39 protein-coding genes and 1 tRNA gene (1 of these 40 running past the window's edge) are annotated in these 57,671 nt (G+C 44.8%); 25 read left to right on the forward strand and 15 right to left on the reverse strand.

Going from position 1 to position 57,671, the window contains the following annotated elements:
* Together ABHV44_RS14795 and priA are read left to right on the forward strand one after the other, a co-directional pair.
* On the forward strand, nt 1-2,427 hold a 2,427-nt coding region (locus ABHV44_RS14795; RefSeq protein ID WP_459075491.1), incomplete at its 5' end, for a T9SS type A sorting domain-containing protein.
* A 118-nt stretch (nt 2,428-2,545) separates the two neighbouring features.
* Nucleotides 2,546-5,023 carry a replication restart helicase PriA gene (gene priA, locus ABHV44_RS14800; protein ID WP_459075492.1) on the forward strand — a complete coding sequence of 826 codons (2,478 nt, stop codon included), beginning with the start codon at nt 2,546-2,548 and terminating at the stop codon, nt 5,021-5,023.
* Between the two features lie 3 nt (nt 5,024-5,026).
* Here priA and ABHV44_RS14805 read toward each other — a convergent pair whose 3' ends face one another.
* Nucleotides 5,027-5,899, reverse strand: a complete 873-nt coding sequence (locus ABHV44_RS14805; protein WP_459075493.1) for a dimethylarginine dimethylaminohydrolase family protein — start codon at nt 5,897-5,899, stop codon at nt 5,027-5,029.
* The gene (locus ABHV44_RS14810; RefSeq protein WP_459075494.1) at nt 5,896-7,335 is read right to left on the reverse strand and encodes a pyridoxal-phosphate dependent enzyme; all 1,440 of its coding nucleotides are present in this window, start codon (nt 7,333-7,335) and stop codon (nt 5,896-5,898) included. Before ABHV44_RS14810 ends, ABHV44_RS14805 begins: the two co-directional genes overlap by 4 nt.
* Nucleotides 7,336-7,679: 344 nt before the next feature.
* Between ABHV44_RS14810 and dnaN the strand changes: the two genes are divergently transcribed.
* Nucleotides 7,680-8,801 carry a DNA polymerase III subunit beta gene (gene dnaN / locus ABHV44_RS14815; RefSeq protein WP_459075495.1) on the forward strand — a complete coding sequence of 374 codons (1,122 nt, stop codon included), beginning with the start codon at nt 7,680-7,682 and terminating at the stop codon, nt 8,799-8,801.
* A gap of 195 nt (nt 8,802-8,996) precedes the next feature.
* On the opposite strand, the gene ABHV44_RS14820 is transcribed toward dnaN, so the two are convergent.
* Nucleotides 8,997-9,767, reverse strand: a complete 771-nt coding sequence (locus ABHV44_RS14820) for a rhomboid family intramembrane serine protease (RefSeq protein ID WP_459075496.1) — start codon at nt 9,765-9,767, stop codon at nt 8,997-8,999.
* A 71-nt stretch (nt 9,768-9,838) separates the two neighbouring features.
* On the opposite strand from ABHV44_RS14820, the gene ABHV44_RS14825 reads away from it, so the two are divergent.
* The 4 genes from ABHV44_RS14825 (at nt 9,839) to ABHV44_RS14840 (ending at nt 12,760) form a co-directional block, all read left to right on the forward strand.
* A complete protein-coding gene (locus ABHV44_RS14825; protein ID WP_459075497.1) occupies nt 9,839-10,078 on the forward strand; it encodes a hypothetical protein in 240 nt (79 codons plus the stop codon).
* A gap of 80 nt (nt 10,079-10,158) precedes the next feature.
* Nucleotides 10,159-11,049 carry a nucleoside phosphorylase gene (locus ABHV44_RS14830; protein ID WP_459075498.1) on the forward strand — a complete coding sequence of 297 codons (891 nt, stop codon included), beginning with the start codon at nt 10,159-10,161 and terminating at the stop codon, nt 11,047-11,049.
* Between the two features lie 89 nt (nt 11,050-11,138).
* The gene (locus ABHV44_RS14835; protein ID WP_459075499.1) at nt 11,139-12,011 is read left to right on the forward strand and encodes a transglutaminase-like domain-containing protein; all 873 of its coding nucleotides are present in this window, start codon (nt 11,139-11,141) and stop codon (nt 12,009-12,011) included.
* Nucleotides 12,012-12,232: 221 nt separating this feature from the next.
* On the forward strand, nt 12,233-12,760 hold the full coding sequence (locus ABHV44_RS14840; RefSeq protein ID WP_459075500.1) for a hypothetical protein: 528 nt from the start codon (nt 12,233-12,235) through the stop codon (nt 12,758-12,760).
* Between the two features lie 164 nt (nt 12,761-12,924).
* On the opposite strand, the gene ABHV44_RS14845 is transcribed toward ABHV44_RS14840, so the two are convergent.
* Together ABHV44_RS14845 and ABHV44_RS14850 are read right to left on the reverse strand one after the other, a co-directional pair.
* Complete coding sequence (locus ABHV44_RS14845) at nt 12,925-13,515, reverse strand: sugar transferase (protein ID WP_459075501.1); 591 nt, start codon at nt 13,513-13,515, stop codon at nt 12,925-12,927.
* The gene (locus ABHV44_RS14850) at nt 13,512-14,729 is read right to left on the reverse strand and encodes a DegT/DnrJ/EryC1/StrS family aminotransferase (RefSeq protein ID WP_459075502.1); all 1,218 of its coding nucleotides are present in this window, start codon (nt 14,727-14,729) and stop codon (nt 13,512-13,514) included. Before ABHV44_RS14850 ends, ABHV44_RS14845 begins: the two co-directional genes overlap by 4 nt.
* Before the next feature lie 80 nt (nt 14,730-14,809).
* On the opposite strand from ABHV44_RS14850, the gene ABHV44_RS14855 reads away from it, so the two are divergent.
* Nucleotides 14,810-15,043, forward strand: coding sequence for a 4a-hydroxytetrahydrobiopterin dehydratase (locus tag ABHV44_RS14855; RefSeq protein ID WP_459075503.1), 234 nt, complete (start codon nt 14,810-14,812; stop codon nt 15,041-15,043).
* A gap of 348 nt (nt 15,044-15,391) precedes the next feature.
* Here ABHV44_RS14855 and ABHV44_RS14860 read toward each other — a convergent pair whose 3' ends face one another.
* A complete protein-coding gene (locus tag ABHV44_RS14860) occupies nt 15,392-16,183 on the reverse strand; it encodes a DUF3108 domain-containing protein (RefSeq protein ID WP_459075504.1) in 792 nt (263 codons plus the stop codon).
* 574 nt (nt 16,184-16,757) lie between these two features.
* Here ABHV44_RS14860 and ABHV44_RS14865 point away from each other — a divergent pair.
* On the forward strand, nt 16,758-17,156 hold the full coding sequence (locus ABHV44_RS14865) for a hypothetical protein (RefSeq protein WP_459075505.1): 399 nt from the start codon (nt 16,758-16,760) through the stop codon (nt 17,154-17,156).
* Nucleotides 17,157-17,245: 89 nt separating this feature from the next.
* Nucleotides 17,246-17,632, forward strand: coding sequence for a hypothetical protein (locus ABHV44_RS14870; RefSeq protein WP_459075506.1), 387 nt, complete (start codon nt 17,246-17,248; stop codon nt 17,630-17,632).
* 498 nt (nt 17,633-18,130) lie between these two features.
* Here the strand turns inward: ABHV44_RS14870 and ABHV44_RS14875 are convergent, their stop codons facing one another.
* Entirely contained in the window at nt 18,131-18,805 is a 675-nt protein-coding gene (locus ABHV44_RS14875) for an outer membrane beta-barrel protein (RefSeq protein WP_459075507.1), read from the reverse strand.
* A 1,066-nt stretch (nt 18,806-19,871) separates the two neighbouring features.
* Here ABHV44_RS14875 and ABHV44_RS14880 point away from each other — a divergent pair.
* Nucleotides 19,872-20,369, forward strand: coding sequence for a hypothetical protein (locus ABHV44_RS14880; protein WP_459075508.1), 498 nt, complete (start codon nt 19,872-19,874; stop codon nt 20,367-20,369).
* Nucleotides 20,370-20,686: 317 nt separating this feature from the next.
* On the opposite strand, the gene ABHV44_RS14885 is transcribed toward ABHV44_RS14880, so the two are convergent.
* Nucleotides 20,687-22,777 (reverse strand): M16 family metallopeptidase, encoded by a 2,091-nt coding sequence (locus ABHV44_RS14885; protein WP_459075509.1) that lies wholly within the window; start codon nt 22,775-22,777, stop codon nt 20,687-20,689.
* A 53-nt stretch (nt 22,778-22,830) separates the two neighbouring features.
* Nucleotides 22,831-24,177, reverse strand: a complete 1,347-nt coding sequence (locus ABHV44_RS14890; RefSeq protein WP_459075510.1) for a M16 family metallopeptidase — start codon at nt 24,175-24,177, stop codon at nt 22,831-22,833.
* Nucleotides 24,178-24,330: 153 nt separating this feature from the next.
* On the opposite strand from ABHV44_RS14890, the gene hutH reads away from it, so the two are divergent.
* Entirely contained in the window at nt 24,331-25,830 is a 1,500-nt protein-coding gene (gene hutH, locus ABHV44_RS14895; RefSeq protein ID WP_459075511.1) for a histidine ammonia-lyase, read from the forward strand.
* 369 nt (nt 25,831-26,199) lie between these two features.
* Here hutH and ABHV44_RS14900 read toward each other — a convergent pair whose 3' ends face one another.
* Complete coding sequence (locus ABHV44_RS14900) at nt 26,200-26,685, reverse strand: YciE/YciF ferroxidase family protein (protein WP_459075512.1); 486 nt, start codon at nt 26,683-26,685, stop codon at nt 26,200-26,202.
* 220 nt (nt 26,686-26,905) lie between these two features.
* On the opposite strand from ABHV44_RS14900, the gene msrA reads away from it, so the two are divergent.
* The 10 genes from msrA (at nt 26,906) to ABHV44_RS14950 (ending at nt 40,191) form a co-directional block, all read left to right on the forward strand.
* Complete coding sequence (gene msrA, locus ABHV44_RS14905) at nt 26,906-27,589, forward strand: peptide-methionine (S)-S-oxide reductase MsrA (protein ID WP_459075513.1); 684 nt, start codon at nt 26,906-26,908, stop codon at nt 27,587-27,589.
* A 664-nt stretch (nt 27,590-28,253) separates the two neighbouring features.
* Entirely contained in the window at nt 28,254-28,946 is a 693-nt protein-coding gene (locus ABHV44_RS14910; protein ID WP_459075514.1) for an ABC transporter ATP-binding protein, read from the forward strand.
* Between the two features lie 8 nt (nt 28,947-28,954).
* Nucleotides 28,955-30,181, forward strand: coding sequence for an ABC transporter permease (locus tag ABHV44_RS14915; RefSeq protein WP_459075515.1), 1,227 nt, complete (start codon nt 28,955-28,957; stop codon nt 30,179-30,181).
* Between the two features lies 1 nt (nt 30,182).
* On the forward strand, nt 30,183-31,442 hold the full coding sequence (locus tag ABHV44_RS14920; RefSeq protein WP_459075516.1) for an ABC transporter permease: 1,260 nt from the start codon (nt 30,183-30,185) through the stop codon (nt 31,440-31,442).
* 25 nt (nt 31,443-31,467) lie between these two features.
* Nucleotides 31,468-32,574 carry an efflux RND transporter periplasmic adaptor subunit gene (locus ABHV44_RS14925; protein WP_459075517.1) on the forward strand — a complete coding sequence of 369 codons (1,107 nt, stop codon included), beginning with the start codon at nt 31,468-31,470 and terminating at the stop codon, nt 32,572-32,574.
* A gap of 84 nt (nt 32,575-32,658) precedes the next feature.
* Complete coding sequence (locus ABHV44_RS14930; RefSeq protein ID WP_459075518.1) at nt 32,659-33,423, forward strand: methyltransferase family protein; 765 nt, start codon at nt 32,659-32,661, stop codon at nt 33,421-33,423.
* A gap of 4 nt (nt 33,424-33,427) precedes the next feature.
* A complete protein-coding gene (locus tag ABHV44_RS14935; protein ID WP_459075519.1) occupies nt 33,428-33,859 on the forward strand; it encodes an NUDIX domain-containing protein in 432 nt (143 codons plus the stop codon).
* Nucleotides 33,860-34,315: 456 nt separating this feature from the next.
* Complete coding sequence (gene dnaE, locus ABHV44_RS14940) at nt 34,316-38,599, forward strand: DNA polymerase III subunit alpha (RefSeq protein WP_459075520.1); 4,284 nt, start codon at nt 34,316-34,318, stop codon at nt 38,597-38,599.
* A 48-nt stretch (nt 38,600-38,647) separates the two neighbouring features.
* Nucleotides 38,648-39,040, forward strand: coding sequence for a thioredoxin (gene trxA / locus ABHV44_RS14945; protein ID WP_459075541.1), 393 nt, complete (start codon nt 38,648-38,650; stop codon nt 39,038-39,040).
* Nucleotides 39,041-39,255: 215 nt separating this feature from the next.
* Nucleotides 39,256-40,191, forward strand: coding sequence for a DUF58 domain-containing protein (locus tag ABHV44_RS14950; RefSeq protein ID WP_459075521.1), 936 nt, complete (start codon nt 39,256-39,258; stop codon nt 40,189-40,191).
* Nucleotides 40,192-40,271: 80 nt separating this feature from the next.
* Here ABHV44_RS14950 and ABHV44_RS14955 read toward each other — a convergent pair.
* A tRNA-Asp gene (locus ABHV44_RS14955) sits at nt 40,272-40,348 on the reverse strand.
* Between the two features lie 376 nt (nt 40,349-40,724).
* Between ABHV44_RS14955 and ABHV44_RS14960 the strand changes: the two genes are divergently transcribed.
* A complete protein-coding gene (locus tag ABHV44_RS14960) occupies nt 40,725-41,183 on the forward strand; it encodes an ankyrin repeat domain-containing protein (protein WP_459075522.1) in 459 nt (152 codons plus the stop codon).
* Nucleotides 41,184-41,193: 10 nt separating this feature from the next.
* Here the strand turns inward: ABHV44_RS14960 and ABHV44_RS14965 are convergent, their stop codons facing one another.
* The 4 genes from ABHV44_RS14965 to ABHV44_RS14980 all read right to left on the reverse strand — a co-directional run bounded on the left by ABHV44_RS14965 (nt 41,194) and on the right by ABHV44_RS14980 (nt 50,925).
* The gene (locus ABHV44_RS14965) at nt 41,194-44,196 is read right to left on the reverse strand and encodes a PKD domain-containing protein (protein WP_459075523.1); all 3,003 of its coding nucleotides are present in this window, start codon (nt 44,194-44,196) and stop codon (nt 41,194-41,196) included.
* Between the two features lie 26 nt (nt 44,197-44,222).
* Nucleotides 44,223-46,223, reverse strand: a complete 2,001-nt coding sequence (locus ABHV44_RS14970; RefSeq protein WP_459075524.1) for a T9SS type B sorting domain-containing protein — start codon at nt 46,221-46,223, stop codon at nt 44,223-44,225.
* A gap of 82 nt (nt 46,224-46,305) precedes the next feature.
* Nucleotides 46,306-49,422 (reverse strand): T9SS type A sorting domain-containing protein, encoded by a 3,117-nt coding sequence (locus ABHV44_RS14975; RefSeq protein ID WP_459075525.1) that lies wholly within the window; start codon nt 49,420-49,422, stop codon nt 46,306-46,308.
* 363 nt (nt 49,423-49,785) lie between these two features.
* Nucleotides 49,786-50,925, reverse strand: a complete 1,140-nt coding sequence (locus ABHV44_RS14980) for a tetratricopeptide repeat protein (RefSeq protein WP_459075526.1) — start codon at nt 50,923-50,925, stop codon at nt 49,786-49,788.
* A 1,197-nt stretch (nt 50,926-52,122) separates the two neighbouring features.
* On the opposite strand from ABHV44_RS14980, the gene ABHV44_RS14985 reads away from it, so the two are divergent.
* Together ABHV44_RS14985 and ABHV44_RS14990 are read left to right on the forward strand one after the other, a co-directional pair.
* The gene (locus tag ABHV44_RS14985) at nt 52,123-54,645 is read left to right on the forward strand and encodes a LamG-like jellyroll fold domain-containing protein (protein ID WP_459075527.1); all 2,523 of its coding nucleotides are present in this window, start codon (nt 52,123-52,125) and stop codon (nt 54,643-54,645) included.
* A gap of 77 nt (nt 54,646-54,722) precedes the next feature.
* Nucleotides 54,723-57,671: the 5' portion of a fibronectin type III domain-containing protein gene (locus ABHV44_RS14990; protein WP_459075528.1), read on the forward strand. It continues 3,153 nt past the right edge of the window; the window shows 2,949 of its 6,102 coding nt (coding positions 1-2,949); its start codon is at nt 54,723-54,725; its stop codon lies beyond the right edge, outside the window.

A 57,671-nucleotide genomic window follows, 5' to 3' on the forward strand; every position in this document is an offset into this window, starting at 1 on the left:
GAATCTGTTGCTGGTGAGTGCCCACAGGAAAGTGTGATTACTCGCACGTTCACTGCTACTGATGAATGCGGAAACGCTTCAACAGCAACTCAGGTTATCACAATTGTTGACACTACAGCACCAGTATTCGATGAATACGATGCAGAACTCGAAATGGCTTGTGACGATGTTATGGAAACATCACTCACAGCTACAGACAACTGCGGTGAGGTTGAAATTACAATGATTGAAGATTTTGATGCTGAAACTGGATGCATCGGAACCATCACTCGTACCTTCACAGCAGTTGACGAATGCGGAAACGCTTCAACTGCAGTACAGGTAATTACACTCATCGATGAGGTTGCTCCGGTATTCGAATCATTCCCAGAGGATGTTACAGTTGAATGCGATCAGGTTCCTTCCAACGAAGGTCTCAATGTAGTATTCAGTGACAACTGCTCTGAGGTAGTTCTCGAGTACAACGGAGAAGAAATCATCGAAGGTGATTGCGCTAATAACTACACGATAGAACGCACGTGGACAATCACTGATTCTTGTGGTAACAGCACTGTTGCTACCTGGACCATCAACGTGGAAGACACAACTGCTCCTGTATTCGAATTTGTTCCTTCTGACGTAACATACAGTTGCGATGAGGAAATTGAATACAGTGAAGCTGCGGCATTCGACAACTGCTCTGAAGTTTCAATTGAGACTGCAGTAGATACAGTTGCCGGAGATTGCCCAAGCAACTTCCAGATAGTACGCACATTCACTGCGACCGATGATTGTGGAAACACTTCTATCGATACACAAACCATTACTGTTGTTGACGAAACAGCTCCAGTTTTCACATCTGTGCCTCAAGGCAACGAAATCAGCTGTGAAGAAGAGCTGCCAACTGAAATGGCAATGGCGACTGACAACTGTGGTGAAGTGGAAGTTGCTTTCAACGATTCTATCATTGAAGGTGATTGCCCTAACAACTACCAGGTTGTAAGAATGTGGACTGCAACGGATGAGTGTGGAAACACAGCAAGTGCAGAAACCAACTACTACATCTACGACAATACTGCACCAGAATTTGACGGTGAAGTAGAAGACGTAGTGGTTGAGTGCGCTGACGATGTTCCTGCTGTTGCAGACATCACAGCTACTGATAACTGCGGAACTGCTACCGTAACTTCTTCTACCGAGGTTCTCGATGAAGATGAGTGCGGAAACTCTGTAAGCGTAGTAACACTTACTGCAGCTGACGAATGTGGAAACACAACTGAAATCAGCTACACAGTGACAGTTGAAGACACGACAGCCCCAGAGCTTATCGGTGCTCCTGAAGACCTCGTTCTCGATTGCGATGACGAAGTACCTTCAGCACCGGAAGTGACTGCTGTTGACAACTGCGATGACAACGTAGAAGTAACTTACACTGAAGAGTTTGTAGGTGAAGCACCTGCAGAAGGTTCTGTAGATGACTGCAGAACTTACAATCCGCAAGGAGTTTCTCCAGCGTGGTCATTGTGGTTGCAGGACTTCGAAAACGGTCTGGATTACTATGAGCTCCCTGAAGGTCAGACAGGAAACTGGGTGACTTACCCAGATGGATCTGCACACCTTACCGGTACAGTTTACTCTACTACTCAGCCAAACCGTGGATTCGAAATCGATGTTTGGTTCGAAAACGGAATGGACTGGGATAGCTGGTCTTCACAACCATTCCCAACATCTTACAAAGATGACAACGGGTTTGCAGAAGATGACATGTTGTATGAAGATTGGACTTACTACATCATGAACAGCGACTCAGCAACACTCACTGGTGTTGGTGACTACGCAGGATCATTCCTGAACCTGTCTCACGCACCATCTAACTTGTACTTCGGATTCCAGGAAGGTCAGGCAGCGGATAACCGCACTCCTGATTACGGAATCGGTGGTTGGTTCTACTATGATGGATTCCTCAACGGACCATCATTCGAAGGAGAAGTTGAAGGTGCAGGTGACTTTGCATTTGGATTGGATTGCTGCCCAGAGTACGAGATCGTTCGCACATGGACAGCTGAAGATTGCTCAGGCAATGTTACTACTGTGAGCCAGACAATTTCTTTCGAAGACCTCGAAGAAGACGATCCAGCGCAGGATCCACAACTTGGAGACTCTGTTTATGAAGCTGAAAAAGGTGAAATCCACATTGGTGGACTTGCTCCGAACCCATCACGCAACATGACTTACGTAGAATACACTACCAAGTCATCTCAGCGAGTGGTAATCGAAGTATTCGACCTCACAGGTCACCGCCTCGATCAGCAAAGTCAAGGTCTCTCAAAAGCTGGTGAGACTTATAGCAAGCAAATCAATACTTCAGATCTCGAGAGCGGAATCTATCTCGTGAAAGTGAGATCTGACAAAGGTGCCCAAACTATTCGCCTCGTGGTGAGCAAGTAGGGACATCTAAATAGATAACTCAATAAAAGCCTCCGGAAGCATTGCTTTCGGAGGCTTTTTTTGTTTGCAAACCTACCTTGTGTAATCCAAAAAAATCATTCAATTTGCTTTCTCTAAGATGGCAGATCAAACAACTTTTGTAGACGTAGTAGTCCCGCTGGCAATTCCAAATTTGCTCACTTATCGCGTTCCGCGAGAGATCGAAAACGAAGTACTTGTGGGGCAGAGGATCGTGGTACAGCTCGGCAAAAGCAAACTTTACACAGCCCTCATCCGAAAAATTCACAACCAGGCTCCGGCTAAATATCAGGCGAAGTACGTGGAGTCGTTGCTCGATGAAAGACCCGTGGTTCATGAATCGCAGTTTCGACTATGGGAATGGATGGCAGGCTATTACATGTGCACATTAGGAGAAGTGATGAACGCAGCCTTGCCCAGTAGTCTAAAGTTGGCAAGCGAAACAAAAGTGATGATTGATGACGACTGGGACGGGATTGTAGACGATCTCAGCGATAAAGCCTACATAATTGTTGAAGCACTGCAGGTGCAAGAAACGCTTACCCTCAAAGACATCTCCGATATACTCGGGCAAAAAACTGTGCAACCGATTGTTAACCAATTGGTGGCTGCCGGAGTGGTGATCACCGAAGAGGACATGAAGCGAAAGTACCGACCAAAGATTGTCGAGTACGTAAAACTTTCGCCCACCGCAAAAGAAGAAGAGAATCTAAGTGGTATTCTGGATGATCTTGATAAAAGAGCTCCCAAGCAGATGGAGCTGCTCATGTCTTACCTAAAGATGAGTAAACACTTTGAAGGCGACCCGCAACCTGTGAAGAAATTGGATCTTCAGAAGAGCGTTGATGGAAATGCAAGTCTGGTGAATGCGCTGGTCAAAAAGGATGTTTTTCAAATTGAAGGAGTGCAGGTGGGGCGAATCGATGACGGAGCTGAAAATGTTCAGGCATCGTTTGGTTTGAGTGACGATCAGCAAGGAGCTCTCGAAGAAATTGAAAAGCATTTTGAAGATAAAGATGTCACGCTATTCCATGGAGTGACCTCCTCGGGAAAGACTGAAGTTTATGTGAAACTGATTGAAGAGCACCTGAAAAAGGGCGAGCAGGTTTTGTTTTTGCTCCCTGAAATTGCTCTCACCACTCAGCTCATTAACCGCTTGCGCAGGTTTTTTGGAACCCGCATTGGCGTGTACCATTCGCGTTTCAATCAGAACGAAAGGGTAGAGGTTTGGAACGATGTCCTCAAGTCCGGCAACGGTAAGTACGACATCGTGATAGGACCAAGGTCTGCTTTGTTTTTACCTTTTAAAAAACTCGGTCTGGTGATAGTTGACGAAGAGCACGAGTCGTCTTACAAGCAGTTCGACCCGGCTCCTCGCTACAACGCCCGTGACATGGCCATAGTTTTGGCGAAGATTCACAAGGCGAAAGTGCTGCTAGGGTCCGCTACTCCATCCATAGAATCTTTTTGGAATGCGGAGCACGAACGATACGGTCTGGTGAAGTTGACAAAGCGATTCGGTGGCATTCAGATGCCCGAGATTCACTGTGCGGATATTCGCATGGAAATGAAGAGCAAAACCATGAAATCCATTTTTACGAGCTACCTGCTCAGGGAAATGGAAGAAGTGCTCAAGGAAAACGGGCAAATCATTTTATTTCAAAACAGGCGCGGCTACGCACCGCTCTGGCAATGCAACATCTGCGGCTGGGTTCCTAACTGCACGCGTTGCGATGTAAGCCTCACTTACCACAAGTATTCTCACAGTTTGAAATGCCACTATTGTGGCTACAGCACCAACCCACCAACAACATGCGATGCTTGTGGAAGCAGTGACCTGAAAATGCTCGGTTTTGGAACTGAAAAGATCGAGGAGGAGCTCTCGACTTTTTTGCCAAAGGCTAAAATTGCCCGAATGGATCTCGATACTACGCGGTCTAAAAATGCCTATCAAAATCTCATCTTCGATTTCGAAGAAGGAAAGATCGATATCCTGGTTGGAACGCAGATGGTAACCAAGGGTCTCGATTTCGATAATGTGAGGCTGGTAGGAATTTTAAATGCCGATCAGATGCTCAACTTTCCTGACTTCAGGTCCTTTGAAAGGTCCTATCAACTGATGGCGCAAGTTGCTGGGCGTGCAGGAAGAAAAGGCGACAGAGGAAAAGTGATTATCCAAACCTACACGCCCGACCACTGGATTATCCAGCAGGTGATGCACAATCAGTACGAGGAAATGTATCGACAGGAAATCTTTGAAAGGAAGAGTTATTACTATCCGCCTTTTTACCGACTGATTTATCTGACGCTAAAGCACCGCGACAAGCAGCTGATTGAGCGTGCCGCTAACTACATGGCGGACGATCTTCGTAAACTTTTTGGTAACCGCGTGCTGGGTCCTGAAATGCCCTACGTTTCCAGAATCTACAACAAGTATTTATTTGAGATAAAGCTCAAGCTCGAGCGTGATGCTTCACCGGCAAAGTTCAAGGAAATGCTCAATGAGAAAATAATAGCGTTTAAAGCGCAACCGGATTTCAAGCAAGTACAGGTTGTCATTGATGTCGACCCGATGTAGCCGCTATTGGCGAACCAGTGGCATGGTGCAACATCTGAAAGAGCCACCTGTTTTTGGAGCTCCGTCAAAATCAATTTCGATTACTCTAATACCTATCTCTCGCATTTTTTGATTTACCCGCCTACAGTCTGGGTGCGATCTGGCAATTACCGTTTGCTGATCCACCGAAAGCACATTGGTAGCGAGCGCCTGTTGCTCAACCCGGTTGACAGTAATGAAGGAATAAGTGTCCTGGATATAAGGTGGAATTTCAGCAAAACCTTCCGGATAGATGAGAGCATGCTCCTTCCCAACTGGATTGAAAGTGCAATCGAGATGAAGCACGTTTTCCCCTTTTTCCGGCTTGGTGGTTTGCACTGCATGCACCTCGTATTTTTCACCAAATTGATCTCGCAGCCATTCAAATCCATCCAGATTACTTCTCTGACTGATGCCAACGAGGATTCTTCCTTTATCAATCATGATATCGCCACCTTCCAAAAAACAACCTGAAGGAGGAAGAAGCACGTCAGGTTCGTCCCCGGAAAAATCTTCGATCAACGGAAAGATGCCAGCACTTTCATAGCGCCTGCTTTTCTTCACCATATTGCATAAAATCAACTTGTCGTCAATCGTTACGGCAATATCGCGCGGAGTTAGCTGATCGTAAACGAATTTGCCTACGTAGTGTGGTGTGCGAACTTCAACACCTTCGTCTTCAAGAGCCTTGTGAAATCCCTCAAACTCAGATTTGAGCTGATCTATTTTTGGAAGACCTTTTTCCTGATCAGCATTCACGATTTCGGTGTATGCGTCAACCTTTCTGTATCCTTCCCATCGGCCGATTATCACAGTTTTAAGTTTGTCAGTTTCATTTCTTTGAGTAAAAGTTTTCATGTCGTTTTGGTCAGTGATTTATTGAGTTGTTCAAATGCATTTTCCAGTTCCCGGATATCTTTACCCACCTCAATCAGTCTTCCTTTTTTATGTTCAAAGTCTTTGATTCTTACATGCGACTCTCGTGGTATGGCGCTACGCATCGTTTCTTTCAGGTTATTCTCGCCTTCGAGAAGCTTTTCAAGCATTTGTTGGGCTTTGGCGCCATGTCCAGTGATTATTGCCACAGCGTTAGATTGGCTGTCCAGTATTTTGTCCAAAGTCATTTGTCTGATGGCTGCGAGAGTAGTTAAAGATGCAGGTTCGGGCAGCATTTGTTGGTTTGTGACGAGTTCTGTTTCTGTGCTTAGAAATTCTTTGAGCACTTCCCTGATATCATCCTTGGTAACTTCCACAGCTCTTCCTTCCGACTCGATAAGTGCTTTTGTGGCTTCGACACTGTCGTAGCCTTCTTCGGCCAAAATAATACTACCGATTTCCAAATCATTTTGATCAACCTTGGCGAGATCACATACAGCGGGTTTGTGAATCATATTTTTTTCGAAGGCCTGAAAAACCGGGGACGCGTTTTTTATTCCTGCCGAAACCATGGTAGGCAATTCTTCAATCAGACCAAGTTTCTTGAGCTCTTTGAAGCCTCGCCAAATGCCTGCAAGACAACTTCCGTTTCCTGTGGGTACAACCACCAAATCGGGGACGAGCCAATCTGCATTCTGTTCTTTTGAAAATTGTTTTACAATCTCAATGGCCATGGTTTTGTCTCCCAGTGTGCGAAAGGGATTGCGCACCGACCAATTGTCAAAATTATTTTCTACGAAAAAATCTCTGGAATTGAGCTCGGCAAATAACCGATAGCCCGATTCGTAGTTGGTTTTGTCATCTCCAATGCGTATCACGTCCGAGCCGAGATTTCTGATGTATTCCACTTTTTCGGGATATGTGTCTCCTGCAACGCACGTCACCAGTTTGAAGCGGAGATGAGCTGCGAAAAGTGCCGCTGAAGCTGCCGCATTACCCGAAGAGTAAATCACGGCTTTTTCCTTTCCGATAGAGCGGCTGTGAAGCGCTGTCATTAAGGTTTCGCGATCTTTAAAACAGCCACTCGGATTGGCTCCTTCGTCTTTAGCGAAAATGGTTGTGCCCCACTGTTTGCCCAATTTCTCGAGTTTCTCGAATGGAGTGCATCCGATTTTCAGATTGACGTCATCGGCATGGTGTCGATAGGGTGTGAAATAGTATTGAAGAATTCCCTGAGTACTTTCGAGGTCAAATATTAAAAGAGATTCGATAGCGCTCGCCTTTTCATTCTTTTTGAGGCGATAAACCATGTCCATCAAACGGTACTGTTTGTACCAGGTTGGTTGATCGCAATGACAGGCATAGTTTGCATAATCGTTTTCTCGGTTGCACTTGAGGCATTTTTGAACAAATCTCAAAACTAGATTTTTTGATTTCGTTGCCCTATAGAGCTTTTCTTTAGGGCGCTGCCTTATAAGTTAAAAAAATAAAGGAGAGCTGAATGGATCCGGAAAAGCCTGATTCGGAACCTTGTCAAAGCGTTTTTAAGAGTTAACTTTAGCTGCCGGGAAAAAAGTGAACAGCAAATGGTCAGCTGTTGATATATCCTGACTTTTGATTTGGGGATTTTTAAGGTGAAAAAGTATATTTGCCATCCACCAGCGCAAAGGCTTTTATCCTTTTTGAAGTTGGTTGATTTTTACTCAGGCAGTAAAATAAAACCTCAGATAAAACCACTTGCGATAACGAGAAGAAAAGAACAATGAAATTTTTAGTTAACAGCAACTCGCTCCTCAAGCAACTGCAAACGCTTAGCGGAGTTTTGAACTCCAGCAATACGCTTCCAATTCTAGACAACTTTTTGTTTGAGATTAAGGATTCTCAGTTGACGATTGCAGCTTCGGATCTGGAAACAACCATGACCACAAAAATGGCGATCGAAGCCAAAGAAGACGGTTTGATTGCTATTCCGGCAAGAATGCTCCTCGACACTTTGAAGGCATTTCCCGAGCAGCCGCTCACTTTTACGGTTGACGAGAAGACCTTTATGGTGGAGATTTCTTCGGACTTTGGTAAATACAAGCTCTCCGGTTACAATGGAGACGAGTTTCCGAAGGCTCCGGAAATTGATGACAGTTCTTCAATTGAGCTGGATGGAGATGTTCTGGCGCAGGCCATTAACAAAACAATTTTTGCTACGGGTGTAGATGACCTGAGACCGGTGATGTCTGGGATTTTCTTCGAACTCGATTCTGACTCAATAAAATTTGTAGCTACCGATGCCCACAGGCTGGTTCGCTACACCAGAACCGATCTTTCTGCTGGTGGCGGTGCATCTTTCATTGTGCCAAAAAAGCCGCTTAATCTGCTGAAAAACATTGTAGCCAATGCTGAGTCTAAAGTTGTTCTCAACTACACCGACTCAAATGCTTACTTCACTTTCGACAACATCTCGCTGATGTGTCGCCTGATCGAAGGAAAGTATCCAAACTACAATGCGGTTATTCCAAACGAAAACCCAAACAAACTCACAATTGGTCGTCAGGACCTGCTCAACTCGATCAAAAGGGTTTCGATTTTTGCCAACAAAACCACTCACCAGGTGAGGCTAAAAATCAACGGAAGTGAACTGACCATTTCTGCTGAAGATCTCGATTTTGCAAATGAAGCCAACGAGCGACTCACTTGCAGCTTTGAGGGCGAAGACATGGAAATCGGGTTCAACTCAAAATTCATCATGGACATGCTCGGAAATATCAGTTCCGACAACATTATTATGGAACTTTCTGCTCCAAATCGCGCGGGAATTATCCTTCCTGAAGAAGGCGAGGATGAAGGTGAGGATATTCTGATGTTGGTGATGCCGGTCATGCTCAACAGCTAGTGGCTGGTTATAAAGACCGAGAGCTGCGTTATGCTTGTTTTGAAAACAGTCATTCACCAAAGTGAACTCCTTGATTTTAAAAACTTCGCAGGCCTTGCTCTCGAACATTCTAACTCAGCCATACCTTAACACTAAATTTGTCTGACAGCGAATCCAGCGGGTTCGAATATTTTCCTGCTTTCTTAAAAATATCAATCAGCCTTCGGAATTTTCCGGAGGCTTTTTGTTTTCAGGCTTGTCCTTCTTTTCGTCTTCCTTTTTGGGAGTCGGTTTAAAGGTGTAGTGAATCGTGAAATTTTCGGTGCCGTGGTACTGACTAAAATCTTCAGCATCTTTCAGCATCTCAGCGCGTTTCTCTTCAATTTCTTCTTCAATCTCCCAGTTGTACTTTTTTCGTTTAGGTCCTTCGCCTTTGTAGAAATAGGCGAAAATGACTCCTATCATGGCTCCCGAGAGGTGACCTTCCCACGACATGTTTGGTTTGATAGGGAAGATGTACCAAAACATGCTGCCGTAGGCAAAAGCGACAACGAGCGCCACCCGAAGCAGGTTTTCATTGTTTCTAAAAATTCCACTGAAAAAGAGAAAAGCGGCCAGTCCGTAGATCACACCGCTGGCACCAATGTGGTTACTGCCCGGCTGGCCCATTAGCCAAAGTAAAACACCGGTACCGAAGAAAATGATGAAGAAGACTTTCAGAGCGATCTGCCGATAGAAATAAAAAAGAAACATGTTGAGCACGGCAAAAGCCAGTGTGTTCTGCCAAATGTGATCGTAGGATCCGTGGAGAAAAGGGTGGCCAATAATGCCAAGCAGACCTTCCAACGACCAGGGGCGCATTCCAAACTGATGCTTGAAATCTGTGCCCATCCACTCATCGCTCAGAAAAAGTGTCCAGCAGATCAACAGGTAGATCACCGTAAAAAATAAAGCGTTGAGAATCCGCGCTCTCTCGAATTTTTTCATGTTAAATTCAGTTAATTCGACCTTTAATCAAGCCTTTTTCATACTTTTCCATTGCTTAAAAATTCTTTGTTATGAAAAAGTTCGGTCTGCTGGTTCTATTCACAGTGTCACTCTCTTCGGCAGCGATTGCCGGTGAAAGTAACAAGATTGAAACAAATGAACGCAAAGGCATCGAGTTAGAAAGTGACTCAACTTACAAATTTTCGCTTTCGAAGAGCTGCCTGTCCTTTTTCAATCTCTTTGCTCCGGAAACCACAAAGAGCGACTCTCTTAAGCGTGAAGAGCCAACGCTCAATAAGCCTCTTCCATAGGAATCCCATTTTTTACTAATCGTTCCACTTGCTTAGTGCGGTGGGATTGGCTTCTTTCGCACTCTCAAAATCGTTGAAGTATGCAGGCAAATGAAAATTACAGCCGCCAGCCCATCGGTGATTCAGAATTAATCCTCAATGCAGACGGTAGTCTCTACCACCTCGGAGTTGTGCCAGGGCAAATAGCACCATTTGTGCTCATTGTCGGTGACCCGGAAAGGGTAGAATCTATTTCATCCAGATTTGATGCGGTTGAAGTTAAAGTCAGGAACCGGGAGTTTTGTATTCACACCGGAAGAGTTGGTAAGAAACGGATCTCTGTTGTTTCTACCGGAATTGGGGTAGATAACATCGACATTGTGATGAACGAACTGGATGCCTGCGTCAATATCGACCTCGAATCGAGAAAGGTAAAAGAGGAGCTCACTTCGCTCCAAATGGTTCGCATTGGCACCAGTGGAGCTATGCATGAAGATATGCCAGTTGGAGGCCATGTTGTTTCGGAATACGCCTTCGGTTTTGATGGTGTTCCTTACTCTTACGAGATGCACTTTGACGATGCCGAGCTCGAGCTGCAGACTGAATTTTTGAAACAAGTGAAATGGCCAAAGCACAGAGCCAAGCCGTACTTTGTGGCTGCAGATGAAACACTGGTGAACAAATTGAAAGATCGTGCCTTCACAGGAATAACAGCTACGGCAAATGGTTTTTATGGTCCTCAGAACCGGCAGTTGAGACTGCCCCTGAGCAATCCAAACCAGACTGAGCAGTATCGAAAGTTTGACTACAAGGGGTTGAGAATCACTAATTACGAAATGGAAACGGCAGGTCTCTACGCGCTTGGAGCAGCCCTCGGTCACAAAATGTGTACGAAGTGTGTGATTCTGGCTAATCGCTATCGAAAGGAGTTTTCAAAGAATCCAAAGCAGATTACAGAAACCCTGATAGATGACGTGCTGGCGCGTTTTTAAAACCGCCTCTGTTAACAATTACACAACAGGGTTAGCTTCTGGGTTTTCTTAGCGGTTACTTTTGGGTAAACGCAAATTGCTTCTCCGGAATGTTAACCAACGAACTCAGTGCTCTCATAAATCTCATCGAAGATCCAGACGAGAAGATCTATTCTCATGTGAGGAGCGAGCTGCTCAACTACGGAGAATCGATCATTCCTCATCTCGAGCATTTCTGGGAATTTCACACACACGGTGAGCTTTTTCAGGCTCGGGTAGAACAGCTGATTCACAGCATTCATTTCAAAAGCGTTTACGAAGATCTTGATAAGTGGAACAAGGAAGAGGATAACGATTTGCTCGAAGGAGCTTTGATTATCCATCGCTACCAATTTCCTTCATCTGATCTCGATGAGTTCAGAAACACGATTTCCAAAATCCGTCAGGACATTTGGCTAGAGCTCAACGATTATCTGACTTCATTCGAAAAGGTTCGCGTTTTCAATCACATTCTTTTTAAAGAATACGGTTTCAAAGGCAACAGAGCAGATTACACCTCTACAAGTAACTCTTTCATCGGCCAGGTTTTGGAGAGCAGAACGGGAAATCCACTTTCGCTTTCGATCATCTATCAGGTGTTGGCAAACCGACTGGAAGTCCCAATTTTTGGAGTGAACCTTCCCAATCATTTTGTGATGTGCTACCTCGATGAATTTGGAATTGGCTTTCACACAGACGAGGTGGATCACGATAATGGCATTTTGTTTTATATCGATCCATTTAGCGAAGGAGCAATAATCGATCGGAGCGAGATCAACGAATTTCTAAGTCACATCGACATCGATCAGCAACCGCGGTTTTTCAAACCGTGCTCTCACAGAGACATGATCAACAGAATGCTAAATAATCTCATCTTTTCTTTTGAGAGAGAAGGAAAAATCGACAAAGTTCAAGAACTTCGCATGCTTCAGGGAGTTTTGTAACCAACGATTTTTTAATTCTGAGCTGTTGATTCTCAAAGTGAAATTGCTAAATCATTTTTTTATGCTTTCGCCCCTCTTGTCTCGACTCCGCTCGACAAACGGCTTACTCACTGTCTGCTGTCTAGTGCGATGGGAGATTCTCGAGCGGAGTCGAGAGATAGCGTTGAGTCAAAGCAAATTGTCTTCAGCCGGGATATTCATTCAAAAATTTAATTTATTCCATGCGAATTTTATTAATTGCTTTTTTGATGGCAGCTTTTGGCGCGTGTACTAATCCGGTTCAGGAGAACTATCGTCAGCTGGATATCAACCTCGATCGCTCTATTACGCACAAAAAAGACCAGGTGAAAAATCTCGCACGCGGAAAAGACAAAGAGGTGCTCGATAGTGTGGAGTTTGCTTTTGACGAAGTGAAAAAGGCAGTGGACGATGTGAACGAAGCGATTTTTAATAACCCCGATCCTGATATTTTTTTGCTCGAAGAGCGCAACTCCTTGACGGAATTAGTGACGCTCCCAAACGATCAGCGAGAGCGATTCAGGCAGTCGATAATTAATTATTCAGAACGACTCAATGACTTGTCGAGGCAGCAGGTTTGCACGCTCTCAAGTGACAGCACTTACTACGAATCGCGTTTTGAAACCTATTTTACTGAACAACAAAAACCAGCGCTGTTGGTGTTTATCAAAAAGATTGAGCTCGATTGCTGGCAATGTCGCTTCATGGCTACTTTTGAAGAGGTGGAGTAATTGACTAGCTTCTCCGATAATCTAATCTTCTTTGATGTTGCCTATAACCGCTTGTACTAAGTTGAGGGCAGGCCGGTTGTCGAGCGGAGTCGAGACACTGTGCGTAGATTGCTTCTTGTCAGTTCGTTTACTTTACTCGAAAGACCTAAGGTACACCTCAAAAACTATCCACCAACAATCCTTCCAAGCGTCTTAAAAATAATCTTCAGATCTGTGGCCAGGCTCTTTTTTTCGATGTACTCGAGGTTGAGCTTGAGCTTTGCAGGCATAATCACTTCGATGTACTCTTTCTCTGGATCTTCGGCTTTTGCCAGCAAATCATTTTCGTCAAAATATTTTAGCGAAGCGTAATCCGTCAGTCCCGGTCGAACGGTGAGCACTCTTCGCTGCTCGTTAGTGTAGAGATCAACGTATTTTGCTACTTCTGGTCGCGGTCCCACAATGCTCATTTCTCCTTTAATAACGTTGACAAGTTGCGGAAACTCATCCAGTTTGTATTTGCGGATGAATCGGCCCATGCGAGTGATTCTCGGATCTCTCGTTCCTACAGTCAATTTTCCGCGTTTGTCGGCATAAGGGTGCATGCTGCGAAATTTCAAGAGATAAAAAGGAACGCCTCCTTTGCCAATGCGTTCCTGTTTGTAGAACGGCCCACCCGGACTGTCAATCACGATGGCCAGGGCCAGCAGCAAAAAGATCGGCAATAAAACGAGTAGCACGATCAGTGAAAAAATTATGTCGAAGAAGCGCTTCATGCTGAAAGCACTTTTTCTGTAGCATTTTTCACTGCGTCAATAACCTGGGCAACCTGAGCGTCTGTCAGGTCGAAGTAAACGGGCAGAGAAATCACGTGAGAAAATTGCTTGTAGGCATTTGGATAATCTTCCATTTTGTAGCCCAGCGACTGGTAAAAGCTGAAAAGCGGAAGAGGCACAAAGTGGACGTTCACCGAAACTCCGGCCTCGAAAATATTTTGAATGATTTCATCCCTTTGCGTTTCGTTGATTCCGGCAATTCGAAGAGAGTAGAGGTGGTAAGAAGATGTTTTCTCTTCGGTGGTGTGAACAGGACGAATGAATCGCTCATCGTTTTCAAAGCCCTGGTCGTAAAGGTCGAAAATGGCTTTTCTTCGAGGGAGCGATTCGCTGTCGTAGCGTCTCAGTTCGGTTAGTCCGATGGCCGCCTGGATGTCGGTCATGTTGCACTTGTAGCCAGCTTCCACAATGTCGTATTTCCAGTTGCCCACTTGCGATTTCGCCAGTGCGTCTTTGGTTTGCCCGTGCAGCGACTTGATGTTAAGCTGCTTGTAGATCTCTTCGTGGTCGAATGGCTCGGGCAAATTTAAAGCCAGTGCTCCACCCTCAGCCGTGGTGAGGTTTTTCACCGCGTGGAATGAGAACCCGCTGACATCGGCAAATGAGCCGGAAACCTTTCCTGAAAGTCGCGCCCCAAAAGAGTGGGCTGCATCGGCAAAAACGAGAATGCGACCGAGCATTTTTTGTTCTTCGGTGTTGGCTTCAAATTTCGATTTCACATCATCGCTCTTCACCATTTCCATCAGTGCTTCATAATCGCACGGGAAGCCACCGATGTCCACTGGCATGATCACTTTTGTTTTTGATGTGATCGCCTTTCGCACAGCCTCGGTGCTGATATTAAAATCATTTGGGTTGATATCCACCATCACGGGCGTGGCTCCGGTGTGGATCACCACGTTCGCAGTAGCTGCGTAGGTGTAAGCCGGAATGATCACTTCATCGCCTTTGCCCACGCCAAACCAGCGGAGCAAGAGCTCGGCAGCAGTTGTCCAGGCGCTGAGGCAAATGGTTTTTTTGTTGCCGCAGTATTCGGTGATTTCCTTTTCGAAAGTCTTGGTTTTCGGTCCGGTAGTGATCCATCCCGAGCGAAGTGTGTCGGTTACGGCTTCAACAATTTTGTCGTCCATCCGTGGTGGCGAGAAAGGTATCATGGGCTGTGTTTTTAGCGAAGAGGTAAAAGTATGAAACGTTATCGATTCCCAACTGTTGGTAAAGAAAACAGCAAAATCTTATGTGGAAAGAAAAACAAGACAAACTCGTCAGAGAATTCGAATTTGAGAACTTTCAGGAAGCCTTTGGTTTTATGGCTCGCGTGGCGCTACTTGCAGAAAAGGCGGAGCACCACCCAACCTGGCAAAACGAGTACAACAAGGTGCTAATCGAACTCAGTACCCATGATGAAGGCGGAAAAATCACTCAAAAAGACCGCGACCTCGCCAAGGCGATTGATGGAGTTTTGAAGTAAATCACTCTACTCTATCTTGCCTTCGATTTGATTACACGAGGCTAAGAGACTAGATAGCGTTGTCAATGTTCCAAAAGTAAGGACCTTGGCTGTTGCGAGGATCGGCCTCAGCTGAATGCAGGATTTTTTCAAAATCAAAACTTAGTGAGACCGGGAAGCTCACAGGAGATCACCCGGCCGAACTTTAGTTTTGATGAAGACAAAAATTCAAATTCAGGTGCAGCCTTGAACTTTTTCTTTCTTTTTGGTTCAAGCCAAAAAGTAAAAAAGGCAAATAAAAAAACAGATGGTTATAGAAATTGGATGGTGAAACAGTTCTCAGCATCTGAATTTTCAGATCAACCTGAGTCACTTCAACCCACTCGTCCCCGTTAAGAAAACCTTTCCTTTTCCTACAACGAGTTCTGTCTCGATGTAGACGGGGATTTTATGTTCATCATCGGTGACGTACACCGTCATTTTTTCTCCGTTGTCGAAGACCGTTCCTTCGATGAGGTAAGGCTTAAAAACGATGCAATCGTATTCCACATCGGTGTTGGGATCCGTCCATTTTTCTTTACCCATGTAGCGCAGGTAGGAACCGAAGTAGCTGCCGTCAAGAATCAGGTTAAACGGAATTTTGTCACCTTTTTTGAAAGTTGAAAAATCGATAGTGCGGCAATAGTAGATGGCCGTGATCACATCAAACGGGCAGCTCGGCAGACCAAAAACTTTAGACTCTACATTTCCCTTTTTGTCCACTTTCACGTACCGTGCAGTGTCGTTCGACATTTTGTATTCCCGGTCGTAGAAATTGCTGCCTTCTTTTCCTTTTCGATGAAATTCGCGGGAGTTGAGATCAGTTGTAGCCCACGACTGATAGGTGGAGCGCACCTTGTAAAACCAGTCCCACGAGCGGTACGAACTTCCGTAGGCTTTAAAGTTGTAGAGCTTCTCGTTGTCCACCAGCGTATCGTTCACCGTGAAAATAATGTAGCCTGCATCCACCCACAGCAATCCCCAGTTGTAGGAAAGCTCGTAAGCCAGTCGCTCGCCTTCCTTAAAAGGGATTTCGCCTCTGCGGGGGCAATCGGAATCAGACTGGCCCAAAGCGGCAAAACCGGCAGCGAGTAAAACGAGTATGAGCAGATATCTCTTCAAAGCTATTCACTTAAACGGTTGGGACCGGGAGCTTGTTCTTAAGTGGGTGAAATTAATGAAGGGATTCGAGTCAGCAGTTCTAAGCGAATATTTCTTTCTTTGGAAATTAATAATTCTTGGAGGTTTATATCTCGTAATGAAGCGAGTTAGAAGTGGTCTCCTGCAATAGTTTTATGAGTAATCTTTGGAAGTTAATTTTGTTCTTTGGCTTTATTGGGACGGTGACCATTGTCTTGATTTATGCTTTGGTGCTGACAATTAAAAATAAATACTTGGTAATTCAACCTGAAAATCTTGACTATGCCACTATTTCGAGAATTGACTGTGACCAATGGGGTGGAATAAAAGGTAAAGGGCCCTATATTCATTACATGGGAAAAGAATATAATCTACCTATGACTTGTAAAAGAGCGAACAAACTCAACCTCAAGACTGGTGATAGAATAAGGGTGTATATAGACCGAGAACGAGGAAGATGTATTGCGTACTCAGAATGGGATGTTAAGTATCATTTTGTTGTTATTTTATTCTTGTTGGGTTTGATACTATATTGGTTAATCAAAATGTTGTTTTTATGAAAATGCTTCTGATAATAGTTACATGTGCATTGACAATGCTAGTTCCTGAAAAACTCTTTCCACAGACTTCGCAAGGGCTAGTTGAAAGTTTCATGACGGATATGGAAGAAGGCAATGATCTTAAGGTTTATTTCGAGCCTGAACAGATTGATTCTGATGAGTTCATGGTTAACTTCTATATGATTTTTGGATATGAAGTGGAGAGGACTCCTTCTACAAGAGAATTTAGGGTGTTAATTGATACTAGCAAGGGTGCTCGTTGTCGCGAATTGATTATTAAGGTGTACCGAAATGACGATGGTCGCTGGTTCATAGAGCCAGGTGAAAGCAAACACGTTCCTCAAATTGATAAGGTGATAATTGACCCATGGATATCTCAAACCAAAAGGTGCTAATTATAGTTTGGATTGTCGCCCCCCGCTGGCGCGAGCTTTCAGATCATGCTGGCATTTAGCGGGTTTTTATTAATTAAAGAAATTTTAAGATGAGGATAGTATTGGTATTTGGCTTTTTAATCTTTGTGAACCTTGCCTATGGCCAGGAAGATGCAAAGGAACAATTTGTTTCACAAGTTTGTGAGAGCTTGATTAATATGGAGGGTCTGTCAAGGTACAGCAATCGAACTATTGCCGATGATGTCACAGTCAATTCCGTTTTGGCGGATAAGGTGAAAGTTGATGAGATTTCAGAGAATACATTCTCGATTAGTGTGGATCACGGTAAGGGCAAGTTTTGCACTGTTCTAAAGTTTGAATACACTAAAGTCGATGATAGTTACTACTTGGTGTTTCCCCCTGTCAGGTCAGAAGAGGTATTCGGTAGTGAAACTAAATTTGTAGATCCATGGACACAACGAGAGAGTGATTGTTGAAATGTTTTAAAGTAAGTACTCGATAACAGCACACGTTGAATACCTACGTTAGCTGGGGAAGTAAATAAATGTGTAGAACCTCTTGAAAGAGAATGATCATAGACAAAGTTCACAATGTTATCTATTTTTGGTACTCAAAGAATGACAAGCAGAAGATTGCTGGAGTTTATTCGCTATCGGAAATGACTACATTATTGTTTCTTCATTTCTATTTGATTAATGAATTATTCGTGAATTTCGACCTGGGGGAGGGAATTCAGTTCACTGCTTTAAAGATTGTGGTCTTTCATATTGCAGTACTTCTGATACTGTATGTCAGGCACTTTCGAATTTTAAATATTGATAAGGGATACATAAAAGGCAGAGATTTTATGACAGAGGTGTATCCGAAAAGGTTTTATTATTTAGCCTATATCTTGGTGTTTCTAATTGCTTTCTGTGTTAGCCCGTTTTTATTGTTAAACTAGCTAATACTCTTTGATCATTGAGTCTGAAATGCTAAAAAACAAAACACACTCCAAGCTGCCAGTTTTTTCGCATCAGGTCAAGGTCTAAAATATTTTCAGTGTGTTTCTCTCCGTCCAACTCCCTAAATGTTGATTGAAATCTCAAGGCACTGCCTGTGAGCTGAATTCCCAGAAAGTCTAATGGAAAGAAAATAATACCTCCTCGGAAGTTCAAAGCATATGAGTGACTGGGAGGGTTGTTATCTGTGAGGTCTCCAGTGCTAGACTCTGTGTGGCGGTATTCATAAGGCATATCGAGTTGGAGAAATGGCTGAAGAGTTTCTTTTATCGGGTCGAAAGTGTATCGCGCTACAGGGCCGATAGAGAATGACTTTGAAGTCGAAGTTACTTCGTTAGCGAAGAAATCAGAAGATCGTACTGAAGTTCTCGTTGAAAAGCCTAGCCCCAGGCCAACCGACCAGTTCTGGTCCAGAAAGTATTGGCCTGAGGTGCCAAGGTCTAGTGTGAATCGGTATTCGGTGTCATCAGTTTGGCCTTTCTGCTGAAATGTAGAGAATCCAACCCGAGCCTCCACCAGGACACTACCAGCGGAAGGAATACGATCACTGTAGCTTTGGTTTTCTTTGGTCGCTGTTGAGTCATTGTCTTGAGAGAATGCAAAAGTGGAGAGCAAGATGAGTGCTGAGAGTAAGGCAAGTTTTTTCATTGATCTGTATATTTTGGTTGGTCGCTGCGACACAAGTTTTATGCCTCTCTGTAGCGAGCTGAAACAGGGATGCTTAGAGTGATTTTGTTGATGAAAAATCAATTCTATCAACGTTGAGAACTGGGAGTGTTGAGAATTAGATAAATTGCCCTTTAAGCAAGATAAGACTACTCTCTAAATTTAAGCACGCCTGAAAAACGCTCGCTAGCGTTGGCTGGAAATGTGCTTTATGAAGGATTGCTCTTATGTCGCACTCTTATTATATTTAAATATTTACTATGCAATTGAAGTTAATTAAGCCTTACAAATCCATTCAAAATTTATCTAATACTGAATTACCAGATTTCGTTGTTCTTACAGGTATTAATGGATCAGGAAAGTCACATCTTCTGGAGGGAATTAATTGGGAACACTTCTCACCCACTGGCGCGAGCTTTCAGCTCGTGCCTCTCCCTAGCCCAAAACTAAACATCACTCACTCAGCCCGGAATTGCTTATTCTGAAGAATTGAATAAATTGCTTGTTGGAAAAGAAGCTAGATGAAAATTTGCGCTAGTTGGAGTTTCCTTCAATTTCTGCTTTTTGCTAGTGACAACTACAAATTATTTTGAAGATTAGTAAATTAAGTTTGCCACATATCATTGTGATCGTAGTTCTTGTACTTGTAACTGCTTATTTGATTTATACAGATACAATAAACAAAAGTGAACGGGCCGCCAACCTTGCCGAAAGGTATGAGTTGGTGACTGATTCGAGCAACTTAAAAGTACGTATCAACAGATTCTTCAAGTCTCACTGCACGACTTATATTACGACTGCTAATTATGAAGAGATAAGGTTTCATCCACTGACTGAGCCGTGTGAAGGAGAGTCAAATAATTTCTGTTCATATATTCAAGTCGGGGACTCTATTTTAAAAGAGGGTGGCTCAAATGTTCTATATGTCAAGAGAAATGGTGATAGTGTTTGTTTTACAATTTGGGGTGGCGATTAAAATGTATCAACGCTGGGGGAAGAATTGAATAAATTGCTTGCTGGAAAGAGTAAGGTTGGAAACTAAGTTGAAGTGAAGCACGCGTTAGAAACGCGCGCTAGCGTGGGGGATGTACTTGAAGTCGTTAATAAAAATTCGATTTGTAACAAGGAAAGTAAAATGCTCAGATATTGGATTGAATATAAAATTCTAGTTCGAAAACTTTATGCCAAAAGGATCAGGACATGGAATTACAGTGCTGATGCTTTGGCAGTTTTTTTAGCTTTTATTTCATTTATATCATTACTATATATTTTAGAAAGTTTACAGATTATTCGAGGAATTGGCTATGCTAGCTTGAATTGGAAGATTCCGCTTTCATTGATCGGAGTCGTTGTTTATGCTGTATTATACGGTCTATTACATTTGTTTTCCCCTTTCCATTACAATCCGGAAGGCATTCACCTAATCAAGAAATGTTTCAAACGTGTAGAAGGGGTATCAAGATTAAGTGTCACTATTGGGCTTTTGATGATTGTGCTACTGAATGTTATTAGTTTCATTTTCATGCTGCGATCATTGCCAATCTGATGAAGTTAATTTTGGGCAACCCCACGGCTTTTAATCCTTCCGCTAGCTTCGAGCCTCCAGCTCGTACATTCCCTTTAAGCAAAAATTCCAATTAATCAATTCTGTTCTTGAGAAACGCATTCCGCGTTAGGGATTGCAGTGGAAATCCTTTATTGCTGCATTGGCTTTTTGGCGCTGGGACAATAAAGATTGAAACGGAAAGCCCGACCCGTTAGGGGAACGCCCAAATCACCTTCCTTTTCCTAAACCTTCAGCAAACAAAAAAAAAGGGATTGCCGAAGCGAATCCCTTTTCTGAAAATTTATGTACTCTGACTTTTAGTCGATAGAAAAGTCGGAGTTTGGAAATTTCGGGTTGAGGGTTACTTCGTCAACCGTCATTTTGATTTGCTGTGGGCCCACCTGCTGATCGATCTCTGAAGCGAACTTCAGTCCGTCAAACTCTCTGTAAGACTTGATCATTGTGGTTTGCGTAACCTCACCTTGCGGAGTCTCCTGAGTCGACATGCTCATGATTTTCAATCCGCTGTCTACTGCATAGTACTCAGTGGTTTTGGCTCCGCTCGGAGTGGTGATTTCCACTACGTAAGCTTCCTGGCCTTCTACATCTTCGATTCCTTTCAAATCTAGTTCGTAGCCCATCTTTTCGTAAGCTGCCTCTGGGAGGATTTCCGCTTGCACGGCCATTTCCTGTGCGTCTTCACCTTCGAGCACCTGCTTTTGTCCCATCTGGCTGACCATGGCTTTTTCGCCATCGTAGATCTGTTTTACAAAAACCTGCTCGCCCTGCGAAACGGTCATGCTAAACTGGCCTTTACGGTTTTGCTTCATCACCATGGTGAGATTCATTGGTCCCATGGCCATGCTGCCCTGCTGGCGAAGTGCGTTCACCTTGTCCCAGTTTTCTTGTCCACCAGTCGCCTCGATGTAGTTGTCGATAACGTCTGCGGCAGTCATTCCCTCTGGCGCTGGCTTCATGTCTACGTATTCGCCTCCGTAGCGATTGCGCAGCTCTACTTTGTTTTTACCGCTAAACTTGGCCAGCTTGTCGGCTACTTCATCGCGGTTACCCACAACAGTAATGTAGGCGTTGGCCGGCTTAATGTATTTCTCAGCCATGGCTTTCACGTCTTCTTTGGTCACCGCAGCGAGGTTCGAAAGATAATTTTGGTAGTAATCTTCCGGCATGTCGTAGCGCTCGATGTTGAGTGCAAAACGGGCGATGGTTTGCGGACGCTCCAGTGAGCGGGCAAAGTTTCCATTCATTCCGTTTTTCACAAACTGAAGCGTAGAGTCTGCCACCATTTCATCGGAAATGTTTCTCAGCTCGTAGAGAAATTCAGTGACAGCACTGTCTGTAACTTCATTTCTCACACTTGCATAGGCGCTAAAGTATCCAACGTGCTCGTCTGTGCTCAATTGCGATCGGGCTCCATAAGTGTAACCTTTGTCTTCGCGCAGGTTTTGCATGAGGCGGCCGCTAAAAACTCCGCCACCGAGAATGCTGTTCATCACGTCAGCCTTGATGGCATCTGGCGATCCTGGTTTGAGATCGATCGGGTAGGTAATGTTGATCACCGACTGCTTGGCGTTTGGCAGTGGCACAAAAACAACGCGGTTAGTTTCAGGTGGCGTTGGTTTTGGATACATCGTTTTTTCAACTTCACCGCGTTCCCAGCTTCCGAAGTGCTTTTCGGCTTGCTCGCGGGCTTCTTCAGCGTTTACATCACCCACCACCACGAGGTAAGAAATGTTTGGCTTGAAGAAATTGTTGTAGTACTCAATTAAATCTTCGCGGTTGATTTTCTCTACCGTTTCCTCCGTGGTTTGCTCACCGTAAGGGTGGTCGAGACCGTAACGCATCGCTTTCACGATATTCGAAGAAATGCTGTTCGGGTCAGTTTTGGAAGACGCCAGTCCACTGAGTGTTTGCTTTCTCACTTTCTCGAGTTCGTCTTCCGGGAAAGTCGGGTTGAGAACCACGTCCGACATGATTTCGAGGAGTTCATCAGAGTGCTTTTTCAAAGAGCTGGCATAAGCTCCAGTCGAGTATGTACTCATGCTCGCTCCGATGTAGTCGATGGCTTTGTCGATTTCTGTCTTCGATTTGGACTCGGTACCAGCTTTGAGCAGTTGCCCGGCCATTTCTACGTAACCCGCCTTGTCGCCTTCGATCACAGGGTCGCGATCTACGGTGAGCTGGTAAGAAACGCGTGGAAGTTTGTGATTTTCCACAACGATCACTTTCAGGCCGTTATCGAGAGAAAAAGTGCTGTAGTCTCCGAGATTAATTTCTGGGGCTGGACCGGCTTCAGGAGCCTGGGTTCTGTCCAGATTTTTTGATGGGCTACAGGCAAAAATGAATGCCGTAACCAATGCTAATGAAAGATATAATTTATTGAATTTCATTTCTCTTGCGATTTTATTTCAATCCGATTTTGTCGGTGAGTTTTTAGTCTGACTTATTTTACTGAGCTGGTGTCGCCTTCTTTTTCCTGCAAGAAGTAGAGCACTACTCTGTTCTCTGGCACGTAGTATTCGTTGGCCACGCGCATCAGGTCTTCTTTGGTGACTGCCATGTAGCGCTCAATCTCAGTGTTGATGAGGTTGGCATCGCCAAGATACATGTGGTAGTTTGCCAGACTTTCGGCAATTCCCGCAACTGTAGAATTTCGAACGATGAAATCGTTTTCGATTTGGTTTCTCAGTTTTTGGTACTCCCAGTCGCTGATTTTTTCGTTTCTCACTTTTTCGAATTCCGCATTCATTGCTTCCTCCACATCTTTAGGAGCTACTCCGGCATTGGCCAGTGCAAAGGCGATGGTAAGTCCCGGGTGTTCGAGTTCAAAAGAAAACGCTCCGCAGAACATCGCTAGTTGCTTTTCTTCAACGACTGACTGATTTAACCTTGAGCTTTCACCATCAGAGAGCAATGTGTTGAGCATGTCAACTGCATAAAAATCTTCAGTTCCCTGAGCGGGGATGTGGTAAGCCTGAAGAATCATTGGCAGCTGGTCGTCACCCCAAACGGTGTCTCGAACTTCTGCTGTTTTCTCTGGCTCTAATTCCGTCACTTCAGGAATTTCCTTTTCTCCGCGAGGAATGCCGGAGAAATATTTTTCGATAAGTTTTTTGGTCTCTTTGATATTGAGATCACCTGCGATAGAAAGTACCGCGTTGTTGGGCACGTAGTAGGTGTTGTAAAAGTCGATGAAGTCCTGCTCCTCAGCAGCGTTGAGGTGCTCCATCGAACCAATTGTGGTCCAGCGGTAAGGGTGCTCCACATAGGCGTGTTTCATAGTTTCTTCCAGCAAGTTTCCGTAAGGCTGATTATCTACACGCTGGCGCTTTTCTTCTTTCACCACCTCGCGCTGTGTTTCAATACCAACTTCTTCCACCTTCGCGTGGAGCATTCTTTCTGATTCTAGCCAGAGGCCGAGTTCCAGTTGGTTAGACGGGAGCACTTCGTAGTAGAAAGTGCGGTCGTTCGAGGTGTTCGCATTGAGCGTTCCACCGGCATTTTCAACGTACTCGGTGTACTCACCGCGACCGATGTTTTCAGATCCTTCGAAAAGGAGGTGCTCAAAAAAGTGAGCCATTCCAGTTCTGCTGGTATCTTCATTTTTAGACCCAACGTGATACATGACTGTCACTGCTACAATTGGCGTGGACTTGTCCTGATGTAGAATCACATGGAGTCCATTGTCGAGCGTGAATTCTTCAAACTCGATTTCATTGGTTTGAGCTATTGCTGCGGTGCCTGTAAACAGCGCCACCACGAGCAAGCTGAGGGTAGTTAATTTTCTCATAATTTCCGATTTTGATCGACTAAAATAGAATTTAGATTTATCCTTACTAAATTAATAATGGCGACCGGTACAAATGGTTCACGACCGGTTGTATGGCAAAATGAATAAGAACGGTTAATTTTGGCGCTCTGCAACAAATAAAATCGAAGAAAAATGGGTCATCAAATTTCCAGTGAAGAGCTCACGCTCGAAAAGCTTCAAAAGATTATTTCTGAAAAGCAATCCTTATCACTCTCTGAAAAGAGCAAGAGCTTGATTGAAAAATGCAGGAATTATCTGGATGAGAAACTGGAAGATGGAGACCATACGATCTACGGAATCAATACCGGATTTGGGTCGCTTTGCAACACTGTGATCGACAAGGATGATCGCGAGCAGTTGCAAATTAACCTGGTGAGATCGCATGCCGCGGGAGCAGGAGAAGAAGTGCCGAAGCACATCGTAAAGCTGATGCTTTTGCTAAAAGCACAGGGATTGAGCTACGGCCACAGTGGTGCGCAACTGGCCACTGTTCAGCGCCTAATCGATTTTTACAACAACGATATTCTACCTGTGGTCTACCAAATGGGATCGCTCGGAGCTTCCGGGGATTTGGCTCCGCTGGCGCACCTTTCTCTTCCGCTTTTTGGCGAAGGGGAAGTATACTATAAAGGAGAAAAACAACCGGCCTCAAAAGTGCTGGAGCAGAAGGGCTGGGAGCCACTGACATTGAGGAGTAAAGAAGGTTTGGCGTTGCTTAACGGAACTCAGTTCATGTCGGCCTACGGCTCGTGGGGTGTGTTGAGAGCGCAGGAACTTTTGAAGTGGTCAGATTTGATTGCAGCACTTTCACTCGAAGTTTATGATGGACGGATTGAGCCGTTTCACAGCTCGGTTCACAAGGTGCGAAAACAACCGGGACAATTGAAAACTGCCGAGCGTTTTCAGAAGCTACTTGCGGGAAGTGAACTCATCACCAGAGAAAAAGAACACGTTCAGGATCCGTATTCATTCCGCTGTGTTCCGCAGGTTCACGGAGCTTCAAAGGACGCTGTGGAAAACGTGGCTCGCACTTTCGAGAATGAAATCAACAGCGTCACCGACAACCCGACTGTTTTCCCTGATGAGGATTTGATTATCTCTGCCGGGAATTTTCACGGTCAGCCGGTGGCAATGGCTCACGAGCAGCTGGCTTTGGCGATGGCCGAAATCGGCAGCATTTCCGAAAGAAGAACTTACAAATTAGTGAGCGGAACTCGCGGGTTGCCAGCCTTTTTGGTTGACGACCCGGGGTTGAATTCCGGATTTATGATTCCGCAATACACCGCAGCTTCTATGGTGAGTCAAAACAAACAGCTATGCACTCCTGCTGTGGTCGACACCATTGATTCTTCAAACGGACAGGAAGACCATGTGAGCATGGGCGCAAATGCCGCAACCAAGATGTTCCGGGTGATCGAAAACGTGGAGAACATCCTGGCGATTGAGCTGCTCAACGCTGCTCAGGGACTGGAGTTTAGAAGGCCTGCAAAGAGCTCCGCGAGCATTGAAAAGTTATTTTCAGCATTCAGAGAAAAGGTGCCTTTCGCAGAAAAAGATGTGATCATGCACGATCTTATGCAAAAGAGTTTGAAATTTCTTCGCGAGAATCGTTTTGAGGATGTAGTGGCATAAAAAACTGATTCTTAAAGTTTCGAGAACAATTACCAAGTCGTTTTTGAATTGATCTCATTTCCCTTCTCCTGTCTCGACTCCGCTCGACAGCCGGCCTACCCGCTCAATTCAGACTGGTGCGTTTGGAGGTTCTCGAGCGGAGTCGAGAGACAGAGTTGCGATAATCCTCAAAAGGCTGCCAATTAAGTCAATAAAACCAGATTCAGTTTTTTTGCATAAAAAAACCAACCCCTAAAATCAGATTAGGAGTTGGTTCATCATTAGGCTTTAGCCTTGTTTGTCGAACCTCCATAAGCAGTGAACCTTCTAATTTTCACTGTGATCACAAGGCGTTGTTAGCGATTTGCGATTTGTTTAAAGCAAATTTTATCAGGCCATCGCCTCTTCGTTGATTTGAGCTTTTGCCAATTTTTTAAGTCTTTCATCCGCTTCTTTTTCTTCATTAAGCGTTTTCTTCAAGTGATTAAGCACCTGCTTTTCGCCAGTCATTTCTGCGTAAGTGCAAGCCGAACCGTAACCTGCTATTTGGTAGTGCGCAATTCTTTGAAACTCTGCAATCATTCCGGCATCCTTCACTTCATCTTCGGCTTCCATGGCCGTCATGTCTTTTGCTTCGCGGATCAAGCCAGCCATTGCCTTGCAAGTTTCTTTTTCAGGGTTCACTTCCAAAATTTTGCTGACTTCTACCAGTCGCTCACGCTGATCTTTCGATTCCTGCAGAATGTCATCGACCAAAGACTTCATGTCGTGGCTTGTTATCGATTCGGCCAATGATGGCACAGCTTCGATAAACTGAGTTTCTGCTGAGTATAAATCTTGTATTTCGTGTTGTAATAAATCTCTTAGAGTCTTCATAATTTCTTGGTTTTAGGGTTCAACAAGTTCACTTCAATCGGCTCAAAACCAATGCCATTTAAAGGAGATTCGGGACGTTGCGGTCTGCGAAATGAATTCCAAATTTTGGTTGTGAATCTAACTTCACAGATTTCAATAGAAAGCAACACTTTTTAAGAAATCGAAAATGAACCAAAGACGGGCTCACTTCGTTTGTTTTGTGATGAAAAAGTTCAAGTTTATGTCCAATCACAAGTTTTTCAATTTCGCTTTTTTGATGATGCTCGTGCTGTCTTCGTGTTCAGCGCAAGACCGCAGCTCGTCAGACTCAAATGAGTACATCGAACCGAATGAGCTTTCCGATGCTCAAAAAGAACAGCTCGAATCAGCAGTGTTTGCCGGAGGTTGTTTTTGGTGTACTGAAGCCGTTTTTGAAAGAGTGGAAGGTGTGGTAAAAGTCGTTTCCGGTTACAGCGGAGGCGATGAGTCAACAGCCGATTACTCTATGGTGAGCAGTGGCAAAACGGATCATGCGGAGGCCATTGAAATTTTTTACGATCCCGACAAGATTGACTACCGCACGCTGGTGAAAGCGTTCCTCGGTGGACACGACCCAACGCAGCTCAACCGCCAGGGACCGGACGTGGGAACTCAGTACCGCTCGGCCATTTTTTACAGAACTGAAGAAGAGAAAAAGATTGCCCAGGAGGTCATCTCTGAGTTTGAGGAAAAAGGTGTTTACTCAGATGAGATTGTCACCAAGCTTACTCCGTTTGACGGTTTCTACCTTGCGGAAGATTACCACCAAAACTACTACAGGCTAAATCCAAACAACAGTTACATCCGCAGTGTCTCCAAACCCAAGGTGGAAAAATTCATGAAAAATTACCCGGAGTTGCTGAAGGAAGAATATCGGAAGAAGTAGATAGTGAAGGGTAGTCCTGAATTGTTCGGCCGGTATTTCGAGTTTGTAGATATAAAGTAGAAACAAAGTTGTGGGGGCTAAAACCTTTAGCCTCAGTTTAAGTTTTGAGGTTTGTTGTCTTGGTGCTTGTGGAAGTAGAGTCAAAGTGAAGTTAAAGTTGTGGGGCTAGCTGGGCTCCGGTGTCCTGAAATTCGAAAATTGCGATTGTCTCCTTGGTGCCCTTCCCCATAGTTGTAAAGCCCTGCTGTGGCTATGTGTTTTTATCACTCGCATTTAGAAAAATCTGAGAGCTTGTAGTCGTTTAGTGATTGATGTGGTTCAAACTCTTGGGATTTGTTTTTTGGGATTTGGAATTTTAAAAGTTGCCAGTTGCCAGCTCCGTGCCTCTTCCCGCAGTTGTACAGATCTACTGTGACTATGTGTTTTATTATTCAGATTCAGGAAGAGCTGGTGAATTAAGCTCATCTATCAAATGTAGTGGCCAAGGCATTTGGGATTTGTTTTTTGGAATTCGGAATTTTGAGGCTTGCCCATCGCCAGTTGCCAATTACCCGCTACCACTCATCTACCACATTTACCATTAACAATTTTTGTTCTCGCTAACACTGAGCCATGCAGCGGATAATGCTACTTTTGAAACTGTTATCCCAAATCCGACCAAACCATGATCCGGCTCTCAGGCATCGAAAAATCATATAAAACCGGCAATACCTACCTCAAGGTTTTGAAGGGAATCGATATGCACATCAAAGAGGGTGAGCTGGTGTCGATAATGGGTTCATCTGGTTCGGGGAAGTCCACATTGTTGAATATTCTGGGGATGCTCGACAATTACGACAAAGGAACCTATTACCTCGATGGAACGCTGATCAAAAATCTTAGCGAGCGCAAGGCAGCAAAATACCGCAGCCAGTTTCTGGGTTTTATTTTTCAGTCTTTCAATTTGATCGGTTTTAAAAGCGCAATGGAAAATGTAGCTCTGCCACTTTACTATCAGAAAGTGCCGAGAAAAGAGCGGAACGAAGAAGCAAAAAAATATCTCGATAAGGTCGGTTTGCTCGACTGGGCAGATCACTTACCCAACCAACTTTCCGGAGGTCAAAAGCAACGCGTGGCCATTGCCCGTGCGCTTATTTCAAAGCCAAAAGTGATCTTTGCCGATGAGCCAACAGGAGCGCTCGACACCACCACTTCCTACGAAGTGATGGACCTTCTCAAAGAAATTAATGCCGAAGGAATCACGGTGATTATCGTAACTCACGAACAAGACATTGCAGACATGACTCAGCGAATTATTCGCCTTAAGGATGGTCAAATCGTCTCAAGAGATTACGAAGTAAACCCACAAACGCCCTAATCACAGCCATGTTTGATTTCGACAAGTGGATAGAAATTCTCGTGACAATGGCCAAAAATCCATTGCGCACCATCCTCACTTCGGTGTCGGTGGCTGTTGGGATTTTTATGCTCGTCATCCTGCTCGGCCTGGGTAACGGACTACAAAATGGCGTTCAGGGAATGTTTGATGACGATGCGATCAACTCACTTTGGATTCGTAGCGGTACCACAACTATGCCCTACAAAGGGATGAAGCCCAATCGCGATATCAACTTCACCAACGAAGACTACAATATGGTTTTGCGTGAAGTGAGAGGTATTGAATACGCTACGGCCAGAGTTTGGATTTGGGGTGCCACAGTAGAGTATGGCCGCGAATCTGGAAGTTACATGGTGAATTGTGTACATCCGGCACATGCCGAACTCGAAAGAACCATCATGACAAGCGGGCGCTACATCAATCAGGAGGATGTCGAAAATGAAAGAAAGGTAGTCACCATCGGTCAGGATATCGTGGACGAATTGTTCAAAGGCACTGACCCAATCGGAAAATACATTGAAATCTACGGAGTGACCTTCAGAGTGGTGGGTACTTTCAAAGACGAAGGGTCAGAAAGAGAAAACCGCGTGGTTTACGCTCCGGTGAGTACTGGGCAAAAGCTCTTCGGTCGTGGAAATCGAATCAATATGTTTATGGCTTCCACAGGCGAGCAACCGCTGGTGAGAACAATGGCTATGGCCAACGAAGTTGAACTTCTTTTAAAAGAAAGGCACATGGTCCACCCTGACGACAGAAACGCCATTCGTGTGAGGAACAACAACGAGGAGTTTTCAAACGTAATCAGCATTTTCCGCGGGATCGATGCCTTCGTTTGGGTCATGGGGATTTGTACACTTTTCGCTGGTATCATCGGTGTGGCCAACATCATGTCGATTGTGGTGAAAGAGCGCACCAAGGAAATTGGGGTACGAAAGGCACTCGGAGCCACGCCTGGTTCTGTGGTGAGTCTTGTGATTCAGGAGTCTATCGTTCTTACTGCCCTGGCTGGATTGGTTGGTTTCATGGCCGGTGTACTATCACTAGAACTCGTGGCGAGTTTTGTGAATCACGACTTTTTCAAAAACCCGGAAATCAATCTGACGATCAGCCTGGCGACCATCGGAGTGCTCATCGTAGCAGGGGCACTCAGCGGATTGGTGCCAGCCATCAGAGCGGCAAATGTGAAACCGGTTGAAGCCCTAAAAGACGAATAAAATGTTTGACAGAGACCGTTGGTTAGAAATATTGCAAGTGCTGATGCGCAATCCGGTGAGGAGCTTTCTCTCAGCACTCGGAGTGGCCTGGGGCATATTTATGCTTATTCTGATGGTTTCTGCAGGCCGCGGTCTCAAGAATGGTGTGACATCCGATTTTGGTGACGGGCCAACCAACAGCATGTTCCTTTGGACACAATCTACCAGCATGCCTTACGCTGGCTACGATCGCGGTAGAAGATTTTCGCTTAACAACAGCGATGTGGAATATCTAAAGGAAAATCTGCCCGAGATGAAATTAATTTCTCCGAGAAACCAACTCGGTGGTTACCGCGATGCTAACAACGTTATTCGAGGAACGGAAGCCGGAGCTTTCAGTGTTTATGGCGATTATCCTGCCTACGAAACCATCGAACCGATGGACGTCTATCTCGGGCGATTCCTAAATCAGCGCGATATCGATGACAAGCGAAAGGTTTGCGTGATCGGTAGTCAGGTGTACAATCAACTTTTTGAACCTACAGAAGAGCCAATAAGCGATTACATCCAGATCAGTGGTGTGATGTTTAAGGTCGTGGGGGTGTATCGACCGACTGGCTCCGGTGAAGAGGCAGAAGAAGAAGCTCAGTCGATTTACGTGCCTTTTACCACTTTCCAAAAAGCATTTAATTACGGAGATCGAGTAGGCTGGCTGAGCATGATGAGCGCGCCTGGGGTTAAAGTTTCTCAGATGGAAGAAAAAGCAAAAATGCTTTTGAAGGATCGCAAATCAATTCATCCAGACGATCCGAGAGCTTTTGGCTCCTGGAATATGGAGCGCGAATTTGAAGAGATGAATTTAATTTTCACGGCAATAGAAATCGTGGGCTTCGTGATTGGTGCATTGGCCCTAATTGCTGGAGTCATCGGAATTACCAACATCATGCTGATTACTGTTCGCGAGCGCACCAAAGAATTTGGAGTGAGACGAGCACTCGGTGCCACACCTTCTGATGTTGTGAAACAAGTGTTAACAGAAACGTTACTGCTCACAACTGTGGCGGGTTTCGCAGGGCTTTCAATAGGAATATTATTAGTGGAAACAGTAAATAAGTTACTAGCTGGAATGGGCTCTACAGGAGCTTTTAGAAACCCTGAGATCGGACTTTTGCCGGTGATGGTTGCACTATTGGTGCTCATCGGTGCCGGAGCACTAGCGGGATTGCTGCCCGCTGTGAGAGCCACAAGCGTGAGACCTGTTGACGCTATTAGAGCTGAATAAAATTTAAACAAACAAAGAAGCAGACATGAACAAAGGCTGTTTGATTTTTCTGATCGTAATTATCGTTCTCGTTGTAGTGGGAGCCGGAGGTGCCATTTATTACCTCTACGGTAAAAATGAACAAGGTCCGGTGACCTACAACACCGAACAACCAACCCATACCGACATCGTGAAAAAGACGGTGGCCACAGGGAGCGTGAAACCCCGAAAAGAGATCCTGATCAAGCCCCAAATCAGTGGTGTGATCAACGATATACTTGTAGAAGCTGGCGATAAAGTAGAAACGGGCGCTCTTATTGCCAAAGTGCAGGTAGTGCCAGATATGGTGGGGCTCAACAATGCCGAAAATAGAGTGAGCCGGGCAGAGATTGCACTCGACAATGCCAACATGGATTACGAGCGAAACAAGCAACTTTTAGATCAGGGGGTAATTGCTCCGGCAGAATTTCAGCAGTTTGAAATTGCCAGAAGAAACGCTGTCGAAGAGCTCAAGGCGGCTGAAGACAACTATCAAATTTTGAAAGAAGGAGTTGCCAAGAGTTCGAACCGAGCCACCAACACACAGATTCGCTCAACTATTAACGGGATGGTGCTCGATGTTCCCGTGGAAGAAGGGAACTCGGTGATTGAGCTCAATAACTTCAACGAGGGGACCACAATCGCGTCTGTGGCCGACATGGACGATTTGATTTTCGAAGGGAACGTAGACGAATCTGAAGTGGAAAAGCTCAGCCAGGGAATGGATTTGATCCTTACCATCGGGGCCATCGAAGATGCAACTTTCGATGCCAAGCTCGAATACATTTCTCCGAAAGGAGTGGAGGAAAATGGCGCCATTCAGTTTCAGATCAGAGCGGCCGTTCAACAGCCTGACGATCGTTTTATTCGCGCTGGATACTCTGCCAATGCCGATGTGGTTTTGGACAGGAGAGACAGCGTTTTGGCGATTTCAGAAAGTCTCGTGCAGTTCGACAAGGAAGATCAGCCTTATGTGGAAGTAAGCACTGGAGAAAACGAATACGAACGCAGAGATGTGAAACTTGGTCTTTCTGACGGCATCACCGTTGAAGTGCTCGAAGGCGTGGAAGAAGGTGATGAAATAAAAATCTGGAACCGTCCGATTCGTAAATAAAAGGTCAGAAATCAGCCGAAAAAGATTGCTAACTTTGCGGGCGCTGTTGGAAAAATCCGGCAGCGCCTTTTTAAATTCACCGCTATGGCCCTGATCGAAGAATTTGACAAATCTGGAAACTGGCTTTTCCGTTGGAGGAGCTTTTTACCCATCACACTTTACGTCCTTGCTGCACTGGTAATACTTGCCGATGTGGACAACGCCATGGATCATCAGGCGCTCGACTGGTCGGTTTTTTGCCTGGCGGTTTCGATGTTTGGGTTGTTGATTCGAGCTTTCACCGTGGGCTACACGCCTCGCGGAACCAGCGGGCGTAACACCAAAGAAGGTCAGGTTGCTGAAGTACTTAATACCAAAGGGATTTATTCGGCAGTTCGCCACCCGCTTTACCTTGGGAACTTTTTCATGTGGCTCGGAATCATTCTTTATGTTGGTAATTGGTGGTTTACGTTGGTTTGCTGCCTGTTGTTCTGGCTCTACTACGAGCGAATCATGTTCGCAGAAGAACACTTTCTAAGAAAGAAATTCGGTCAGGCTTACTTAAACTGGTCGGAGAAGGTGCCGGCATTTTGGCCAAACATTTTTCGCTGGCAAAGCTCAGAAGTTCACTTTTCGCTGCGCAACGTTTTGAAACGCGAATACAATGGATTCTTCGCTGTTTTCGTGTCGTTCACTCTTTTGAATGTCATGAAAAACTACCTGATGTACGAATCGACAAAACGCGAATTTCTTATCAGCGATTTTTGGTTCTACGCCATCATGGTTTCGTTCGTGATATTCCTTGTTCTTCGCACCTTGAAAAAACGCACAAAAGTTCTCGATGTAAAAGGAAGAGAGTTTACCGCATAGCAAAATGGCAATAGATCAAAACATACTCGTCACTGTAGACACGTTGGTTTTTCGCATCACCGATGAGGAAAATTACGAGGTGCTTTTGATCGAGAGAAAGAATGATCCGTTCAAAGGCCAGTGGGCGCTCCCCGGAGGTTTTGTAGAAGATGAAGAAGATTTGCCCACAGCCGCCATCCGCGAGCTCGAAGAAGAAACCGGAATCGGAGATCTAGTCGATTTTGAGCAATACAAATCCTATGGAAAGCCCGGTCGTGATCCACGCGGCAGAACAGTCACCTGTGTTTTTTACGGATTCCTTAGTGACGAAGCTCCAGAAGAAAATGCCGGCTCAGATGCAGCCGATGCAAAGTGGTTTTCAATCTATCAACTGCCAGAACTCGCCTTCGATCACGCCCTGATTTTAAGCGATGTGAAGGAGCATTTGGGGTTGTGATTCAATTAGGAAATAACAATTCGGAAATTCTTTAACCACTTCCTTCCTACTGCCATGCTATGATGCCAGAGGCATCGAATATTTGTAGCATTGAACGTGATAAGCTCCCAAATCGGCCCCAGCGGGGTCGCACCTTTCTGCTGTCTTGAGTTTTTTTGAGCAGAGCATAATATTCGACCCACTCCGGGGTCGGTTTCAGGATTTGTAATCCCCTTACTACTACAAACAATGGAACCTGCTGGGTTCCTAATTGCAACAAATGTTAGTTGAAAAGCAATTTTACGGGTCGTAGCATGTTAGAAGAGCTGCTAGAAAGTGAGGTTCAAAACAATCTATCCACAACCTTTCAACAACCCTTTTTTGCATTTTATAAAGCCTTACTTTTGATAGAGTGAGCACTGAAATTTCTGCTTTGGCGTTCACTTTTGTAACAACCTGAAATAGAAAGTCCAATCCATGTTTCTGATTTTTGATACGGAAACCACCGGTTTACCGAAAGATTACAATGCCCCCGTTTCTGACTCAGACAACTGGCCCAGACTGGTCCAGCTAGCCTGGCAGCTTCACGATGAAAAAGGTAATCTTCTCGATGCCAAAAACTACATCGTGAAGCCAGAAGGATTTACCATTCCCTTCAATGCGGCTAAGATTCACGGCATCACTACAGAGAGAGCCGAAAAAGACGGTCATCCACTGAGTGAAGTCCTCGAGATCTTTAATACAGACCTGGCAAAGACCAAATACGTAGCCGGTCACAACATCGACTTCGATGTGAAAGTTACCGGAGCGGAATACTACCGCAAAGAGCAGGACACCAATCTGCTCGACCTGAAACAGCTCGATACCAAAGATCTTTCTGTTGAGTTTTGCGCCATTCCCGGTGGGCGAGGGGGGCGTTTCAAATGGCCAACACTAACCGAACTCCACACCAAGCTTTTTGGAGTTGCCTTTGAAGACGCTCACGATGCGGCCTACGATGTGGACGCAACGGCTAAGTGTTTCTTCGGACTTATCGAAAGACGCGTTTTCAAAGTTGCTGAAATCGAAAATCCAGATGAAGTTACTTATGAGGCACCCGATCTGGCTGATGCCAATTTCAAGGTGGCCAGCGAACTCGAGCGCGATGCCGAAGCCGAACTCAAGAAAGCTAAGAAGGCAGACATCTCAGAACTGGAAGATGTTCCCTTTTCTCATCTTCACTGTCACACACAATTTTCCATTCTCCAGGCAACTTCGGCTGTCAATGAGATGATCGACAGAGCCGTTGAGCTCGGAATGCCAGCCATGGCCATGACCGATCACGGAAACATGATGGCAGCCTTCCACTTTGTGCGTGCAGCCCTGGCAAAAGACATTACTCCAGTTATCGGTTGTGAATTCAACCTGTGTGAAAACATGCACGACAAAAGTCGTCAGGACAATGGTTTTCAAACTGTAGTTCTGGCGAAAAACAAGCGCGGCTATCACAACCTCGCGAAGCTCTCTTCACTGGCCTACACCCAGGGGTTTTATTACGTTCCCCGAATCGACAAAGAAGCACTTCTTAAGTACAAGGAAGACCTGATTATTTCTACTGGAGGGCTTTGGGGCGAGGTTCCTTTTCTGACGCTCAATGTTGGTGAAACACAAGCCGAAGAAGCGTTTCAGTGGTACAAAGAAAATTTTGGCGATGACTTCTATGTGGAGCTCAACCGTCATGGAGTTCAGGAGGAAGACATCGTAAACGAATTCCTCCTCGGGCTAGCCAAAAAGTACGATGTAAAGTATTTTGCGGCAAACAACACCTACTACAACGAGCGCGAAAATGCGCAGGCTCACGATATTTTACTCTGCGTGAAAGATGCGGAGTCTGTCAACAAACCGAAAAAATACATCGGTAAGCGCGGAAGAGAATTCCGCTACGGCTTCCCGAATGACGAGTTTTACATAAAAACTCCCGAAGAGATGAAAAAGCTCTTCGCGGATTTGCCGGAGGCGATTGAAACGACCAACGAGATTGTTGGAAAGATTGAGCGATTTGAGCTGGCGAGAGACGTGCTACTTCCAAAATTCGATTTCCCGGAGAAATTTAAAGACCCGAAAGATGAAGAGGACGGAGGCAACCGCGGGGAGAACAATTACCTGCGCCACATCACTTACGAAGGAGCAAAAAAGCGCTACGGAGAAATTACTGACGAAATTCGAGAGCGACTGGATTTCGAGCTCGAAACAATTGCCAACACTGGTTACCCGGGGTACTTCCTCATTGTTCAGGATTTCACCAACAAAGCCAGAGAGATGGATGTATCGGTGGGGCCGGGACGTGGATCGGCAGCCGGTTCGGCAGTGGCCTATTGCACCGGTATTACGAATGTCGATCCGATCAAGTACGACTTGCTTTTTGAGCGCTTTCTAAATCCAGATCGTGTGTCGATGCCCGATATCGATATCGACTTTGACGATGAAGGTCGCCAGCGAGTAATCGACTACGTGATCGAAAAATACGGGGCCAATCAGGTAGCGCAGATCATCACCTACGGAACGATGGCTGCCAAGTCTTCCATTCGCGACACTGGTCGTGTTTTGGAGTTGCCACTTCCCGACACCGACAGGATTGCCAAGCTGATTCCTGACATCAAACTCGCCAAGTTGTTCGAAATGGATGACAAGGCCCTGGCTGATAAGTTGAAGAACAATCAGGAAGATCTTCAGAAAGCCAATGAACTTAAACGGATTTCTACAGAAAGCGGTCTTGAAGCTGAAACGGTAAACCAGGCAAGAGTGCTCGAGGGAAGTGTCAGGAACACGGGGATTCACGCTTGTGGTGTGATTATCACTCCGGACGACATCACCAACTTTGTGCCGGTTGCGCTGGCCAAAGATTCGGACATGTGGTGTACACAGTTCGACAACTCTGTAGCCGAAGATGCGGGTCTGCTCAAAATGGATTTCCTCGGGTTGAAAACATTGACACTGATAAAAGATGCAGTGAAAAATGTGAAAAAGCGGCACGACATTGATCTCGATCCTGACGAGTTCCCGCTCGATGACGAAAAGACTTACGAGCTCTTCCAGCGCGGTGCCACAGTCGGTATTTTCCAGTACGAATCTGCCGGAATGCAGAAATACATGCGTGAGCTAAAGCCAACGGTTTTTGCCGATTTGATCGCTATGAACGCATTGTATCGTCCCGGTCCGCTGGAATACATTCCTTCGTTTATCCGAAGAAAGCACGGTACCGAGGAAGTTGCTTACGACCTTGAGGCGTGCAAAGAATACCTCGAAGAAACCTACGGGATTACAGTCTACCAGGAGCAGGTGATGCTACTTTCGCAAAAGCTTGCCGGATTTACCAAAGGTGAAGCCGATACGCTGCGTAAGGCGATGGGTAAGAAGAAGTTCGACCTTCTTGCCAAACTCAAGCCTCAGTTCCTCAACCAAGGTGGTGAGCGCGGTCATGACAAAAAGATTTTGGAGAAGATTTGGAAAGACTGGGAGGCATTCGCGTCCTACGCTTTCAACAAGTCGCACTCTACCTGCTACGCCTGGGTGGCCTACCAGACAGCTTACCTCAAAGCTCACTACCCGGCCGAGTACATGGCATCGGTGTTGAGCAACAACATGAACGATATCAAGCAAGTGACCTTCTTCATGGAAGAGTGCAAGCGCATGGGAGTTCCGGTTCTCGGGCCAAGTGTGAACGAGTCGGAATACAAGTTTGTGGTAAACGAGAAAGGAGAAATCCGTTTTGGCCTCGGAGCCGTGAAAGGCGTTGGTAAAGGTGCCATCGAGTCGATAGTGGAGCAGCGAAATGAGGATGGGCCATTCCACTCGATTTTCGATTTTGTGAAACGAATCGATCTCCGATCTGCCAATAAGAGAACGCTTGAAAGCCTTTGCTATGCAGGTGCTTTTGATTGCTGGGAAGGGATTAATCGCTCGCAATATTTTGCTCAGGATCAAAAGGGAATTCCATTTTTAGAGATGGCTGTCCGCTTTGGAAATGCCAATAAAACCGGTGAAGACGCAGCTCAGCAATCGCTTTTTGGAGGCGATTCTGAGGTGGAAATTCCAGAGCCACCTATTCCTTCGGCCGAAGAGTGGGGAACTCTCGATAAGCTTTCCAAAGAACGCGAAGTCGTTGGGATTTACCTATCGGGTCATCCATTGAACGATTTCAAACTCGAGATCGAAAATTTCTGTAACGAGGGTGGACTGAAGATTTTGAAGGATCTGACTCCGCTGAAAAACAAGACGGTGAAGCTCGCTGGGATGGTAACCGAAAGTGCTCACCGACTCACAAAACACAATAAGCCATTTGGCGTTTTCACATTAGAAGATTTCGAAGATTCACACACGTTTTTTGTCTTCGGTGATACTTACGTGAAGTATCGTGAGTACTTTGTGGAAAGTTGGTTTCTTTTTATTGAAGGAAAGGTAGAGCCGAGGCGATATGCGAAATCAGACGATGAGCTCGAGTTTAGACTCAATAAAGTAGAGTTACTTTCTGACTTGCGGGAGAAGGCAGCAGGACAACTGAACTTGTTTGTAGGGTTGCGAGACATTAGCGAAGATCTGATCGACAGAGTTTATCAACTGCTTGAAGATTATCCAGGAACGTGTAAACTTTGCCTCGAAATTGAAGATGAAGAGAGACAACTGAAGATGCCGGCCAGGATTAAAGGCGTAGAGCTAACCAACGAGGTGATCACCAAACTTGAACAAATGCCTGAGATTCGGTATTCTGTAAAGGAGAGCTGATGGACCTTGCCGGCAAATTGTTGATAACCTGCCAAAGAGACAGGATAAATCGCTGGCATACGGTTTGACAAAAAGAAAGGAAAATTTACATTTGATTATAATTTAAAAACAAACAATTCAATCATGGCTGTAGAACTCACAGACGCGAACTTTGAAGAACTGGCGCTGAAATCAGATAAACCGGTCTTGATAGATTTTTGGGCGGAATGGTGCGGACCCTGCCGAATGGTAACTCCCATCGTTGAAGAAATTGCAACAGATTATGACGGCAAGGCAATTGTCGGAAAAGTAAATGTTGACGAAAACCCAAATATTTCTGCCAAGTACGGGATTAGAAACATCCCTACAATTCTCTTCCTAAAGAACGGAGAGATCGCAGACAAGTCGGTTGGAGCAGTTCCTAAAAATGTTCTCACCGATAAAATGGACAACCTACTTTAAGAAGTCCGTTTTTAGATAAAAAAGCGTTAAAAGGTTCCGGAGACGTTGGTTTTCGGAACCTTTTTTATTTCCTTTAGTTCAATTATTAGTTTTCTAAATTGACAATTCAATCTTTACCCTGTCTCGACTCCGCTACTTCTTCGCAAAGCTGCGAAGTACAAAGTTGACAATCGACTTTCGCGCTGGTCTGAGAATGGTGAAATCATTAATGACACATGGCAATCAACATTGACAGGCGCAGGATTCAATCACTCAGCAAGCTGGAGTTTCTGGCCAAGCAGGCTGTTGAGGGATTCATTACAGGACTTCATAAAAGTCCATTTCACGGCTTCTCGGTGGAGTTTGCCGAACACCGCCTTTACAACAAAGGGGAGAGCACACGCCACATCGACTGGAAACTTTACGCGCGCACAGAAAAGCTTTTTGTAAAACGCTACGAAGAAGAAACCAACCTACGCTGCCAGATCGTTATCGATCATTCTTCATCGATGTTTTATCCATCGGAAGTGACAGCTGAAGACGATAAGTTCAACAAAATAAAGTTTTCGATCTACGCAGCTGCGGCCATGATCGAATTACTGAAGCGCCAGCGTGATGCTGTCGGGCTGAGTCTTTTTGGTGAAAAAGTAGATACCCACACAAGAGCTAGTTCCAGCTCCGCTCACCACCAGTTTCTTTACGCTCAGTTAGAAAAATTAATGGAAGAAATCGACTCTCCTGAGCAAGAGAAAACCTTTGCCGTGGATGCCCTGCACGAAATTGCCGAAAAAATTCACAAGCGCTCCCTGGTTATTGTCTTCTCCGACATGATGGACAACTCCGAGAAAACCGATGAGATGTTTGCAGCACTTCAGCACCTGCGCCACAACAAGCACGAGGTGATTCTCTTCCATGTAGCAGACAAGCGGATGGAAATGGATTTCGATTTTGAAAACAGACCATACACTTTTGTTGATATGGAAAGCGGGGAGGAGCTCAAGCTGAACCCTACCGAAGTGAAAGATCATTACCTCAAACAGGTGAAAAAATTTCGCGAAGAGCTAAAAATTAAGTGCGGTCAGTACCACATCGATTTTGTTGAATCGGATATCAATCAAGGGGTTAATCCTGTGCTGATGCAATATTTGCTGAAGAGGCAAAAATTGTATTGAGCTGGTACAGTCTAATTCAAAAAATTATAAGGTTAACACATAAAAAAAGCCTCAGATTTCTCTGAGGCTTCTTCTTTTGTTGGCGGTCCGGACGAGACTCGAACTCGCGACCCCCTGCGTGACAGGCAGGTATTCTAACCAACTGAACTACCGGACCAAGACTGTTGCTTTTTTCTTGACGGCTCTCCGTCTGTCAAAGCGGTGGCAAAGATATGTGAAATCAATTTTTACACAAATCTTTTTTCGATTTTTTTCAATGTATTTTTTGATTCATTTAGAACGGGTTGAGAATCAAACTTCAGAAGCTAGTCTCGCTGAGTTATTAATTTCACCAATGCGGGTATGGTGATTGCCTTTAAGGTCATTTGTAATCCATTCGTCTTTAAGTTTTCGGTTCTTTAGCTATGCCTGATTAAAAATTGCGCTTAAGTTTTAATCAATGAATAACCAGAACAAATCCCGGTCTCACTGGGTTTTGCTAAATTGAGCTATAAATTCAATTGTAGTTTGTACGAGAAATCTAATCCAAGACTATGAACTTTTACGATGCAATTCGCCAGGGCGACCTCGGGGAGGTAGAAAAACAGCTAGAGCAGAATCCTGATTTGCTGGAAGCTAAAGACGACAAAGGGTTTCCTCCGCTCATCCTCGCTAGCTACAGTAATCAATACGAAGTGACTAAGCTTTTGCTGGAAAAGGGAGCAGACGTAGAAGCCAGAGACATGGCGGGCAATACTGCATTGATGGGAGTGAGTTTTAAAGGTGATTTGAACGCAGCAAAGCTTCTGCTCAAACATGGTGCGGATGTTAATGCTAAGAGTTCCAATGGCGACACTCCGCTGATCTTCGCAGCCATGTTTGGCCAGATCGAAACAGTGAAACTCTTACTCGAACTTGGTGCTGACAAGTCGGCTAAAGACAGCAATGGGAAAACGGCTTTGGATCATGCCAAGGCAAAAGGAAACAATGCGATCGTAAAAATTCTGAGCTAGATTTGGGTCATTAGCGAATGACTGTGATATGCCCTTTTTGGGTTACAACCCTTTTTGAGGCGGTGGTTGTCACTTTCAGGGTCCAGTTGTAAACTCCAGGAGTCACCATGTAATCTTCCACGCCACCTAGCCAAACAGTATTTTCAAGGTCGTAAGATTCGTAAATCATCTTGCCCCATCGGTCAAAAATCCGGAACTCAAAATCTTGTTTCGAAACACCACTAAAAACGGGAATGAGCACATCGTTAAGACCGTCCCAGTTGAGAGTAATAGTGTTTGGGATGTAGACGTGAAATTCCTCATCGACAAAAATGGCGTGTGAAACGGTATCTCTACATCCGTTGCTATCTGTGATGTACAGGTTGATGAGCTGACTTCCCGGAACTTCGAACGTGTAGATCGGATTTTGATTAGTGAGAACATCTCCATTCGAAAACTCCCATTCGTACTCTGTTACATCGCCTATTGATTCATCTGTGAACTCGACCTCCCCGTTAAGAGTAGATGGGTTGTCAGGAGAAAAGCTAAAGTGAGCTTGTGGTTTTTCAAACACCGTTATCAAATCATCGTACTCCACCATGTTTGAGCAGTTGTTGTTGTCCACAACAGTCAGAGAAGGCGTATACACTCCGCTGGCAGTGTAAGTATGTGAAACAGTTCCGCAATCAATCTCTGTTTGACCATCGCCAAAATCCCACTCACAAAGGCCACTGTCGCCATCATTCTGAAATTGGATAGTGAGAGGCTGACAGCCCTCCATTTGATTTGGAGTAAACTCCACAGTTGGAAGTGAGTTCACAGTGATCTGAATGCTTTGCAGGCTATTGCAGCCAAAACTATTTTCAAATGCGTATTCGATGGTGTGGGTTCCGGCTCCGGCCAATGAAGGAGAGAATTCGCCAGTTTCATCATCTGTAATTCCCGGCCCCGACCACTCTCCACCAGCGTTTACAGTGTTGAGCATTAGGTTGGCTGCATCTATACAAACCGGATTCACAGGAGTGATTGGAGAAGCTGGATCCACCACAACTATGTCCACGTTGTCTTGATCTCCGCACAATCCACTAATGGTGTAGGTGATGTTCCAGGATCCTGCGCCCGCAGTGGAAGGATCGAATGTCCCATCTGAAGAGTTTGTAATTCCATTGCCGCTCCATTGTCCGCCAGGATCAACTGCCGTTAATTGCACTGGGGCAGCGTCAATACAAATGGAGTCCATCGCAGAGATGGTCGCATCCTGATCTTCGAATACCGATACCACTTCTGTATCAGAGGTTATACAAATGTCATTGAATTCATAGGTGATGGTGTGATCACCGGGGCCGGCCTGTGCCGGAGAAAATTCACCGGTCTGTGCATCCACTATTCCAGGTCCCGACCACACGCCTCCTGTTTCTGCAGCTGTAAAAATTTCGTTTGCGAAGGATTCGCACACATCACTAATAGGATCGATGGTCGGGTCTGGTGGAGATAGAATGACAATGTCGATTTCATCATCTGCACTGCATTGTCCGGTGATTTCATAAGAAATTGTTGAAGTCCCTGGACCTGCTATTTGAGGATCGAATGTTCCTACGTTAGGATCGGTAATTCCCGGTCCGCTCCATTGTCCACCAGTATCTGCTGCGGATAGGTCGAAAGGTGTTTCGTTTACACAAAGCGTGTCCACTGGATCGATAGTTGGGTCTAGTGCAGGTTCTACCGTCACATCCAGAGTCGTGGAATCCTGACAGGTTGTGCCCACAACATAGCTGATGGTGTGTGTGCCACTGCCGGCCACACCTGGGTCGAAAGTTCCTACGGTTGAATCAGTTATTCCATTCCCAAACCATTCACCACCAGGAGTTATGGCAATGAAGTTTGTAGAATTCCCATTCTCGCAGTAAGTGTCGTTGGAGAGAATTGTTCCGTTTGGAGTAATGGTGGGTGTTACTAACACTTGTTCTTGTGATTGACATCCAGTGGTCTGAGAAGTCACCGTAACAGTGTATTGAGTGGTAAACTGCGGGCTCACAGTAATTGAGGTACCACTTTGATTTCCGGGTTGCCAAATGAAATCAGAGCTACTGCTGTCTGCAGAAACAGCCTGAAGTGTTACTGACTCGCCCTGGCAGATTGTTACATCGGGAATACTGGCCAAATCCGGATCGGGTGGAGTGGTAACTGTAACTGTGTCAGTGTAGCTACAAACCGGAACGAAAGAAATGTCGTCTAGCGCGAAATCGTTACCTGCCTGAAGTGTGTTGAGGTTTTCAATGGCGATGTCGGCAGTTGTGCTCGCTCCAGAGTTCCAGATCACAAAGAAGTTCTGCCAGTTGCAGGTGCTAAAGGGCAGGTTCAGGTTACTCCCGACTTGATTTCCATTGACCGAAAAATTCAATTCCCCAGGGTTGTCAGAAACCGCAGACATTGCCCACACAGAGAACATGTAATCGGTGTTTGGTTGTACGGTTACGGTCTGCGACCAAACTTGCTGACCCGGGGTGTTGGCACCATTCACGCCAAGAAGGTTTCCTGTGGCATCTCCTGTGGTGTGATCATAGCAAAAAACAAAATCATTATGCGTGTCTTGTGTGTTGGGTGCGACTGTATAGGTGCCTTCGAGAGATAGAGGACCATAGGCTCCACCCATACCCTCATCGTAATCGGAATCAAATCCCGAGATTCCATTTGAAAAATCACCATTTACAACCACGTTCGTCCCGGATACGACTGTTGCCGTGCAGCTATACTGACCAGGCGAAGAAACATTTATTGAGCTTCCGTTTTGATTGTTGCTCCAGAGATAACTGTCCATTCCGGGTGTGGCATTCAAGGTTACGCTTGAGTTGCAGTCGATCAAAGTGTCGTTACCGATAGTAAAGTTGTCATTGCAACCGCTTTGTGAAATCCCGGAAATTGACAATGACATGCAGGATAAGAGAAACAGCATCCGCAAAATGGAAAGTGTTGGCATCTCGAAGCGATCAAAGAGTGGAATAAATAAATTAACGACAGATTGAAGTCTAAACATTTAGCTTGAAGCTTTTTTGAATTAGGTTATCGAACAAGAGTGATATAACCGCTCATGCTTTTTTCTGAAGAGTTGTCTCCTCCGATGAAGGAATATTTTACCGTCCAGTAGTAAACACCTTCGGGCATATCATTATCTTTTCTTTTTCCGTCCCAGGCCGCAGTCGGATTAGAAGTACTCCATACCTCTTTACCCCAGCGATTAAAAATTCTGAGGTCGTACTCAGTGAACAGACAATCCTGTCCTCCAATCCTCGTGAATTCATTGTTGTAGTTGTCATCATTAGGAGTGAAAATGTTGGGCATTTCAAAGACGCAATTGCATGAAGGGATGAAGTCGATTAAGAAGCTTTGCGGTTCTGAAACACAGTTGCCAACTGCTGCAACGACAGTGTAAATAGTAGCATCAGCCGGAGACACTACCACAGAAGATCCTGTAAGATTTCCCGGAGACCAGCCGAAAGTAGCGCCTGACTGATCAGACTGAGCACTCAGCGAAGCAGAACTTCCCGGGCAAATGAGCGTGTCTGAAGGGGCGTACAACTCTGGAACCGGATTGACATCGACAGAGAAAGTTGCCGGCTCGCTGGTACAAAACCCGTCAAATGCAGTTACGGAATACTCCGTGCTCGATGAGGGTGAAACCACTATTTGATCCGTTGTTTCACTGTTGCTCCATTCGAAATCTACATTCGGAGTTGTGGAACTTGCAATCAGCAAAGCATCATCACCTTCGCAAATAGAATTGCTTCCATCGATGGAGACGGAAGGTGGCGTTTGAACAACCACCGTAAAGTCCATTTCAGCATTACAGCCGGAACCAGACTCTCCAAAAACCGTGTATGTTGTAGTCGATTCCGGAGAGAGTGTAACTTCATCTCCTTCCAGATCTCCCGGAGACCAGGTGTAGCTCATGTTTGCAAAGTCAGATTCGACATTGAACGTTGTCGATTCTCCGGGGCAGATGGTGTCATTTCCAGTTAACATCAGCTCAGGACTATCTTCAACACTCACAATCACACTTCCCTGTGCAGAGTTGCAGTTTTGAGGAGAAGTGGCAATCACGGAGTAGAGATTGTTCGATTCTGGCGAAACCGTAATTTCTGATCCCTGAATTGCACCTGGTTGCCAAAGAAAAGTGCTTCCCGGCACGCTCGAGCTTGCTGTAAGTATTACAGAATCTCCAGCACAAATCGTTTGATTTTCAGACACTGTCAATTGTGGAATTGGCGGCTGTGAAACTTCTATCGAATCAGTGTAGATGCAAACAGGAGCAAAGCTAATATCGTCAATGGCGAAGTCATTTCCGGAAGGGGAGATGTTTTGGTTAACGATTGAAATGTCGGCATCTGTATTTGGACCAGATTCCCAGGTTACGTAGAACTGGCTCCATTCACAAGTTACAGCTGGCAGTTCAAAAGTTTCTCCAATTTGGTTTCCGTTGATAGAAAAATTGAGTTGGCCAGGGTTGCTGCCTACAACAGACATTCCCCAAACCGAAAAAATATAAGTTGAATTGGGAGTCACTGTGACCGTCTGTGACCAGATTTCTTGCCCTGCTGTAGACGCACCGTTGACCACCATCATAGAGCCTGTGGCGTCTCCACTTGTGTGATCAAAACAGTCTACAAAGTTGTCGTGTGTTTCGTCCGCATTTGCTGCGATGGCGTAAGTGCCTTCACTCGAGAGCAGGCCAAAAGTACCACCTGTTCCAACGATGTAAGAACTGGTGAATCCAGAGTACCCATCAGAAAAGTCTCCATTCTGAACTTCAGATGATTCCTGCTCAATTAGGTTTACACTGTAAACTCCAGGCTGACTAACTGTAATCGACTGGTTGCTTGAGTTGGTGCTCCAGTCATATTCAAATCCTTCAGGTGCAGTAAGAGTAATGCTTGATCCACAGTTTAATACAGTGTCATTTCCAAGGGAAAACTCGTACTCACAATCCTGGCTGAATCCTTTAAGGCTAAAAATGCCTGATAAGAGAGCTATCGCAAATACATTCAAAAGATACCGCTTCGTCATGGACAATTAAGTTTGAAGGTTTTTCAGTTAAAAAAAGCTGGCTGACTGAGAACTCTCAGCCAGCCAACATAAAATGTGCAGGTTATTGTCTATTAATCAATTTCAATTCGAATACACCAGCTGGCGAGTGAACTTTGATGAAATAAAGTCCACCTTCAAGATTCAGGTTTCTCAGCTGTATGTCAGCATTAAAATGATCCTGAATTCTCAGTACCAACTTTCCTGAGATGTCATAAATTTCAACTCGTTCAACGGTGAGGCCTTCTTCATTGCCAATTGTGAAATTGTTTTGTGCAGGGTTCGGGTAAATGGAAAGTCCCGCATCGCTGGCGGATATCTCAGTAATGCTGGTGGCAATATCCACCACTTCGGAAGCAGTGGCGTCCTCGCAACTTACGGCACTACTCACTGTAACCGAAACGGTGTACTCACCAAAATCGGGGTAGGTGTGAAGCTCTGTGGCAGAGTTGCTCGTCAGAGTTGTTCCATCGCCAAAGTCCCACTCGTAGGTATCAACGTTTTGAGGGTTTTGTGCAGTGATAATCGCATCGAGGCCATCGTTCACAACAGTAATTCCATCGACAGATGAAGGCTGGGCAACATTGATAGAGATGGCATCAATATCAGTGCAGCCTGCAGTGTCGGTCACCATCACCCAGTAGCTTCCAGTAGTAGAAACCTCCAGGGTTTGCTCCATGCTGTCATCACTCCAGAGGTAAGTGCTGCCTTCATTTCCTGCGTCAAGCGTAGTCGTTTCTCCTTCGCAGATGTTGATTTCTTCACCGAGTTCAACCACAGGGTTGATGTCATTGATTTCATACGTGCCGATCATGCTGCTGCATTCACTGTCCGAAGCATTTGCCATCCACACATTATAGGTGCCAGGTTCGAGATTAGCGAATGTGCTTTCTCCCTGCCATTCTGTTGGCATTTGTTCGTCTTCAGTAATTCCGAAATCGATTCCTTTGTAGCTTATTTCAAGGTTGTCGATAGCGTGGCGAAGAGCATCTCCACCGGTGTGTGCGCCAAAAGTGTGCACCCAGGTAGATTGATCAGCTTCTAAATATTCTGGAGGAAGCTGCACGTTGTTAAACAGGATGGTGCCACCGAGAATAACCGTCACTTTTCCATCCGCTGAAACGTTGATCTCGACCGGTACGTCAGTTGCAGTTTTCCACGACATGTTTGTGTTGTATCCGAGTACTCCTTGAGAATTCGGTCCCATTTGCGCAGTACCGGTGTATCCATAAGTGAGGTAAACACCTCTTGAGTTTCCATTAGAACCTGAGTTGTCAGCCGAATCAAAGATTACGCGTAGTTTGCTACCTCTTCCGTGGCCTGGGTTGTTTCCCCCAGTTTCTTGAGCGTCATCACCGAAGCTGTAGGAAAGCCCATCACCTCCGCCTGTACCGAAGTTGTTGAGTGGTTGGTCTGCTGTCATGTCAAAAGAGACAGAGTAAGCTGCATGCGACCAATAGATGTCATTAGCTTCTGGATAAATCGAGAAGCTCCCGCGCACACCGGCTAGCGATTCAGTGAGAACAAGCCTGCCATCACTTATTTGAGTGTTGTCAAAAGCTTCTACAGTGGTGTCAGCATCAAAAGATGATGTGAAATCATTTGAGTAGAAAATTTCTTCACCCAGCTGGCCGAAAATGTCGCTCAAAATGATGCTTCCCTGTGGTGTGTTGCAGTTCACATCAACTGTGTTTGCCTCGGCACCAAAACCAACCTGAATATTTGAATTTCCATAAGAGAAGATTGTGTCTTCAGGGCAAGTAGAGCTTTGCATTTGAACGTAGTAATTGTAGTTACCATCTTCAGCGGGAGTAAATGCATATTGAGAAATCGCACTCCATGCTTGCACTACATTAGTGTCGGCATCGAGCCACTGAAACTCCCAGTTGCCTCCGCCCGAAACACCTTCAGGAGTGTTGTCAACATCCATGATCACCAGTTCGCCAGACTCGCAAAGTGCAGTTGGATTGGTGATGGTCGATATGGTGACATCCTGCACTGGAATAACAGAAGCCGAAGCTGTGTTTGTGCATCCGTTTGCATCAGTGCCCACTACTGAATAGTTTCTTTGTTCTGTGGCAGTAGTGGTGACGCTGGCGCCAGTTGTGCCGCTGAGCTCCACGTCAGGAGACCAAACGTAAGAGTCTGCTCCCGTTGCAGTGAGTATCGCCTCACCGTCCGTGCAAATCGCATAAGATCCTGGTGTAATTGCAACCACGGGAAGAGGTGCGATAGTAATTTCCACAGGATCAGAAATGTCTGTTTCGCTAGAAGCAGTGCACGTTACTGTGGCTCTGTATTGAGTTGTTTCATTGGGAGAAGTGATGTTCAGGTTGCTATTGGTCTCACCTTCAATGTCTTCCCAGCCATCACCAATGTTTTGCTGCCATTGATAATCAATTCCAGAGAAAGTCACGTAGCTGTTTTCCAAAGAAATACTCAAATTTTCAGCAGCGCCTTCGCAAAGCGTATCGTTTTCAAGTGAAGACAATATAGCAGCCCCAACATCTAGTGTTCCAGAGCACTCTTCGAATGGAGTCACTACCATTTGCATGTAATTGTATCCGTTTAGAGTTCCGCTGCCGAAACCTCCTGAATTTGGAGGTGATTGTGGGTTGGGATTGGTACCATCGCTGTAGTAATAGATGGATTGGGCAGTTCCCGTTTGGTTGAAACCCCAGCTCGCAGCTGGAAAAGAACTGAAACCAGGTGTGTTTTCATCGGTTGCCACAAGCAGGTTTCCACCCGTATAGGCAAAAGGAGTATCGAGAATAATCTCCATCCATCCTTCGGAGGCCGGCACTGTCACCGATCCAGAGTAGACCTGAGTGAGGTTGCTATAATCCTCCCAGTCGCTATTTCCCGAGAATGAGTTTTTATTCGTGTTACCCAGCAGTATCGACCAATTGGCCGTACTGTTATTGGTATTGCCACTTTGGTAATAAAAGCGGATACTGGAAATGATTCCTCCTTCACCTCCAGCATCTTCAATGGCCTCCTGAAGTACGATCGATTGAGAATATGTGTAACCGTAGTAAGAATAGATAGGAGCAAAGCTTGTTGAGCCGTTGCCATCTCCGATGGTTAAATCGAGTTGTGCGTTTGCAACTGAGCTGCCGAAACCAAAGATTAAAGCAAGGCTCAGAAGTCTTAAGGTTCTGGCAAGTAGATGTTTAGTCATGAGATTAGATTTTGTTTGATATAAAGGTTCACTTTGGTATTGAGAAGTTGCATAATTATTAATGATTTAATTATCTGCTTGAAGGTTAGTTAGTTGGCTTTCCGAAACAGTTGGAGCTAACAAGGCCTCCTCGATTGATAGATTTCCGAGAGGTAATAAAATGGTAAAGGGGGACAGCATGTCCTTGGTATTTCTCATTTGCTTCGTGATTGAGAGCTGATCTAAGGTCAATTTAGCAAGACATCACAGGAGAAATACTATTTAAAGTACACAACTGGTGCCTCTGTAAGGTAGAAAGACCTACACAACAGATACTCGGCAAGTGATTAAGGTGTTGATTTATAGGTGTTTGGTTGGTTTTATTTAGACTGACTTAAACCAATTGTAGAGGTCATGATTTGTAGGGATATTAAGCCTTTTTCTGATCCTGTACTTTTTATTCTGTACAGTTCGCACCTCAATGAAAGTCCACTTAGCAATGTTTTTTGTTGAAATATTAAGCTTCAAAAGCGCGCAAAACTCAATCTCAGAATTTGAGAGGCCAGGATTTATATCCAACAATTTTTTTGAAAAATCCGGGTAGACTTTTTCAAAAGTTGGAATGAACGCGGGATCATTGTTTTTCGCTAGATCAATCAGGGATTTATACTGAGATTGCCATTGTTTATCCTCAGAGAGGTTTTGGTTTTCTCTTCTCTTATATCCAAAGAAGATGATAACTACGACTATCACCAAACCGACAATTGAAGTGAGAATCCACCATAGATTTGAGCTCGAGTTACTTTCCTTCTTTTTTTCTTGCTCAACTTCCATCACTTCTCTCAAAGAATTGTACTTGCTTTGTAAGATCGATATCTCATATTCCTGGAGTTTGTTTTTGTAAACTATCGCACTGTCTTTCTTGCCCAAAGTATCGTAAAGTGATACCAAACCTGAGTATATCTCCTTGATTCTGAGTTCTCCTCCACTTTGCTCGTGTAGGTCCAGAGCATTATGAAAGTAGTCCAATGCCTTTTGATGGTTTTGCCTCTCCAGATTTACTTTACCAAGCGTAAAGTAATTCATCATCGTTACACGGTCATCGTTATTAACATTGTCTGGCATCAACGCAATTGATTCCAGGGCATAGTATTCAGCAAAGTCCAGATTAAAAGATAGATATGCAATTGCGATGTTTGAGTAGTTGAGATATTGATATTGTCTGACAGACTCCGGGTCTTCCAGTGCATCATAACTTTTAATTACTTGCTGTAGCTTTTCAACCGCTTTTCGTGGTTCATCCTTTTTTAGGTAAACATCTGCAAAGCTGGTCAGTACATTAGCTCGAGTTAAGATAGTTCTTGTACTTTCATCCTTTTCGTTTTCCAGGGTTTCCAACGCCACGTCTAATCGCGCAAGAGCCTTGTCGTGCCAGTTGTTAACCGAATAAGCCTCAGCAAGATAGATGTTGGCCATCACGGTGGTGTAAGTGTTCTTGAGTTCTTGAGCATTTTTGAGAAGCACCTTAGAAGTCTGGATAAGGCTATCGGTCTTATTTTTTTGATAATAATACCTGCACCTTCGATCCAGCAGAATTAACTGTGACATTGAATCTTCCAGCAATCGAGCCTCATTCAAAAGGAAATCAATATTGCTATTGGCCTCGTCAAGATTTTTTTGGAAAAGCCGACCATTCTCAGATATTTTTTCTTCAAGTTGCTTTTTGTTGAGTGATTGCGAATAGGTATTCGGACCGCTGAATAGCAAAACTGTGAAAAATGTAATTAAGATCAGCTTAAAAGGCATTTGCTCAAATAGATGACTTTGTGATTTATCCAACTCTAGCTTAAAACATTGACTTAAAACTAACTGGCAAAATTTATAAAAAGAGAACACTCCCCTGTTACCCTTGTCCGCAATTGTGCGGTGTTCAAGGGCAAATGGAAAGGCGATTTAACCTTTTAATACTTGTTGAACTCTCTAGCAAAGATAGGAAGTTTTCATCAGGAGATTTTGTGAAAAAACTCTCAATAATACTGGTCTTTCAGTGTGAAAAACGTCTTAAGTAACACATAAACAGCGTGTTGAGAAATAATGTGTTCGGAGGATCATTCAATAAGAGTTCAATCTAATCTCTCAGATACTGTTGGAAAGCTATATTTTTTGTGACCCTCTTTAAGTTTCTGGTGAGTGTTTCGTGAACGATGCCATATTTGGTTCTCTCTAATTGCCACTGGATAAGAATAAAACTTTTGTGAATCAATGGGTTTGGAGTTGATTTATTTTATCGACCTCTCTTTCTGATTTGGTTTTCTGATCAACATAATGATAAGTTCTGAATCATTAAACAGAGTGTTAATGTTGGGATCTCAAATGTTTGGAAGGCGCGAATGCAATGCGAATTGAGGTATGCATTTATGCCAGTAAACCTGGAGTTGAGGAGGAATAAAACTAATGCATAAAAATGCTTCTGATGTCTTCGATCCAGATGATGGAAGGACTTTGCCGATTGGTCTTAGTAAGTTAAATACTGTAAAATAGTCTTAACTACTCAAAAACAATGTTTTATATCAATCGAGAGTAGGTGTTGTGTAGGGTGTTTTTAATAGGTAGGGACCAGTTGAGTGTTGTTGAATTCTCGTGGTGTCAGAACTGATGCTATCTTGAGCCCTTCTCATGTAACGCTTTTTTAATAATTCTTTTAATCAAACTTTTTACCGAATGAATACTCTCTACTTCAAAGTTTTTACAAGCTTATTCTTGTTGTCGGTTTTCTTTATACCGGGCTCAAGTTCTGCTCAGAGTAATATCTACCTCCACTTCGATGGTCAGGACGACTATGTTGAGTTTCCAAATGCTTCTTCCTATTTGAGTGGCTCCAATACGATCTCGATGGCCGGTTGGTTTTACACTGAAGAATTGATTTATGGCCAGGGCATGATGAGTATTCGTGGAGGAGGAACTGGTGATGGCCAGATGTATTTGATCCAATTGAACAACGGAACAGTTGAGTGTCGGGTGATGACAAGCACTGGTTTACACGAGTTTGTTGCTCCGGCAGGAACAATCGAAGCTGGAGTTTGGCAGCATTTAGTTTGGGTTTTTAATGAGAATGAACTTGAGTTGTTTGTGGATGGAGTGTCTATCGGAACAAGCGCGGCTTCAGGTACTTTTGATTCTGATGATCGTCCTTTTACAATTGGGAAGACTCTTCAATCAGGTCTCAACTTTGTTTTTAAAGGCCGAGCGGACGAGGTTTCTCTTTGGAACAAAGCCCTTTCTCAAGCTGAAGTTGAAGACATGATTGCCAATGAGTTGGAAGGTGATGAAGAAGGATTGATCACTTACTATAAGTTTAATCAGGGTGTTCCAGGTGGAAATAACCAGGCCATTGATGAGCTCATTTCTGAAGTTGGAACAGGTGAAAGAAATGCCTTCTTTCAAAACATGGCCCTCAACGGAGAGACATCGAATTTTGGTGGAGAACTGGAAGATGGGTTTCAGGTGATCAATTTCGATCTAATCGGAAATAAGTTGATTAACGATGATCCTTTTGAACTCTCGGCAACAGCCACATCCGGCCTTCCAATTTCATTCGAGATTGTTTCTGGTCCTGCAACGATTGACGGCAACACTGTTACCCTGACAGGCGAGCCTGGTGAAGTTACCATTCAGGCGAGCCAGGACGGAAACGATATTTATGATCCGGCAACAGATGTTGTTGTGAGCTTTGAGGTTCTTGACCCTGAGGAAGTATTGGCAGAGGTGGAGTTGCTCCACCCGCTTGCTGGAGATGTTCATGTTCCTGAGCTAATGCCTTTGAAGGTTGCTGTCAGAACTTCCATTGGATATGAAGATTTGTTTTCTGTTGAGTCGGTCGAGGTTATGATTGACGGCCAATCTGTTGAACTCGAAGATTGGGAAAACGGCTTTTTTACAGGTTGGTGGACGCCCGAAGAATACGGTGAGTTTGATATTTCGATCCTTGCAAACAATAACTTTGGAAATGGTCAGCAAGAAATGCAAACAATCAACATTGTTTCTGAAACATCGGACGTGACGACCCTGGCCACTGATGAAGTTTGGGTTAATGCCGATATTTCTTCAGTAACTGTAGAATCTGACCTGCCGAGCCATATCGGAGCTTACGACCAGATAATTGGCACCTTGTACATCGATTGCCCCGATGGTGGCTGTGATCCCTGGGATCGAGTTTCGTCTGTCGAAGTGCAAGGCAAGAATGGTGAGTGGTTCGAGATTATTCGCTATATGACTCCTTATGGTGTGGCGTGCAGTCATCAGATTGATCTAACAGATTTTGCTTCGCTGCTCAGCGGAAAAACCAGGTTTAGAGTAAACCTCGGGACTTTCGATAATGGTTTTTTATATACTCTTGAACTCGATTATCAAGCTGGAGTTCCTGAATACCCATACTCTCAGGTCAAAAAACTTTGGTACCAAACATATCAGTTTGGGGATATGGCAAATCTTCAGCCAACAGAAGATATTACTTTTTACTTTCCAGAAAATACAAGCGCGGCTAAAATGAAGCTCGTTTCTTCAGGTCACGGCTGGGGTGAAAACAACACGAGCAATGCCGCTGAGTTTAATGAGAATACTCACCACATTTGGGTTGATGGCGAGGAGACATTTGAACAAAATAACTGGAATGATTGCGATCCTAACCCTGACAATTGCAGTCCACAGGCAGGAACCTGGTACTTCAATAGAGCTGGGTGGTGTCCGGGTACGATTGCACAGTTTTTCGACTACGACATGACCAGTTTTGTTGGTCAGGGAGAAATTGACCTCGAATATATCTTTGACGAAGATTACGTGGATTTCTGTCATCCAAACAATCCCGATTGTGTTTCGGGGTCAACATGTCCAAATTGTGACGATGGCTTCAATCCGCATCTGATCGTTTCATCTTACCTCATTTCTCTGGGGCAGGCACCTATTTCGACAAATATTGATGAAAACTCAGAAAGTATAAATCAAGGTCTGAATCTTTATCCGAATCCATCAACTGGTCAATTCTATATTGAAGTGGAAGAGAGTGTTTCAAACGGTTCGATCGAAATCTACAACCAGCTTGGTGCTCTTGTAAAGCAAGTGGACTCTGTAAGTTTACCAAAACAAGGTCAGCACAAACTCGACATAGGCGGAATGGCTCCAGGAGTCTACGTGGTTCAGGTAAGATCAGCGTCAAGGACACTTACCCAGCGACTCATTCTCGAATAAGAAAACTTGACTACCCGATGAGCCGGTGTAGTCTTTTGGAATAGAATCTATTAATCTTTAATCAAATCTAAATGCTCATGAATTTATACTACAAGAGGTCCCAATTGCTTAGAGGCTTTTTGGCTTCGTGCATTCTACTGAGTGCATTCTTACTTCAGGGACAAACCTACAATCAGGTCGAGTTCACTTCTGGACTCACAGCTGATGTGATTGCCAATGGAGTTGGAGCACCTTCATCTTCAACAAACAATGACATAGACGGTGGTGATTACGTCTACATTTCGGAGGACTACCAGCTTGATGCCGGTGATGCGCCTCTCGGATTTGGACTTCCATCAGATGGAATTATCGTGAGCCCTACAGAAGATGGAATGGATTTTCAAATGTCTCCATTCGCGACCCCCTACACGGGCAACAACTCTATGAGGCTTGAAGCCAGCGGTTCTACTGGAACATTGGAGTTTGCTGACCTTAACCCAGCGGTGAGTGTTCACTTTTTAGTGATGTCTGGTGGCGGGCCTGGTAGTATTACCGGAACGATCCACTTTCTGGACGGAAGCACTCAGTCAATTGCACTTACCAATGTGCCGGACTGGTACAATGGTACTTCTCTGCCTACAGCGATTGGTGGGATCGGCCGTGTAAATCTTGCTAGCGAGGATGTTGATAATCCCGCAGGAAATCCTCGAGTTTATGAATTGACTGTGGACATAAATGAAGAAAATTACGATAAAACTATTACCAGCGTAGACTTTGTGAAAGGAGCTGCCGGAGGTGGCGTTGTAAATGTTTTTGCAATGAGCTACAAGGAGACTCCTTCTTGCTTTCCTCCCTCAGATTTGACTGTTGACAATATTACCACTAGCTCTGTTGATTTGAGCTGGACACCAGATGGTGCCCATGTGAGCTGGGAATATATGGTGCAGCCTGCAGGTAACGGAGTTCCTACCATGCCTGGAAATGGTACTGCTGATAATCCAGTTGAAGTAGGTGGACTGAGTCCGGACACTAATTATGAAGTGTACATTCGCGGAAACTGCAACACAGATGGCTACAGCCAATGGATTGGCCCGGTTAATTTCACAACACCTGTAGAGATCGAATGCGATCAAGGTGAATATGATTTCAACTACTGCTATGGCAACAACGAGAATGTTTCGTTTAGCTACATGTCCGAAAATTCAGCTCCATTGACCGTTGAATTTAACTCAGGATCTTTTCAGAATAATTTCTTTGGCGGAGGAACTGCTGACGACTTCATTATTTATGATGGAATTGATGAGAGCGGAATGGTTCTTTTCAATAGTGATAATAACGGTAACAATGTTGAAGGTCTTGAATTTGAACTAACTTCAGGTAGCCTTTACATGACAATTACTTCAAATGGCTTTACCTCTTGCTCAAGCGGAGCTCAAAATGCTTTGGAGTACACAGTTTATTGTTCAGAGTCGACAGCAGCATGCGTTCGTGTGGATGATGTAATTGTTTCTGATGTTGCTGCACTTTCTGCTCAAATTGGGTGGACGGCAGTAGAAGGACAAACAGACTGGGAAGTTGCAGTTCAGCCTGCCGGAACAGGTGAGCCAACTGAAGCTGGGACGCCAACTATGAACAATCCTTTCACACCATCGGATCTAGATCCTGAAACGGAGTATGAAGTTTACGTTAGAGCGAATTGTGGTGCCGATGGAACGAGTATTTGGGAAGGGCCAGTCGAGTTTACAACGACCATTGCATGCCCAGCCCCAACTAATTTGAGCGTGTCGGATGTAACTCCTACAAGTGCTCAATTGCATTGGGAAGGTACACCCGACCAAACCGAATGGGAAGTAGCTGTTCAAACGCAAGGATCAGGCGTACCTACCGAGGCAGACGTAACTCTTCCGGCAGAATCTTTTGTTACTGGAATAGATCCGGGCGTTACATATGAGTTTTACGTTCGCGGAAACTGTGGAGTAGACCTCGGGATGAGTGACTGGGCCGGACCATTTGTTTTTGGTGGCTACGCAGCTATGGAAATTACAGCAGGTCTTTCAGACGATGTTATCGCCAATGGAGTTGGTGACCCAAATACTACTACAACAAACGATCTTGACGGTGTCAACTATGTATACATGTCAGAAGATTATCAGGAACAAGCTGGTGACCCATTGCAAGGCTTTGGATTGCCAGCCAACGGTGTTCTGAATAGTCCGAACACGCCAGGTCTGATTTTCCACATGTCTCCGGAAGCTACTCCTTATGAAGGAAACAATTCTTTGAGAATTGAGACAACCGGAAACAGTGGACTTTTGGAGTTCAACAACAATCAACCCGCTCAAGCTGTATTCTTAGCTGGAGTTTCAGGTAGCGGTTCGGCCAACCTAAACGGGACGATCAACTTTGCAGATGGTTCTTCACAGCCGATTCCTTCTACCTTGGTTCCGGATTGGTATTTCCAAAATTCTCAGCCGATCATCATTCAGGGAATGGGAAGGGTGAATCTCAACAATAATAATGTTGAAAGTGACCCCAACAACCCAAGAGTTTATCAACTGGAGATTCCGATAAACCCGGAGAATCAGACGAAGATAATTGAGAGTATGGAGATCGTAAAAGAGTCTGGAAGCGGAGTGATGAACATCTTCGCGGCTAGTCTTTGCTTTACGCCAACATGCATCATTCCTGGCGAACCAGTAGTTTCTGATGTAGCGCCTTTTTCAGCTACGATCGACTGGACAGCTCCCGAAGGACAGGACGCCTGGGAAATTGCAATTGTTGAGTCTGGAGCAGAAATTCCCGCTTCAGGAACAGCTGTAACAGAAACAACTTATCCAGCAGCTGACCTTATGGACAACACTACATATGATGTTTACATCCGTACTTCTTGCGGAGCTGTATTCAGCGATTGGGTTGGGCCAGTAGAGTTTACTACTCCAGTTGCATGTGAATTACCTACAGGTCTTTCAGCAACAAACATTCAGTCGACCAGTGCCGACCTCTCATGGACAGGTGCAGAAGGCCAAACCGAATGGGAAGTAGTTGTG

Origin of the sequence: Halocola ammonii (assembly GCF_049334165.1) — a bacterium.
Lineage (GTDB): Bacteria > Bacteroidota > Bacteroidia > Flavobacteriales_D > Sanyastnellaceae > JBEGHD01.

Bases quoted from the DNA above. Each gene is read 5' to 3' on its own strand.
- priA (WP_459075492.1), top strand. From the start codon at position 2,546: ATGGCAGATCAAACAACTTTTGTAGACGTAGTAGTCCCGCTGGCAATT.
- ABHV44_RS14805 (WP_459075493.1), bottom strand. From the start codon at position 5,899: ATGAAAACTTTTACTCAAAGAAATGAAACTGACAAACTTAAAACTGTG.
- dnaN (WP_459075495.1), top strand. From the start codon at position 7,680: ATGAAATTTTTAGTTAACAGCAACTCGCTCCTCAAGCAACTGCAAACG.
- ABHV44_RS14820 (WP_459075496.1), bottom strand. From the start codon at position 9,767: ATGAAAAAATTCGAGAGAGCGCGGATTCTCAACGCTTTATTTTTTACG.
- ABHV44_RS14825 (WP_459075497.1), top strand. From the start codon at position 9,839: ATGAAAAAGTTCGGTCTGCTGGTTCTATTCACAGTGTCACTCTCTTCG.
- ABHV44_RS14830 (WP_459075498.1), top strand. From the start codon at position 10,159: ATGCAGGCAAATGAAAATTACAGCCGCCAGCCCATCGGTGATTCAGAA.
- ABHV44_RS14835 (WP_459075499.1), top strand. From the start codon at position 11,139: ATGTTAACCAACGAACTCAGTGCTCTCATAAATCTCATCGAAGATCCA.
- ABHV44_RS14840 (WP_459075500.1), top strand. From the start codon at position 12,233: ATGCGAATTTTATTAATTGCTTTTTTGATGGCAGCTTTTGGCGCGTGT.
- ABHV44_RS14845 (WP_459075501.1), bottom strand. From the start codon at position 13,515: ATGAAGCGCTTCTTCGACATAATTTTTTCACTGATCGTGCTACTCGTT.
- ABHV44_RS14850 (WP_459075502.1), bottom strand. From the start codon at position 14,729: ATGATACCTTTCTCGCCACCACGGATGGACGACAAAATTGTTGAAGCC.
- ABHV44_RS14855 (WP_459075503.1), top strand. From the start codon at position 14,810: ATGTGGAAAGAAAAACAAGACAAACTCGTCAGAGAATTCGAATTTGAG.
- ABHV44_RS14865 (WP_459075505.1), top strand. From the start codon at position 16,758: ATGAAAATGCTTCTGATAATAGTTACATGTGCATTGACAATGCTAGTT.
- ABHV44_RS14870 (WP_459075506.1), top strand. From the start codon at position 17,246: ATGAGGATAGTATTGGTATTTGGCTTTTTAATCTTTGTGAACCTTGCC.
- ABHV44_RS14875 (WP_459075507.1), bottom strand. From the start codon at position 18,805: ATGAAAAAACTTGCCTTACTCTCAGCACTCATCTTGCTCTCCACTTTT.
- ABHV44_RS14885 (WP_459075509.1), bottom strand. From the start codon at position 22,777: ATGAAATTCAATAAATTATATCTTTCATTAGCATTGGTTACGGCATTC.
- ABHV44_RS14890 (WP_459075510.1), bottom strand. From the start codon at position 24,177: ATGAGAAAATTAACTACCCTCAGCTTGCTCGTGGTGGCGCTGTTTACA.
- hutH (WP_459075511.1), top strand. From the start codon at position 24,331: ATGGGTCATCAAATTTCCAGTGAAGAGCTCACGCTCGAAAAGCTTCAA.
- ABHV44_RS14900 (WP_459075512.1), bottom strand. From the start codon at position 26,685: ATGAAGACTCTAAGAGATTTATTACAACACGAAATACAAGATTTATAC.
- msrA (WP_459075513.1), top strand. From the start codon at position 26,906: ATGTCCAATCACAAGTTTTTCAATTTCGCTTTTTTGATGATGCTCGTG.
- ABHV44_RS14910 (WP_459075514.1), top strand. From the start codon at position 28,254: ATGATCCGGCTCTCAGGCATCGAAAAATCATATAAAACCGGCAATACC.
- ABHV44_RS14915 (WP_459075515.1), top strand. From the start codon at position 28,955: ATGTTTGATTTCGACAAGTGGATAGAAATTCTCGTGACAATGGCCAAA.
- ABHV44_RS14920 (WP_459075516.1), top strand. From the start codon at position 30,183: ATGTTTGACAGAGACCGTTGGTTAGAAATATTGCAAGTGCTGATGCGC.
- ABHV44_RS14925 (WP_459075517.1), top strand. From the start codon at position 31,468: ATGAACAAAGGCTGTTTGATTTTTCTGATCGTAATTATCGTTCTCGTT.
- ABHV44_RS14930 (WP_459075518.1), top strand. From the start codon at position 32,659: ATGGCCCTGATCGAAGAATTTGACAAATCTGGAAACTGGCTTTTCCGT.
- ABHV44_RS14935 (WP_459075519.1), top strand. From the start codon at position 33,428: ATGGCAATAGATCAAAACATACTCGTCACTGTAGACACGTTGGTTTTT.
- dnaE (WP_459075520.1), top strand. From the start codon at position 34,316: ATGTTTCTGATTTTTGATACGGAAACCACCGGTTTACCGAAAGATTAC.
- ABHV44_RS14950 (WP_459075521.1), top strand. From the start codon at position 39,256: ATGGCAATCAACATTGACAGGCGCAGGATTCAATCACTCAGCAAGCTG.
- ABHV44_RS14960 (WP_459075522.1), top strand. From the start codon at position 40,725: ATGAACTTTTACGATGCAATTCGCCAGGGCGACCTCGGGGAGGTAGAA.
- ABHV44_RS14965 (WP_459075523.1), bottom strand. From the start codon at position 44,196: ATGTTTAGACTTCAATCTGTCGTTAATTTATTTATTCCACTCTTTGAT.
- ABHV44_RS14970 (WP_459075524.1), bottom strand. From the start codon at position 46,223: ATGACGAAGCGGTATCTTTTGAATGTATTTGCGATAGCTCTCTTATCA.
- ABHV44_RS14975 (WP_459075525.1), bottom strand. From the start codon at position 49,422: ATGACTAAACATCTACTTGCCAGAACCTTAAGACTTCTGAGCCTTGCT.
- ABHV44_RS14985 (WP_459075527.1), top strand. From the start codon at position 52,123: ATGAATACTCTCTACTTCAAAGTTTTTACAAGCTTATTCTTGTTGTCG.